49 protein-coding genes and 1 tRNA gene (2 of these 50 running past the window's edge) are annotated in these 57,671 nt (G+C 58.3%); 26 read left to right on the forward strand and 24 right to left on the reverse strand.

The window, feature by feature from the left end:
* Positions 1-335 carry the 5' portion of a type II toxin-antitoxin system prevent-host-death family antitoxin gene (locus JSS95_12340; protein ID MBS1800600.1) on the reverse strand. The gene continues 4 nt to the left of window position 1, outside the view, so 335 of the gene's 339 nt are visible here — the first part of the coding sequence; its start codon is at positions 333-335; the stop codon falls past the left edge of the window.
* Here JSS95_12340 and JSS95_12345 point away from each other — a divergent pair.
* Together JSS95_12345 and JSS95_12350 are read left to right on the forward strand one after the other, a co-directional pair.
* Positions 334-516, forward strand: coding sequence for a hypothetical protein (locus tag JSS95_12345; GenBank protein ID MBS1800601.1), 183 nt, complete (start codon positions 334-336; stop codon positions 514-516). The genes JSS95_12340 and JSS95_12345 overlap by 2 nt on opposite strands.
* 784 nt (positions 517-1,300) lie before the next feature.
* On the forward strand, positions 1,301-2,206 hold the full coding sequence (locus JSS95_12350; GenBank protein ID MBS1800602.1) for a creatininase family protein: 906 nt from the start codon (positions 1,301-1,303) through the stop codon (positions 2,204-2,206).
* A 116-nt stretch (positions 2,207-2,322) separates the two neighbouring features.
* Here the strand turns inward: JSS95_12350 and JSS95_12355 are convergent, their stop codons facing one another.
* The 4 genes from JSS95_12355 to JSS95_12370 form a co-directional block, all read right to left on the reverse strand.
* Positions 2,323-4,716: a DUF4082 domain-containing protein gene (locus JSS95_12355; GenBank protein MBS1800603.1), complete on the reverse strand. Its 2,394-nt coding sequence runs from the start codon at positions 4,714-4,716 to the stop codon at positions 2,323-2,325.
* Positions 4,717-5,118: 402 nt separating this feature from the next.
* On the reverse strand, positions 5,119-5,787 hold the full coding sequence (locus tag JSS95_12360) for a cyclase family protein (GenBank protein ID MBS1800604.1): 669 nt from the start codon (positions 5,785-5,787) through the stop codon (positions 5,119-5,121).
* 116 nt (positions 5,788-5,903) lie between these two features.
* Positions 5,904-6,338: a hypothetical protein gene (locus tag JSS95_12365; GenBank protein ID MBS1800605.1), complete on the reverse strand. Its 435-nt coding sequence runs from the start codon at positions 6,336-6,338 to the stop codon at positions 5,904-5,906.
* On the reverse strand, positions 6,328-6,810 hold the full coding sequence (locus tag JSS95_12370; protein ID MBS1800606.1) for a hypothetical protein: 483 nt from the start codon (positions 6,808-6,810) through the stop codon (positions 6,328-6,330). Before JSS95_12370 ends, JSS95_12365 begins: the two co-directional genes overlap by 11 nt.
* A 266-nt stretch (positions 6,811-7,076) precedes the next feature.
* Here JSS95_12370 and JSS95_12375 point away from each other — a divergent pair, with 266 nt between their 5' ends.
* Positions 7,077-8,102, forward strand: coding sequence for a succinylglutamate desuccinylase/aspartoacylase family protein (locus tag JSS95_12375; GenBank protein ID MBS1800607.1), 1,026 nt, complete (start codon positions 7,077-7,079; stop codon positions 8,100-8,102).
* 68 nt (positions 8,103-8,170) lie between these two features.
* Here the strand turns inward: JSS95_12375 and JSS95_12380 are convergent, their stop codons facing one another.
* Positions 8,171-11,383, reverse strand: coding sequence for a TonB-dependent receptor (locus JSS95_12380; GenBank protein MBS1800608.1), 3,213 nt, complete (start codon positions 11,381-11,383; stop codon positions 8,171-8,173).
* Positions 11,384-11,789: 406 nt separating this feature from the next.
* Between JSS95_12380 and JSS95_12385 the strand changes: the two genes are divergently transcribed.
* Positions 11,790-12,536, forward strand: a complete 747-nt coding sequence (locus JSS95_12385) for an IclR family transcriptional regulator (protein MBS1800609.1) — start codon at positions 11,790-11,792, stop codon at positions 12,534-12,536.
* 125 nt (positions 12,537-12,661) lie between these two features.
* Complete coding sequence (locus JSS95_12390) at positions 12,662-13,360, forward strand: RraA family protein (protein ID MBS1800610.1); 699 nt, start codon at positions 12,662-12,664, stop codon at positions 13,358-13,360.
* A 48-nt stretch (positions 13,361-13,408) separates the two neighbouring features.
* On the opposite strand, the gene JSS95_12395 is transcribed toward JSS95_12390, so the two are convergent.
* The 4 genes from JSS95_12395 to JSS95_12410 form a co-directional block, all read right to left on the reverse strand.
* A complete protein-coding gene (locus tag JSS95_12395) occupies positions 13,409-14,806 on the reverse strand; it encodes a hypothetical protein (protein ID MBS1800611.1) in 1,398 nt (465 codons plus the stop codon).
* An 86-nt stretch (positions 14,807-14,892) separates the two neighbouring features.
* Complete coding sequence (locus JSS95_12400) at positions 14,893-15,663, reverse strand: glucose 1-dehydrogenase (protein ID MBS1800612.1); 771 nt, start codon at positions 15,661-15,663, stop codon at positions 14,893-14,895.
* 3 nt (positions 15,664-15,666) lie between these two features.
* Entirely contained in the window at positions 15,667-16,812 is a 1,146-nt protein-coding gene (locus JSS95_12405) for a mandelate racemase/muconate lactonizing enzyme family protein (protein MBS1800613.1), read from the reverse strand.
* The gene (locus JSS95_12410; protein MBS1800614.1) at positions 16,809-17,657 is read right to left on the reverse strand and encodes an amidohydrolase; all 849 of its coding nucleotides are present in this window, start codon (positions 17,655-17,657) and stop codon (positions 16,809-16,811) included. Before JSS95_12410 ends, JSS95_12405 begins: the two co-directional genes overlap by 4 nt.
* Positions 17,658-18,033: 376 nt before the next feature.
* Here JSS95_12410 and JSS95_12415 point away from each other — a divergent pair, with 376 nt between their 5' ends.
* The gene (locus tag JSS95_12415; GenBank protein MBS1800615.1) at positions 18,034-18,123 is read left to right on the forward strand and encodes a hypothetical protein; all 90 of its coding nucleotides are present in this window, start codon (positions 18,034-18,036) and stop codon (positions 18,121-18,123) included.
* Between the two features lie 411 nt (positions 18,124-18,534).
* Here JSS95_12415 and JSS95_12420 read toward each other — a convergent pair.
* Positions 18,535-18,609, reverse strand: a tRNA-Phe gene (locus JSS95_12420).
* Between the two features lie 190 nt (positions 18,610-18,799).
* Here JSS95_12420 and JSS95_12425 point away from each other — a divergent pair.
* The 5 genes from JSS95_12425 (at position 18,800) to glgP (ending at position 25,127) form a co-directional block, all read left to right on the forward strand.
* A complete protein-coding gene (locus JSS95_12425; protein MBS1800616.1) occupies positions 18,800-20,461 on the forward strand; it encodes an adenosine deaminase in 1,662 nt (553 codons plus the stop codon).
* A 6-nt stretch (positions 20,462-20,467) separates the two neighbouring features.
* Positions 20,468-21,391: an alpha/beta hydrolase gene (locus JSS95_12430; protein ID MBS1800617.1), complete on the forward strand. Its 924-nt coding sequence runs from the start codon at positions 20,468-20,470 to the stop codon at positions 21,389-21,391.
* A 44-nt stretch (positions 21,392-21,435) separates the two neighbouring features.
* The gene (locus JSS95_12435; protein MBS1800618.1) at positions 21,436-21,738 is read left to right on the forward strand and encodes a hypothetical protein; all 303 of its coding nucleotides are present in this window, start codon (positions 21,436-21,438) and stop codon (positions 21,736-21,738) included.
* A 10-nt stretch (positions 21,739-21,748) separates the two neighbouring features.
* The gene (locus JSS95_12440) at positions 21,749-23,104 is read left to right on the forward strand and encodes an aspartate aminotransferase family protein (protein MBS1800619.1); all 1,356 of its coding nucleotides are present in this window, start codon (positions 21,749-21,751) and stop codon (positions 23,102-23,104) included.
* A 229-nt stretch (positions 23,105-23,333) separates the two neighbouring features.
* A complete protein-coding gene (glgP, locus tag JSS95_12445; protein ID MBS1800620.1) occupies positions 23,334-25,127 on the forward strand; it encodes an alpha-glucan family phosphorylase in 1,794 nt (597 codons plus the stop codon).
* 88 nt (positions 25,128-25,215) lie between these two features.
* Here glgP and JSS95_12450 read toward each other — a convergent pair whose 3' ends face one another.
* From JSS95_12450 to JSS95_12460, 3 genes are read right to left on the reverse strand one after another with little or no spacing between them, the layout of a single operon-like run.
* A complete protein-coding gene (locus JSS95_12450; GenBank protein MBS1800621.1) occupies positions 25,216-28,515 on the reverse strand; it encodes an efflux RND transporter permease subunit in 3,300 nt (1,099 codons plus the stop codon).
* A 56-nt stretch (positions 28,516-28,571) separates the two neighbouring features.
* Complete coding sequence (locus JSS95_12455; protein MBS1800622.1) at positions 28,572-31,757, reverse strand: multidrug efflux RND transporter permease subunit; 3,186 nt, start codon at positions 31,755-31,757, stop codon at positions 28,572-28,574.
* A complete protein-coding gene (locus JSS95_12460) occupies positions 31,754-33,205 on the reverse strand; it encodes an efflux RND transporter periplasmic adaptor subunit (protein ID MBS1800623.1) in 1,452 nt (483 codons plus the stop codon). The genes JSS95_12455 and JSS95_12460 overlap by 4 nt, the downstream gene beginning before the upstream one ends.
* A 196-nt stretch (positions 33,206-33,401) precedes the next feature.
* Here JSS95_12460 and JSS95_12465 point away from each other — a divergent pair, with 196 nt between their 5' ends.
* Together JSS95_12465 and pheS are read left to right on the forward strand one after the other, a co-directional pair.
* Positions 33,402-34,946 carry a UbiA family prenyltransferase gene (locus tag JSS95_12465; protein ID MBS1800624.1) on the forward strand — a complete coding sequence of 515 codons (1,545 nt, stop codon included), beginning with the start codon at positions 33,402-33,404 and terminating at the stop codon, positions 34,944-34,946.
* A gap of 30 nt (positions 34,947-34,976) precedes the next feature.
* Positions 34,977-36,104: a phenylalanine--tRNA ligase subunit alpha gene (gene pheS / locus JSS95_12470; GenBank protein MBS1800625.1), complete on the forward strand. Its 1,128-nt coding sequence runs from the start codon at positions 34,977-34,979 to the stop codon at positions 36,102-36,104.
* 13 nt (positions 36,105-36,117) lie between these two features.
* Here the strand turns inward: pheS and JSS95_12475 are convergent, their stop codons facing one another.
* Entirely contained in the window at positions 36,118-36,873 is a 756-nt protein-coding gene (locus JSS95_12475) for a hypothetical protein (GenBank protein ID MBS1800626.1), read from the reverse strand.
* Positions 36,874-36,933: 60 nt separating this feature from the next.
* Positions 36,934-37,290, reverse strand: a complete 357-nt coding sequence (locus JSS95_12480; GenBank protein ID MBS1800627.1) for a phage holin family protein — start codon at positions 37,288-37,290, stop codon at positions 36,934-36,936.
* A 133-nt stretch (positions 37,291-37,423) separates the two neighbouring features.
* Between JSS95_12480 and JSS95_12485 the strand changes: the two genes are divergently transcribed.
* The 9 genes from JSS95_12485 to JSS95_12525 all read left to right on the forward strand — a co-directional run bounded on the left by JSS95_12485 (position 37,424) and on the right by JSS95_12525 (position 45,750).
* Complete coding sequence (locus JSS95_12485; protein ID MBS1800628.1) at positions 37,424-37,984, forward strand: pyridoxamine 5'-phosphate oxidase family protein; 561 nt, start codon at positions 37,424-37,426, stop codon at positions 37,982-37,984.
* A gap of 52 nt (positions 37,985-38,036) precedes the next feature.
* Positions 38,037-40,166, forward strand: coding sequence for a phenylalanine--tRNA ligase subunit beta (gene pheT, locus JSS95_12490; protein ID MBS1800629.1), 2,130 nt, complete (start codon positions 38,037-38,039; stop codon positions 40,164-40,166).
* 111 nt (positions 40,167-40,277) lie between these two features.
* The gene (locus JSS95_12495) at positions 40,278-40,535 is read left to right on the forward strand and encodes a hypothetical protein (protein ID MBS1800630.1); all 258 of its coding nucleotides are present in this window, start codon (positions 40,278-40,280) and stop codon (positions 40,533-40,535) included.
* 20 nt (positions 40,536-40,555) lie between these two features.
* Positions 40,556-40,957: a cell division protein ZapA gene (locus JSS95_12500; GenBank protein ID MBS1800631.1), complete on the forward strand. Its 402-nt coding sequence runs from the start codon at positions 40,556-40,558 to the stop codon at positions 40,955-40,957.
* A gap of 101 nt (positions 40,958-41,058) precedes the next feature.
* Entirely contained in the window at positions 41,059-41,697 is a 639-nt protein-coding gene (locus JSS95_12505) for an FMN-binding negative transcriptional regulator (protein ID MBS1800632.1), read from the forward strand.
* A gap of 318 nt (positions 41,698-42,015) precedes the next feature.
* The gene (locus JSS95_12510; GenBank protein ID MBS1800633.1) at positions 42,016-42,762 is read left to right on the forward strand and encodes a prolipoprotein diacylglyceryl transferase; all 747 of its coding nucleotides are present in this window, start codon (positions 42,016-42,018) and stop codon (positions 42,760-42,762) included.
* Positions 42,752-43,873 carry an RluA family pseudouridine synthase gene (locus JSS95_12515; GenBank protein ID MBS1800634.1) on the forward strand — a complete coding sequence of 374 codons (1,122 nt, stop codon included), beginning with the start codon at positions 42,752-42,754 and terminating at the stop codon, positions 43,871-43,873. Before JSS95_12510 ends, JSS95_12515 begins: the two co-directional genes overlap by 11 nt.
* A 241-nt stretch (positions 43,874-44,114) precedes the next feature.
* Positions 44,115-44,945, forward strand: a complete 831-nt coding sequence (locus tag JSS95_12520; GenBank protein ID MBS1800635.1) for a VWA domain-containing protein — start codon at positions 44,115-44,117, stop codon at positions 44,943-44,945.
* A gap of 247 nt (positions 44,946-45,192) precedes the next feature.
* A complete protein-coding gene (locus tag JSS95_12525; protein MBS1800636.1) occupies positions 45,193-45,750 on the forward strand; it encodes a hypothetical protein in 558 nt (185 codons plus the stop codon).
* On the opposite strand, the gene add is transcribed toward JSS95_12525, so the two are convergent.
* The 4 genes from add to JSS95_12545 all read right to left on the reverse strand — a co-directional run bounded on the left by add (position 45,747) and on the right by JSS95_12545 (position 51,505).
* Positions 45,747-46,781, reverse strand: a complete 1,035-nt coding sequence (gene add, locus JSS95_12530) for an adenosine deaminase (GenBank protein ID MBS1800637.1) — start codon at positions 46,779-46,781, stop codon at positions 45,747-45,749. The two genes, JSS95_12525 and add, sit on opposite strands and share 4 nt — an antisense overlap.
* Before the next feature lie 9 nt (positions 46,782-46,790).
* Positions 46,791-48,374 (reverse strand): amino acid permease, encoded by a 1,584-nt coding sequence (locus JSS95_12535; GenBank protein MBS1800638.1) that lies wholly within the window; start codon positions 48,372-48,374, stop codon positions 46,791-46,793.
* 143 nt (positions 48,375-48,517) lie between these two features.
* On the reverse strand, positions 48,518-48,673 hold the full coding sequence (locus JSS95_12540; protein MBS1800639.1) for a hypothetical protein: 156 nt from the start codon (positions 48,671-48,673) through the stop codon (positions 48,518-48,520).
* A 45-nt stretch (positions 48,674-48,718) separates the two neighbouring features.
* The gene (locus tag JSS95_12545) at positions 48,719-51,505 is read right to left on the reverse strand and encodes a UvrD-helicase domain-containing protein (GenBank protein ID MBS1800640.1); all 2,787 of its coding nucleotides are present in this window, start codon (positions 51,503-51,505) and stop codon (positions 48,719-48,721) included.
* A gap of 220 nt (positions 51,506-51,725) precedes the next feature.
* Here JSS95_12545 and JSS95_12550 point away from each other — a divergent pair, with 220 nt between their 5' ends.
* From JSS95_12550 to JSS95_12565, 4 genes are all read left to right on the forward strand, one after another.
* Positions 51,726-52,058 (forward strand): hypothetical protein, encoded by a 333-nt coding sequence (locus JSS95_12550; GenBank protein MBS1800641.1) that lies wholly within the window; start codon positions 51,726-51,728, stop codon positions 52,056-52,058.
* 84 nt (positions 52,059-52,142) lie between these two features.
* Positions 52,143-52,727 carry a TIGR00730 family Rossman fold protein gene (locus JSS95_12555; protein MBS1800642.1) on the forward strand — a complete coding sequence of 195 codons (585 nt, stop codon included), beginning with the start codon at positions 52,143-52,145 and terminating at the stop codon, positions 52,725-52,727.
* 146 nt (positions 52,728-52,873) lie between these two features.
* The gene (gene hmpA, locus JSS95_12560; protein MBS1800643.1) at positions 52,874-54,112 is read left to right on the forward strand and encodes an NO-inducible flavohemoprotein; all 1,239 of its coding nucleotides are present in this window, start codon (positions 52,874-52,876) and stop codon (positions 54,110-54,112) included.
* 18 nt (positions 54,113-54,130) lie between these two features.
* Positions 54,131-54,565 (forward strand): Rrf2 family transcriptional regulator, encoded by a 435-nt coding sequence (locus JSS95_12565; protein ID MBS1800644.1) that lies wholly within the window; start codon positions 54,131-54,133, stop codon positions 54,563-54,565.
* A gap of 159 nt (positions 54,566-54,724) precedes the next feature.
* Here JSS95_12565 and JSS95_12570 read toward each other — a convergent pair whose 3' ends face one another.
* The 4 genes from JSS95_12570 to JSS95_12585 form a co-directional block, all read right to left on the reverse strand.
* Complete coding sequence (locus JSS95_12570; GenBank protein ID MBS1800645.1) at positions 54,725-55,156, reverse strand: DUF971 domain-containing protein; 432 nt, start codon at positions 55,154-55,156, stop codon at positions 54,725-54,727.
* A 40-nt stretch (positions 55,157-55,196) separates the two neighbouring features.
* Positions 55,197-55,982 carry a sulfite exporter TauE/SafE family protein gene (locus tag JSS95_12575; protein MBS1800646.1) on the reverse strand — a complete coding sequence of 262 codons (786 nt, stop codon included), beginning with the start codon at positions 55,980-55,982 and terminating at the stop codon, positions 55,197-55,199.
* A gap of 150 nt (positions 55,983-56,132) precedes the next feature.
* Positions 56,133-56,903, reverse strand: a complete 771-nt coding sequence (locus JSS95_12580; protein MBS1800647.1) for an ABC transporter ATP-binding protein — start codon at positions 56,901-56,903, stop codon at positions 56,133-56,135.
* 21 nt (positions 56,904-56,924) lie between these two features.
* Positions 56,925-57,671 carry the end of an amidase gene (locus JSS95_12585; GenBank protein MBS1800648.1) on the reverse strand. 1,113 nt of this gene lie beyond the right edge of the window, so 747 of the gene's 1,860 nt are visible here — the last part of the coding sequence; its start codon lies beyond the right edge, outside the window; its stop codon occupies positions 56,925-56,927.

Below are 57,671 nucleotides of genomic sequence, written 5' to 3' on the forward strand. Positions count from 1 at the left end.
CGGCCTTCATCCCTCTCGTCCAGGATTGCCTGCGTTCCGGTGGTGCCGTGTACGGTTGCCTTGGGCATTTTCCAAAGTCGGTCGATGTTCAGGGGCTTCTCGGGCAAACGCATTGCTCCGGCAGCAACCAAGGCCAGATCCGCTTCACTGGCATCGTCAGAGGAGAAAGGAATCAGTTTAGCGACAGGAAGGTTCCGATCTCGAATGACGACGACTTCGCCTGCTTTTGCAAAAGACAGATACGTGCTGAGCCGGTTCTTCAGTTCCGCTATATTGACGCTACGCATGATGCCCTCCACGTGGCTATTATAGCCATAACCGTATCCCGCGGACATGAGCACACATTCGAGACTTCTGGTTCCACGATCTGCGTCACACCTTGCCTTCGGGTACATGATGAACGGCGGCGATCTTTACGAACTGGCAAAGCTTCTCGGTCACGCCAACATCAAGATGACCGAGCGTTATGCCAAGCTGGTACGAGTGCACATCACCAAGACAGCGCACACCGCCTGATCGCGATGTGCGCTATTTGTACGCTGACTTGAATTATCAACTCTTTGGTTACCACTAAGTCTTTTATAATGTGGTGGTCAGAGACGGGATCGAACCGCCGACGCCGGCCTTTTCAGGGCCACCTTCCAATTGTGCTAAGCGGTCTAGAATGAATTAAGTATTTGAATATAAATAGCTTATTCACTAATCGATATGGGATCACGTAGGCCCCCCTGGGATCTTTTCGGTTCCTCGACGTACGCTAGTGGTACGTCGCCAGGTGAATCCCATCCCAGATGGCCTTCTCAGATCACTTCTGCATCTGATCTGCGAGTAAGATCGTGGCGCCGTTCTTTGGGATTTATCCCATGGTCTACGAATTGTGCCTCCATCAGCCGTACCAGATGCGCAGGCCCTCAGAGTACACACACGAGAACTGTCAAGCATTACTCAGGCCGCCTGCTAGTATCGCTTTTACCTGACACGCGAATTGGCGAATATTGCTTCTTGGTGGCCAGGTGTGACGATGCTCGCGCCATGTCCACTGATTTGATCGCAGCGGGTCTTATGGCACAGGTTGCGCTGTCGTCTGACATGCATGGAGTCCTCATCTCGAACTGTAAGGCGATACGCCCGAGAAAGCACGGCGAAGATGGCTTCAACTGAAGAATTCCGTTACGACTTGAAGCCGAAGAGCTGCCTTAGAGGAGTTCTTATTGTCCGATTCGCTGGATAAGCTTCTTGCATCGATGGGATGAAAGAGATCGTAGGTTCTGTACTGCGTTCTACACTAGCGTGAGCCTCCATGGCTCGGAGGCCATGGGCTTCTGGAGACACCATGCGAGGAACGATCGCTCTAATCGTATTTGTGAGTGCAAGCCTGACCTGGGGCCAGCAGGCGACGAAGTTGCCCGCCAAATGGGAAGAACTGACTGGTCCCGACTTCATTGCGGCGATTCATCAGTCTCAAGGCGTGTGTATGTTGCCATTCGGCATTCTGGAGAAGCATGGCCCTCACCTTCCAATTGGAACGGATCTATTTGACGCGCGCTATGTGTCGGAGCAGGCCGCGCAGACTGAATATGCAGTGATCTTTCCGCCATACTATTTCGGCCAGATAGCGGAAGCCAAACAGGAACCCGGAACGGTCTCGTACAGCATGAAGATACAGCTTGGGCTCCTTCAAGAGACGACTGATGAGATGGCGCGGAACGGCTGCAAGAAGATTGTCATCGTGAACGCTCACGGTGGTAACCGAAGCCTGCTTCCATATTTCGCGCAGTCGCAATTACAGTCGCCGCGAGATTACGTGATCTATGTTTATGAATGGGAGCCCGAGATGGGACCGCAGCGTCCGCATGTTCATGCCGGGCCGGATGAACATGCAGGTGAAACTGAGACATCATACGTTATGGTGTCACGACCTGACCTGGTACACCTGGACGAGGCAAAGCAACAGGATGGCTCAGACCGTCACCGCCTCAATCTCCCAAAAGGCGTCTATACCGGCATCTGGTGGTATGCGAAGTATCCAGACCACTACGCTGGCGACGGTAGCCGCGCGAATCGCGAGTTGGGCGAATATGACATGCACAAGTGGATAGATGGCGTTGTGACCGTGCTTCGTGCCGTGAAGGCAGATGCTGTAGCGCCTGCCTTGCAGCACCAGTTTTTCAACGACTCCAAGACGCCGCTTCAAACAAAACAGTAGCTTCATCTTGAGCGAACCAGCGTCATGATGAGCTCCCCCTCCTCAGAAAATTTGGCGGCCCTCTCTCAAGAAAGCAGAAAGGACCGCCATTGATCTAACCAGGTTCGCACCTGGCGTTAATTGATTTGATAAATGTGAATCTCGTGTTTACCGAAGTTATCGGTGATCGCGCCATTTGTGATCGGAACGCTACGTGACTCCCCATAGACCACAGCCTGTGTCGCTGAACCGATTCCGGTGAGCGTGATTGTCTGCCCGTCCTTCTCGTTGTATGAAAAATTGAGCACGAAGATATACTGATGCCCATTGTAGTTTCGCCAGGCGACCTCGAGCGGTGACGATACCGAAGCGCTCATCCCGATGGGGTTGATGACGCCTTGCAGTACGCTCCCAAGCGATGTCGCTGTATTGAACTGCTTGGTGATCTCGGCATCCATCTCCGGTGTCGTGTTGTCGAATGAAAAGGGACCTATGCGTTCGGGAAAGACGAAGACTCCGCGTGCTCCGTGGATGATCGCCTCCCAAAACTCGGCGCGAAACTGCTCGGGAGTTGGAGCCGGGCAGCTCTCGCACCATGAGAGACCCTGGTAGGCGGTTTCGACAAACTGCATAATCGGCTTGTCCGGCGCCAAACTATACAGAGTGTCGACCGACTGGCCAATCCACCCTAAACTGCCAGGTTGACCCCAACCGGAAAGCGGATAGATGTCGCTCATGACCCAGTCCGCTCCCTGGATGTAGGAGGCGTAGCACGTGAGGTCGCACCCTGCCTGCTGTCCTATCAACCACCCTCCATTGAAGTTGAGGGACACCGCTCGGCCTGAATCTATCTGCTTCCACGCTTTGTACTGGCTAACAATCTTGCTAGCGGAAACCACAGGTGTTGATGATTCCGGTTCGTCTGGCTGGTGCCAGGCCAACAGATGCTGTGCCGAGGCATCATTCACAGGGCCGTTGGGATCAGCATCTCGAATGTATTGAAACCCCAAGGAGTCCGCAGTGCTATTCCAGACCGCGAAGTCCGCAGGGCTTATGCCTACTGGTGTCCTTGCCAATGTATTGGCACCACGGTCCTTCCACGTCTGGAGAAGCGAAGCCGGCTGGGCATCAGGACCGACTGGGAAGAAATCCCGTAGACTCACCGGCATGTAGTTATCCGGAGTCGTCACCTCGATGGTGTCAGTCTTCGCCGCTGATCCATAGCCGTTGAACGCCACGACATAATAGGCATAGCTTGTGTTCGGTGAAAGACCGATGTCGGTAAAGACAGTAGAACCGGTGGTTCCAGCAAAAACTCCGTTCCGGTAGACAGAGTAGGCTACGCCGGTTGGATCACCAGGACTGGCTGTCCAGGTCAACTGGGCTCGCTCCGAACTGAGATGATCCCCCTGAAGGTTGCCAGCTGAGGCTGGAGGCACTCCCCCGGCGACGTTGAAGACAACATCAACCCAGTAGTTGTTCGCATTGTAGGTCTGCGTCGGAAACGCCACGCCATCACCATAGCCATAGACGCCGTTCGCTTCGCCACCGGCTCCATTCGCTCTTGCTGTCAATTGTTGTCCATTCGAAACATCGGAGGTAAAGAAATTACCGCTGACGGAATAATGTCCATTGGTGGTGTGGTATGCCGCAACATAAGTCGTCTTTGCGGGGATGCTCACCGGTGGAAAGTCCACCTCCTGCCAGCCAGAACCGGTCTCATTGCTGAAATTCACCTGTGCAAGAACCGCACCGGTATCGCTGTATAACGTCGCGGTGTGCGTGCCAGTGTTCTGCGGAGCCTTGTAAAAGCGAATGCCGCTGATCGTACCCGGTTCACTCGACTGAAACCGCACGCCCAGGTTAACGGCTCCGGTGTAATCGTTCACGTCGAGTGTTGCAGGCGTCGTTGATGGAGCCCAGATTGTCTGTGCATTCGGTGCCACTGCGACAATTTCACGCATGTTCTCGACCCATGAACCTGAATCTGAACAATGAACCTGCCCACTGATGCGGACCCCGAGAACCGTGATTGGATCGCTGCCGGAAAAGGTGTAGGTTTGCAGAGAAGCTCCGCTCGAGTCATAGCTATACGATTGCGACACCGACCAGTTAGATACGACCCACGTGGACCCGTCGGTCGTAGTCTGCAAGGTCAGGTTTGAGCAAAACACGCCATTCATGGAGCTTCCGTCCCGCGAACCATTGATCAGGGTGACACTCTTGAGCTGTTGACTGTTGGACCAGAGAATGCCGCCTGCCTCGTACGCGCCTGGCAAGTCTCCACCGTTCGGATCCAGTGCGATGTCCGTCGTGTTGCCAATCACGTTCAGACCCGGCGCCGAACTCCTGTTGGCGTTCGATGTAGGGGTGCTGTTCTGCGACCATCTGTATGGCGATCCAAACGGCGCAGCGTCCTGGGCATATGCAGCCGAGGCGGTTGGCACGATCACAAAAAGCGAGAACATTATCGAGAACAATGACCATTGCCAAAGCCGTAGTAGAACTCTTCTGGAGCTTGGTTGCTTCATGATTTTCTCCTGGATTTTCAACTGGGTTGGGTCGGTGGGCGATAACAGCCGTCTTCTTCAAGGGCTGTCAAATAGGGGAGAGAACTGCACCGCCGGCGTTTGCGCAATACTCGTGGTTGTCCTGTGCTGCTGGGCGGCGTAGCTATTTTGCGCGTTATTACGAATCAGGAGAACGATTCGAACGCTGCTTTCGCAGATCTTGTCCAATCGGACGGATGGTCAATTGAATTGGGGTGTCGTTATTCGCGACTCGCGACAAGAACGATGAAGACCGCATGAAAAGTGCTTTTGGCCGCGAGATTTCGCGCAATGCCTAATGTGCGGCAACACTTTCGAACGAATATGCCCGAGCAGAATACTGCTCTTCTCCCTGATGTCTCGAAGTGGTATACAGCACCCTTCTCACGTCTCCGCAAACAACGTACACGGAGCGCTGTCTATTCCATCTACGAACCATGGGATAAGAAAAAGCCGCTCCAGCGGTGGAAGATCCGAGGGCAACAATGCATCCTCAATCAACAGAATGGGGCGTTGTCCATATCCGTGACAACCGAGGAATACGCGGTGTGCCTCGCAACCTTCCTCCATGTGCGCCATCGCCGCAATCGACACAAAATCCACGGCGAGAGCCTTGAGTTGGGGAAAGTACTTCATCAGAAAATCCGCGCCATCGCGTGAGAATCCCGGCGACTGCTCGACATAGCGGATAGAGTCACCCCGAAACTGGCTAAACCCTGTACGAATGAGCAGCACCTCAATGTCTTCAGGCAACGAGCGACAGCCCGTCAGATCCTTGGGCACGATTAAATGCCTATCTCCCGCGAACACATCCACAATGGCTACTTTGCGGAAGATCAGCTCATCAAGCTCGTATTCGGCGATCTGTCGCCCCTCAGGATTGAAGTGTCGCGGCCCATCCACATGCGTACCTGCGTGATTACTCGTCGTCAGATAAAAGGAGTTGCAGGAATCTCCCTTGGAAAGGTCATATAGCTGGTCCAGTCGCGGAGCAGGCAGGGCTTTGTAGAAGGGTGTGGATACAGAAAGGTTATGTGAAAGCTTGATTAGCATGGGGCGTTCCTAACAGTGCAAATTGCTGAAATTGCGTATCGCGATCTATCTCTCCATCGCCGCTTTGGCCACGACTCAGTGGAAAGCAAGTCTGAACACTTCTCTCGTCTGACGCGCTATCCAAGACTCAGGAGCATCAGAGCGAGCACACCAACAAAAATCCCGGCCATGCCATACCTGCCCACTCGTTCACGGAAGAAAAAGACCCCGGCCGCGGCCACCAGGAATAGATTCCCGCCGGTTGTTATCGGAAAAACAATGTAACCTGGGACCCCCTTCTCCAACGCCATCAAACTGAAGAGTTGACCTCCAAAACTTCCCGCTCCGATGCCAAAGGCCGCGACCACTTCGCGTCGGCACACTTGTCCACGCGCCAGCAGGAACGCTCCTAAGCAAAACACTAAGCCTCCGCCGTACCACCACAGCAGGTACTGAAAGTGATACGCCTGCGAGAGCCCCTTTTCCGTCATGATCTTCAAGCCAAACGGGCCAATGCCGTTCGCAAAGAACGCGATCACCATCAAGCGCAGCCAGGTTGAGTTACGGCTCACGCCCGGTCTCCTTGCGCGCACCACTGGGCTGCATGAGCGCTTCATCCATCTGTTTGTCTTTCCAGAGCAGGATCAACGCGAAGATGGCAAGCAGTAGCACAGCGATCTTTCTCCGGCTCACTGCCTCGTGGTAAATGGCGATCGATCCTATCGCCGGTATTGCCGCGGAGAGATTGATGATTAGCCAGCTCGTAGAAAGTTTTCCATATCGAATGCCCGCCATGAACACCATTCCGCCCAGAGCGCCCGCTGCTCCAAACGGCACAGCGATGGCGTAGACCGCAAACGGAACATGGAAGTTGCCGTGCCGGTAGAGAAGAACGAAAAGAATACCGAAGAGCGAAGACCACACATACGCCAGCATGTACACGGCTGGCGGTTTGCATCCCCATGTGTCAGCAAGCTTGGCGGTGATGCCGATCAACCCGAACGACGTCAGCGACAGCATCATATACAGATACCCGAGCGGCATCTTCTCTCCTGGTGTAGTGTGAATTTCTTGCTGAAACGGTCTGTGATCTTCATGGCGCTTCAATGCCGCGATCGATTTACTTTGAATCTAGCATCCCTTCATTGCACACTGGCTCGCACCCTGAAAAATCGTCCGATCCACCGGACAAACCCCGGACGCAACGCCGTGCGCCCCCTTAGCGGCTCGCTACGATAGTGTGTTATCCGGAGTATTTCCAGAATTCTGCCAGCCGCATGCAAAACGCATCCTTTGCCCTCAGGAGCCTCATGACACCGTCCATCATCTTTGATCTCTCCCGCATCGACTTCGATAGACCGGGGAAACACCACTACCGCCTCGCCTTCCCGCTCGATTCAAGCTGGGGCTACTCTCTGGTTCCGATCACGATCATCAATGGCCTGCGCCCACCCGCACCTGGAACAGCGCCACCTGGACTGGCAGCATTCGGAGGAACTCACGGCAACGAATGGGAAGGTCAGGTCGCCATCAAACAACTATGCAGAGAACTTGAGCCGGAATCGATCTCCGGTCGCATCCTGCTCATGCCGCAGCTCAGCGAGAGCGCCTGCGCCGCCAATCAGCGTGTCTCTCCGCTCGACTTCGTCAACATGAACCGTGCGTTTCCGGGCAATCCATGCGGAACCATCTCGTATCGCATCGCAGACTTCGTCAAGCAACAGATATTCCCACGAGTTGGCGTCGTCATCGATCTTCATGCTGGCGGACGCGAAGGGGGATTTGCTCTGTGCACCTCGTTGCATCCTGTGGTTGACACGGCTCAGTTCAAGGAAATGACGACCGCCGCAGCTCTATTCGATACCCCTTTTATACTCGTCTACTCCAGCAAAATGGCCTCTGGCCTCTTGACCGACGAAGCCGAGGCTGATGGAAAGATCGCTATCGGCGGAGAGTTCGGTCACGGCGAGGGTGTCAACAGGGTCGGCACTCGGCACGCTGTCGAGGGTATTCGCAACATGCTGCGGCATTATGGAATGCTCGAAGGTGAGATTGCTCGCATCGATCCCGGTCGCTTCGCTCCGCCGCGGCTAGTGGATGCACGCAACCTGGAAGACTATCTCCCCTGCCCCAGACCCGGTATATGGGAGCCACTTGTCGATCTCGGTGAAGAGGTGCGCGCTGGACAGCCGATCGGCCGCCTTCACGACTTCTCCGATCATTCTGCGCCCGCCATCACGCTATGCGCAGGCAGCGACGGCGTGGTAATCATGATGCGCGTGACCGCTACATGTCAACAGGGTGAAACTCTTTTTGTCATCGCCCGCGATCTTTAGCCGACAAGCACTCAACAACAAAAAGAGGGACCGCGAAATGCGGCCCCTCTTTAGTATTCGACAAAAGATCAGAAGATCAGCTTCAGGCCCAGTTGCATCTGTCTTGCGGCGCCAGATGAGAAGATCTGTCCCGTGGTCGATTGTCCGATCGAGACATTCGGAGAGTCGAAATTAACGAAATTAGGTGCGTTAAAGACTTCCCATCGAAATTGGAAATACTTTTCATTCGTAATGTAGAAGTTCTTCAATAGGCCCATGTCCAGTCCTCGCGCTGATGGTCCGTCGAATATCCCCATGCCCGAGTTGCCATAGGTATAAGACCCAGGCGCGCTCAGGGCACTGGCGTTGAACCAATGCGAGTGCCCTTGATCAGGCACGGAAAGATTGCCTACAAGGTTTGGCCTCGTGTCATATCCATTGCCCAACGTTGCACCGGGAACATCAAAGGTAAGAGGCGCTCCGGATGTGTAGTTGAAGATGCCGCTCAACTCCCATCCGCCAATCGCAAGATTGGCAAAGCGGTTTGTACCTGAGAGAAACTTCCTGCCTCGACCGACAGGCAGGTCATATACAGCATTTACCGTGAGAAGGTGCCTGAAATCGTTGGGAGACCGGCCGCGAGTATAGCCGCTCGGCGTATAAGGCTGCACATTGCAATAGATACACTGGCCAAGATCATCAAGCATCAGCTTGCTAAAAGCATAAGCTCCTGCGAAAGTGAACCCCTCTGTGAACCTTCGCTCCCACTTGGCATGAAGACCGTTGTACCAGGAGCTTCCCATGTTCTGGTAGAGCGTAACGCCGCTCAGCCTCGGATAGGGCCTTGCCGCCTGTAGATTGTTGTATTGGCCCGCCGGCACGTCATCATAGGACTGTCCAGAGATGCCGTTTGAAAGGTGATTCCCTACGTATGCCAGCGTGAGAGTCGATTTGAATGGCAGGGCCGCTTGCACCGAGACATTCCATTCATGAGTTTTTTGCGCCTTGACGTTCCATGCCGGAGCCGCTACGCCTGGAGTGCTGAAAGAGTTCGGGGTAGCCGGAAATGCGGTCTGCCAGTTCTGTTTCGAAGCAGCGGCATAGCTCGGAGTCTCGTACCCCCAATAAGGTGGCCCAACGATCGACGACGCTGCAATATTGCCCTGGAAGCTGCTGGTGAAGATACCGTACGATCCGCGAACAACAAAGTCCATCGATCCAGAAGGGAGCCACGTCACCCCAATACGCGGCGACAGATAACCGTTCGCCTGGAAGAGACCGGCGGGAATGCCGACTGTATTCGCCGGTACCCAGAGCCCCGCCGTCGCAGCCGCCAGATATTGCGCCTCCGGCTGCGCCGAAAGATTAACCGATCCATCTTTATCAACGCCTGCAATGACCTTGCCCAGTGTTGGATCGAAGGTGGCCGCGTTACCCGCGACAGACCTCTTGGCAAACCAGCGGTCGTAGCGAAGACCGAGATCGAGGGTGAGTGAGTTCGATATCTTGTACGTGTCCTGGATGAACAGTGCTGAATAAGGAGCACTCTGCACGCCAAATGGTGCCAATGGGTAGTCGCGACCAGCCGATGAGGTGAGACCAAGCAGATAATCGGCGAAGCCATTGCCTGTATATTGCCCGTTGAACGAAAAGCTGCCTCTCGCCGCAAACGAAGCATGCGATCCGTACACTGCGCGGTTGTCATACTCCCATCCAACGTCGATCAGGTGCTTACCTCGGACAAGGTTGAGGCTGGTCTTTCCATTCCAGGCATGCGACCAGAGCCGGCCATTAACACCCCATAGCTGACCAAAGCCTGTGTAACCGCTGATATTGGCGTTGGGCAGGCCGATCGCACTCTCGCGGCCTTGCGTCTGGAAACCCTGGATGCCCGCTTCATCGGTGATATTCTCTTTTCCGACCTGTGGGCTGACGAACGTATTGTTCGATCGCTGGTACCCGGCTGAAATTGTGAACAGCGTACGCGGCGTAATCGTATAGGTGTAGTTGACGCCGTAGCTGTTCTGAATTGTTTTATTCGTTTCGTAGACGGATGGACTGTATCCATAGAGGTTCTGCGGGCTGTCATAGCGTATCCACCGTCCGTAGATCCGCTGTTTGCTGGTAATCGTATCGTCTAGTCGCACCGTCACCGAGTTCGAGTCCGTCTTCGTCGGAGCATTGGCATGGAATCGTCCATCCGATGAGTTCGGCTGTAGCAGATAGGGCATCAGGAACTTCGACGCTTTGTTGAACCTCGAAGGGTCGATCTGGTTGCCGGGAAAGGGCTTTCCAGTATCCGGATCGACGATAGGAGTCGAGAGGCTCGAGAAATCGCCGCCTTGCATTGCCGGCGATGCCACTGTGCTGTTAAAGATCGCGTCCCGGCGGACGCGCAGCCCTTCATAGCTCCCAAAAAAGAATGCCTTGTTCCTTAGGATTGGGCCACCACCCGCCGCTCCAAACTGGTTCTGGATCAACTTGGGCGTGCTCGTTGCGAAGTAATTGCGTGCCGCGAAGGCGCTATTGCGGGCAAATTCCCAGGCAGAGCCGTGGTAGGTGTTCGTACCGGATTTTGTGACCATCACGATCTGCATCGGGTCTCGGCCATACTCCGCGCTGAAGTTCGAGGCCTTCACATTGAACTCGGCGATCGTATCCACGCTCGGCATGCCGACCGCGCCTTCGTCCATGCCTCCATTCGAGTTGAACCCGTCGAGTGTGAACTGCGTCTGGCCGCTCTGTACGCCAACACCTTGCACTGTCGAGCCCCGCTCGGCGCCAAACTGCCCTCCCGCCTGACCCGTATATTGCATGCCCGGAGCCAGGCTCACCAACTGCACGATATTGCGGCCATTCAGTGGTAGTTCGGAGATTTGCTTCTGCTGCACGACTGTTTCCACGGAGGCATTCTCTGTCTGGAGTTGCTCATTGCCTGCGCTCACCGTTACCTGCTCAGTGCGTGCGCCTACTACCAATACCGGAGAAAGCCGGCTGCGCTCGCCGATCTGCAAAACAATTCGGCTAAGAGTCCATGTCTTGAACCCAGACATCGAAACGCTCACCGTGTAAGAGCCAATCGGCAGGGCAAGAATTTCAAAGTGTCCAGAAGAATCGGCTGTGGCTGCTTTCGTATATCCGGTTTCGAGATTGTGCACCGTTGCTACTGCTCCCGGAATTACCGCCCCTTGCTGGTCCTTCACATTGCCGAGCACTCCGGCGTCATTTGCAATCTGTGCCCGCAGCAATCCGCAACCTACAAACAACAGCAGAATGGGAATTAAAATCGTGCGTCGCTTCATAGACCTCTCCTTAAAGCTGCCTTCGAAGCAGGCAGCAAAACAATGTGGTGTACCTTGTGGAGCAATTCTGCAATGAATTCGCACGGTTGATGACACGTCGCAAGCCGATCTGCCCGAATTCGTCCGGCCTGTCGAATGAAAGGCCTTGCGAACGAGAGTTGTTATCTGGCAGGTCCAGTTGCACGCCCTTCTCCTGTGCGTGTCCTACCATTCCTTGGCGCTGGTCTACCACTGGCGCCAAGGAGTCAACCGCTCTCCGCCCTGATCCGTCAATTCCGTTCGATTAGCTGGATAGCGTTTTCTAAATCTGTAGCGATCCATCTCGTATTGACGCTATATTGATATCGTTATGAGAACGTGGACTGAACCGAGAACGCAGTCGGTCCCGGCTTTGGAGCGGGGCCTCTTGATCCTTGAGCATCTCGCCAGATCGCGGCGCGGTGTAACCCTTTCTCACCTTGTGCAGAAGCTACAGTTACCGCGCAGTACCGCACATGCTCTGTTGCTCACCTTCCAGCGTTGCGACTACGTCAAGCGCGACGAGGAGACAGGCCGTTATCTCCTCGGTTTTCGCCTACACTCGGTTGCCAACATGGCCCTCAATGGCGTCGGTCTTCGTGGAAACTCTGCAACAATTCTCTACCAGTTAATGCAGGACACGGGCCTCACCGTTCACCTTGCGGTGCTGGATCACGACGAGGCCATCCTGATTGATCGCGTCGAGCCACCAAGCGCGCCGCGAGTGGCTACCTGGGTTGGCAAGCGCATGGGCCTGCATTGCACAGCGCTCGGCAAGTCCCTCATAGCTTGTCTTCCCGCAGACGAGATCAACTCAATCGTCAATCGGCAAGGCCTCATACGCCACAACGAAAATACAATCACATCAATTAAAAAACTCCACATGGCCTGCGATCGCATCCAGCAACTTGGCTATGCCATTGACGATGAGGAAGAGGAGATTGGCGTGCGATGTATTGGCGCGCCGGTTTATAACAGCAGCGGTCAGGTTCTGGCGGCCATTAGCATCTCCGGATCGACAATGCAGCTGGAAGATGTTTCCGCCAGAGCTACCCAGGTCACTCGCGCAGCCTGTGCGCTGGCCCAGCATCTGGATCTCAGCAACTCCGATCGTCGTTCGCTACACGCCAGCTGAGCTGGTGTGGCGCTGGCCTCCGCTGTTCGTCTATCCGCCGTCAAACTGTCCGAGCTATCGGACAATCTCCGCTTCCCGGCTTGAATCGACGCTCCGCAATTCGTCGCTTCCAGTACTCTTTGCAAATGAATGATTCATCTGTCCGTGCTGAGAGAACGCCCGCGAACGCTGCCGACCTTGATCTGTTCGAGTTCATCGAAAAAACTCTGTACACGGCCGTCATCTCCGATTCTCTTGACGAACTTGGATATCGCGATCAGGCCTTGCGCGAATTCATGCGCCCGCTCTCGGAGGACGACGCTTTTGCCGGGTGGGCAAGAACACTCGCCTGTGTGGATGTCTTCCACATTCCCGCCAACCCCTATGAGATGGAGATTGCGGCCCTCGACTCTGTCCTGGAGGGTGAAGTCGTCGTAGCGTCGACTGCTGGCTCCCTGCAGAATGCGCCATGGGGAGAGCTTCTCTCGACCGCCGCTCGTGCACGTGGCGCGCGCGGCGCTGTCATTGATGGGCTTGTGCGCGATGTACGCAAGATTCGAACTCTCGGCTTTCCCGTCTTCGCACGAGGCATCAAACCTGTGGACTCCAAGGGCCGCGGCATGATCATCGACTATAACGTTCCGATCATTTGTGCCGGTGTCCGCATTCAACCTGGCGATCTGATCTTTGCTGATTACGATGGCGTGGTCGCTATCCCCTCCGCCATTCTCCCAGAAGTCATCGAAGCTGCTACAGATAAAGTGATGAAGGAGAATGGCAGTCGGGCCAGGCTGATGGAAGGTGCTACCCTGCGCGATGTCTTCGACAAGTACGGGGTGCTGTAGCACACCGTACTCTGTCGGGATCGCCGCATCCCGATCCAGACACTGCTACTACTTCGTCACTTTTCTCGTCAGCATCCAGGTCTCGATACCGTACGGCCCCAGATCGACCGTCGTCGCGGACGTCGCTTCAAGCGTCTTATCCTCCAGCGGCCACAGCCGCGCATTCTCATCTTCAGAAGGGGAAACCGCATCCAGCACACGGCGCTTTGCAACCAGCGTTCCCTTGAGTCCCATCGATTGCAGCTTCACCGTCGCAGGTTGGGAAGAGAAGTTCCAGAAGACAAGATTGTAGATTCCGTAGGAGGCATCCCAGGTAAGAATCGCGTGCACCGCGTCACTATCGGACTTCGCTTCGAGCTCGTCCCCTGTCTCCCGCGCCAGCAGCGCAAAAGAAAAATATGCCGGACGCATCACGTTCTGATAATCAAACAGGCCGTCGTATTGTGGCATGCGGTTCCACCAGTTCGCCATAAATGAAGCTCCCTTGAGTGAGAAGAATCTGGCAAACAGATCGCGATCTACGTGGTAATCGCGAATGTGGTAGTAGCAGGAGTAGGTAACGCCCGATTTGCGCATACGCCAGGCCGTCTCCAGAACAAATGCAGGCTGAATGCGCACATCCGCAGGTGGAACCGTCAGAGCCATGTTCCACTCATCCAGGATCAGCTCCGGATGCAGCGACGGATGGTGGGCCAGCAGCGCCTTCACTCCCTCAGTCGAAGCCTGAAAGGCCCTCGGATCGCTGTCATAGCCATGCCACGAAACAAAGCCAAGCGGCACCTTGCGCTTATCGCAGTACTCCAGCAGGGCAGGCAGAATCGGCGACGTCCAACCGGCAAGCGCAGGGCCGCCCACGTGCGCGGTTGGATCGGCACGGAGCACCGCCATCGCCGTGTGCTCATAAAAACGCGGATAGTTCTCAGCGGTGAAGCGAGAGGGAGAACCGCCGCTTTCTCCCAGATCGGGTTCGTTGGCAACTTCCCAATAGAGTCCTCTCAGCCCACGCTGCTCATAGTGCTTCACCATCTGCTCCATGAGCTCTTCCCAGGCAGCATAGCTGGCTGGTTCCACGATGTCCTGGTCCACCTTGGGAAAGATTGCCATCGGCTTCACCGTGATTGTCATGATCGGCCGCGCCCCGGCACGCACAATCTCGTCCACGGCAGAATCGAGTCGACCGAAACGGTAGTTTCCCTTCGAAGGAAGCACATCGAAGTATTGCTGCACAAAGAGCCGGATCAACTTGGGATGCAACGCGCGAATCTCAGCGATACGGCTGTCCCACATCGGGTCCGGCGAAAGTCCTGCCTGGCCCAGCGAGATATGATCCATCTGTGCAGGTCCCAGATCTCTGTCAAAGTTGAGACGAAGCGTAGCCGTGGGCATCTGGGCTCCGGCGCATGCACCTCCTGCCAGTACCAACAGCAAAAGCCGAACAATCTTCATACGCCGGTATACCTCCCGTTCATTCTTACCTCGCGCAGCACGACGCTTCCTCATGCAGCACAACTTCTACTGCGACTCGCCTCTCTCTAAGCGCGCTTACGGGATGCACTTGAGGTCCAGCCCCCGTCCACCGGGAGCGCAATCCCGGTGACATACGAAGACTCATCTGAAGCAAGAAACAGGGCTGCCCAAGCCACCTCTTGCGGCACACCCACCCGACCCAGCGTTGTCTGCTCTCGCTGCCATTGCGCATGAGGACTGTCCGCCGCGGCAGAGATGCGCGTCTGAATCGCCCCTGGGCATAATGCGTTCGCGCGCACATTATCCGGTCCGTAGTCGTACGAAAGGCTCATCGTGTAGCCCAGCAATGCGGCCTTCGTTGCTGTATAGGCAGCCGACGTCATCATGCCCTGCATCGCCTGTATCGAGGCCACATTGATGATCGACCCCTGCCTTTGCTCCACCATGTACGGCAGCACGGCCTGCGTGCACGCGTGCGTTCCCAGCAGAGCCACATCAATGCATCTACGCCACTCCTCTTCCGTTGCATCCAGCGCACCGTGAAAATCGGCCGAAAGATATGCCGCGTTATTGCAGAGGATATCGATACGCCCATTGAAGGCTGCCGCGCGATCCACACAATGCTTTACATCTTCCACCCTAGTCACATCTGTGCGGACAAATTCCAGCTTCCACCCCTCGGCTCGAGCCAGGTCGGCAGAGGTTCGTCCGCCCTCATCCTCGATGTCCGCGACCAGAACGTAGGCGCCTTCGGCGGCGAACAGTTCGCTGATGGCCCGGCCAATCCCGTTTACCCCGCCCGTTACAATCGCAACCTTACCCTTGAGCCTGTCCACGCCTCACTCCACACGGTATTTGTCGACCGTTGCTTCATCGACCGTCACGCCCAGTCCTGGTCCCTGGGGAATACGCAGGTATCCATCTTCCAGCACAATCGGGCTTTCGCACAGCTCACGGCTCAACGGGCCCTTGGTAACGTTGAATTCCTGAAAGACTGCCCGCCTCATGAACGCATTCAGGTGCAGTGAGGCAGCAGTCAGCAGGTCCGAGATCCACGCATGGGGAATACAGAGCCGGTTGTGCAATGCTGCCATGTGGACAATCTTTCGTCCTGTCGTGAAGCCACCGCAACGCGACAGGTCCGGCTGAATCACATCCACTTTGCCCGTTTCGATCAGGGCTCGAAAACCCCACTCGGTCGCCTCCTGTTCACCGCATGCAATCGGCGTATCCACTGCGCCCGTCAGTTGCGCATAGCCCTCGTAATCTTCCGGCGAAAGCGGTTCTTCCACCAGGAATGGGCGGAATGGCTCCAGGCTCTTCACCATGCCGATCGCTTCTTTCGCAGTGCGATGCACATACCATCCGGCATCCACCAGCAGGTCCGCCTTCGCTCCCATGGTCTCGCGCGCTGCAGCCACAAGCTCCACATCGCGCTCAGGGTTCTCCCCAAAGACTCCCCAGCCAAACTTCACCGCGCTAAAACCCTTTTCCAGGTAGCAGCCCGCGGCCTCGCGCATCCCCTGAGGTGTCGGCCGAAAGAGCGTGCTCGCATAGGCCCGGATACGGTCGCGATACCCGCCGCCCAGCAGCTTATAGATCGGCAGTCCAACACGCTTTCCGATGATGTCCCACAGCGCGATGTCTATCCCCGAAATCACCTGCATCGCCGCGCCCCGTCTACCGTAGTAAACCGAGGCCATGTACATCTTGTGCCACAACCGCTCAACCTCAAAAGGGTCTTCGCCCAACAGCACCGTCCGCAAACCCTGGAACCCGGTGACCGCTCCCTCAGACGGCGCCTCGACAATTGCCTTGGCCACATGTGGCTGCGTCTCAAGATCGGCATAGCCCCGAATGCCAGCATCGGTCTCAATCTTCACCAGCCCGAGATACTTGATGCCGCTTGCTTCCTGGTCTGCATCCCCCACGCCGTAAGCATCAGGAGACTCCAGAATGATCACACTCACATCGGTGATCTTCATGCATCCTCCAAGCCCAGTAACCTCAGCGTGGGGCTGTAAATGATGCCTTCGATCTCCTGGGTGCTCAGCCGCGGCAGGTTCGTTCCCTCGGCAAAGTGATTGATATTGCGCAACCCTTCGATCTGCGCCTCCGGCGTTGTGAACGGATAATCGGAACCAAACAGAATCTTGTCTAACACCCCGTATTCCTTCGCCATGATCAGCGCGTTATAGAACTGCCACGGTCGATAGTGAAGCGCTGAAATATCCGAGAAGAGGTTCGGATGTTTGCGAATCGTTACCAGCGTCTCCGCAATCCATGGATGACCAAGATGCGCAATGATCATCTTCAGCCCAGGGAACCGTATCGCGATTTCATCCAACAAAATCGGCAACGCATACTTCAGCGGCCCAGTACGAACAAATGTCGTTCCCTGATGGATCAGAATTGGCAGGCCCTGCTCCTGGCAGAAGGCATATACCTGTAGCATGCCCGGATCCAGCGGATCGATGTTCTGATAGATTGGCCCCAGCTTCACGCCGTGCAGTCCAAGATGCATTATCTCCTCGAGCGTTTCCTGCACAGGATCGGCGCTCGGATCGATGGCTCCGAACCCGATCACCTTGCCCCGTTCGCTCGCCGCGTAGGCTGCAACATAGTCATTGGGAACACGCAGACCTGAGTGAAAAGCGCGTATGCCAAAGACAATGACCTTGTCCACTCCGCGCATCGCCTCCCGGTGCCGCTCCGGCGGAACATGCAGATCCATCGCAAAACCGCGCGATCGAGCGTTAGCTTCGTCCACAAAATCGTCTGACAGATGACCGGGGTAGGCCCAGATATGAGAATGGCAGTCGACCAGCAACCTGTTAGTTCCTCCGATGCATCGAATAGCCAATACTCTAGCAGTTGATAGCTGCCTCCGCACCGGCCTCGAAACTAAGCTTGTGTCAGTCTGTCCGAGTAATCGGATGTTGTTTCGATCGCATCAAGCTCATATCGGGCTACTCTACAAAAGAGTCGGCACAACCATATTGAGAGAGGGTTGGGATGTCAAAGGTTCGCGTCGCGGGATTTACCGTTCGTTGAACGGTTTCGGCGCAGGAATCGAACAGAGCTTGGGCGATCCGCTGGGTAAGCGGGGGACGGAGCTTTTTCAGTGGTACTTTCACACGAGACCTTTTGCGCCATGCTCGGGAGGGAGGGGGAACCACAGGTGATGTGGACCATGCGTTCGCTTCATCAAGAGGGCTCAAGCTCTCGGATTCGCCTTGGAAGAAATCTCAGGACTACTGAGGCTCGATGAAACAAGCCTGCCTGGAGACGCGTAAAGTCGCTGCACACAAGAGTTGATGTTGATCAAGCAGAAGATCTCGGACTTGTCGAGCATGAAGAAAGCGCTCGCCCGTTTGGTGCGCGCTTGCGATGCTTCTGGAGCGGGTGAACCATGTCCCATCATTGATCTACTTGTTCGGGATTAGATATGTGGAACTCCAGACTGACGGCATATAACTCGATGCATGTGGACCCCATTTGTTCCCGCGACTACGCGGCAATTATCGTACCTCTCTAGTCTTTTTGAATCAGAAGATTACATCTCCCCATGAGCGACGCCAGCCTTTTTGCGGCCATCAAATATTAAACTCGTAAATAATTTAAAATAATAAGGTTAACGAAAAATAAGAAAGGCCATCCTGTTTCGGGAGGCCTGTGACATCCGCCTGTAAGTTATTGATTATAAATGGTGGCCAGAGACGGGATCGAACCGCCGACGCCGGCCTTTTCAGGGCCGCGCTCTACCACTGAGCTATCTGGCCTTGGCATACATGCAAAACGCTCATCGGGGATCGCCAAGAACGCCCGGGCGCACGTCTGTCGCATCAGCCTTTTCAGGGGAGCGTGCCACCGGTGGGAACCAGCAACTCAAACGCAAGACAAGTATACCGAATACCTGTCATCTCTCCAAACACCTCTCCGGGTTATTCTGGCTCAGAGCTCTACATATATATGGATAAAGGATGTTCGATGACTGGACTGTCATTGCGCTCGCTCGCCTTCTTCTTCTGCCTGCCGTCCATCGTCTTCGCGGCTCCGGCCGCAAAGTCACGTGCCACTGCCACGTCATCGGAGCAGCGGGCGATACGGGCTTTTGGCGAGGCCCGCAAGAATCCTCTTCAGCTTACGGCCTTTCTGAAGGGGCTGCCCAAAGGCGGCGATCTCCATATGCACCTCGGGGGAGCGATCTATGCCGAGACCTTTATCCGTAACGCCGTAGCGGACACACTCTGCTACAGCCCGGCTACTCGCAGTCTCTTCAAACCATCCGCGACCACCCGAAGCATTCCTCCTCAGCCCGTCTGCGGGGAGGGGAACCGGCGGGCCGAAGACGCACTCAAAGACCAGAAGCTGTACGACACCATGGTCGATGATTTTTCCATGCGGAGCTTTGTTCCTTCTGCCGGGGTCAGCGGTCACGACCAGTTCTTCGCGACCTTCTCGCGCTACTCCGCTCTCAGCCGTTCGCATCGCGGTGAATGGCTTGATGAAGTGGCATCCCGGGCTGCAAATCAGAACGAGCAGTATCTCGAAGTGATGGAGACGCCTGATTTTTCCGCCGCAGCCAAACTCGGCTATTCGATCCCGTGGCCGTCTGATGCAGCGGACGCTACGATGAATCGCACTGGCAATGGCACGGGAGCAAGTCATGCCGACCTGGCGAAGCTCCGCGATCAACTTTTGGCCGGGGGGCTTCGGGATGTTGCTGCCGCAAATCGTCAGGAGCTTGCTGCTGCGCTCGATGCACGCAATCGAATCGAGAAGTGTGAAACTGCGGAGGCAGCGTCCGGTTGCACCGTCAAGATACGGTACATCTATCAGATCCTTCGCGGCTTTCCTCCGCAGCAGGTCTTCGCGCAGACACTCCTCGGTTTTGAGGTCATTCAGGCAGAGCTCGATGCGGGGCACCCCAACGTTGTGGGCATTAACTTCGTCATGCCCGAGGACGGGTATCTTTCGATGACGGAGTATCACCGTCAGATGCTGATGCTGGACTACCTGCACAGCGTCTATCCCAAGGTGCACATCTCGCTTCACGCCGGTGAGCTTGCTCCCGGCCTTGTCACTCCCGATGGACTTCATTTTCACATCCGCGAGGCGGTTGAGCTTGGTCATGCGGAGCGCATCGGGCACGGCGTCGACGTGATGTATGAGAACCAGCCTCACGAGCTGCTCAAGGAGATGGCCTCGCGTCACATCATGACGGAGATCAATCTCACCTCGAACGATGTCATTCTCGGCATTACAAAGGACTGGCACCCGTTGCCGATCTATCGTGCCGCTGGAGTTCCAGTCGCCCTCTCGACCGATGACGAGGGCGTCTCGCGCATCGACATGACGCATGAGTACGCGCGGGCGGTGCTCGACTTCGGGCTCTCGTACCTCGATTTAAAGCGTATGGCCCGCACCTCTATCGAACACAGCTTCCTGCCCGGCGCCAGCCTCTGGTCGCAACCTGATGACTTTTCCGCAGTCAATCCAGTCTGCAAGACAGATATGCCAGGCGCGGAGAATCCATCCGAAAAGTGCGTTGCTTTTTTGAAATCGAGCGAGCGTGCAACGGAACAATGGCAGCTCGAACGCCGTTATCTGGCATTTGAAGCGATCCAGTAATCGGAAATGGCCCGCAGGCATTACCATGGTGCCGTGCGAATCCAACTGCTTCTCTCGTTAGCTCTGCTCGTGCCGTTTGCCCGGGCGCAGAAAGTTACGCTGCCTCTCTGGCCAGGCGGCAACCCTGAGCCATACACGGGAGCTCCCGAGGCCGATATCACGAAGCCGTCCGATCGTCTTGTTGCGGATAAACCGCTCATGCACCTCACGAACATCGGCAAACCTACGCTTGCCTTCTATCCGGCGCCTGCGGCCAAAAATACCGGCGCGACGGTCGTCGTCTTTCCTGGCGGAGCTTACCGCATCCTTGCCTACGATCTTGAAGGCACTGATGTCTGCGCCTGGCTCAACTCCATCGGCGTCAACTGTGCGCTGGTCAAATACCGTGTGCCTTTCGAAAAGAAGTTTCCCGACAATACCGCAGACCTTGAAGATGCGCAGCAGGCCGTAAGGATTACGCGCTCACATGCGTTGGAGTGGAAGCTCGATGCGCATCGGGTGGGTGTCCTCGGTTTCTCTGCGGGCGGGCACCTTGTCATTGTTCTCGGCAATCATCCTGACTTCGTGCGCGCAGGCGCTCCGGCATCCGAAACCGCAATCGGCGCGCGGCCTGACTTTGTAGTCGCCATCTATCCGGCATATCTTGCGGAGGCTCCGGCCCTGACTCAATTGGCCAAAGGCATCGATCCGTCAGCCAACACGCCGCCGACGTTTCTCCTTCAGGCAGAAGACGATCCCGTGCACGTAGAAAACGTTCTGATCTATGAACAGGCCCTTAAGCAGCTCAAGGTCCCTTCCGAGCTGCACGTCTATGCCGAAGGTGGCCATGGATATGGACTCCGCCCAACGGCGCTCCCTGTAACTCACTGGCCATCTCTCGTCGAGACCTGGCTGAACACGATCAAAGTTATTCCAAGTAAGATGAAGTAAGCGGTTAGCTGGACGGCATATCTTCAGGCAAGGGCAAGTAACCTATGAAGAAAGTTCTCGCTGGGTTCGGTCAGTTCCTTCTCTTCCTTGCTGTTTTTGCCATCGGCAGCTTTCTGCATCCATTCAACCTTCATTGGGGCCTTACGGTTACCACCCCATCGGTGACCCGGTACTTCGTTCCCGATGGCCTGCTTCTCGCCATCGGCATCTTTCTGGCGATTGTAGTTATTCAGACAATTCGCAAACGCACATGCGACACTCCGTGGACGGTCGCCGGCTTTCTGCTTGCCATTGCAGTTGGCTATGCGTTGAAGTTTGGCTTCGTCACTCATGAGCTCTTCTTCTAAAGCTGTCACGATGGATCAGCCGAGCGATTTTTTTGCATTGCTTCGAGAGGCCCAGCGTCGGCTTGATGCCGGTTTCGCCAGACTTCCGGAAGCGCCGGTGCCCGGTTTAGGCAATGAGGCAGCGGAGATTCTCGGCGAAGTTGCGACGCGGCTGCACGACAACTATCCCTACGCGCATCCGTTATACGCAGGCCAGATGCTGAAGCCGCCGCATCCCATCGCCCGCGCGGCCTATGCGCTTGCGATGTCCGTCAATCCCAACAATCATGCGCTCGATGGAGGCCGCGCCAGTTCAGCTATGGAGTTGGAAGCAGTGGCGGAGCTCGCAGGGATGTTCGGTCTGGCTCAGCATCTGGGCCACCTTACATCCAGTGGAACTTTTGCCAATCTCGAAGCCCTTTGGGTCTCTGGGCAGATACTCCCCGGCCGCGCTATCGCCGCTTCAGACCAGGCGCACTATACCCACAGCCGCATTAGTGCAGTTCTTCAGCTGCCTTTTGTAGAAGTAGCTTCAGACCACACGGGACGCATGGATATCGCTGCCCTGGAACGCGCGCTCGAAGCAAACGACATTGGCACAGTCGTCGTCACGCTTGGGACTACGGCCATTGGGGCGGTCGATCCATTGCCCGAGATTCTTGCTTTCCAAAAGAAGTACGGCTTTCGCATCCACGTCGACGCGGCTTACGGAGGCTACTTCACCCTCGCAGGCAATCTTGACGCGGATGCCCGCTCCGCTTTTGACTCAATCGTGCAGGCGGACTCTGTCGTCGTCGATCCTCACAAACACGGTCTTCAGCCTTACGGTTGCGGCGCGGTGCTCTTTCGCGATCCTGCCGTAGGGCGGTTCTATAAGCACGGTTCGCCGTACACGTACTTCACCTCGAACGAGCTTCATCTCGGCGAGATATCGTTGGAGTGTTCGCGTCCCGGCGCCTCTGCCGTTGCGCTCTGGGCCACGCAGCGTCTTCTGCCATACACACGCGATGGCCGGTTCGCCCGCGATATCGGCACGGGCCGTGAAGCTGCGCTTGCCTTCCATCGGCGCATTGCTTCCGATGCGCGGTTCATCGCACCCAGTGCGCCTCCGCAGCTGGACATCGTCTTCTACGCGATGCGAAGTAAAGAGCGAACCCCGGAGGCCTCATCGGAGCACGCACGGCGCGTCTTCGATCATGCAGCGGGCCTCGATCTCCACCTTGCTCTGGCTGCTTTGCCGATTCACCTTTTTCCACCTGGGACATTCCCCGGGTTTTCAACCGGCAACGTTACCTGTCTACGCTCCGTCATGATGAAGCCCGAGCATCTGGCATGGCTCGATCAGATATGGCATCGCCTCGACCGGGCGGTCGCTGTTGCATCCTGAAATTCACGACGGCTGTCGAGCAGACTCCTCATTTGAGGTATTTTAGCCACGAATTCCACTGTCAATACCCCCTCTGAACCAATACGAATGACCCAATAATCCGTATTTTCTTCACAAATCCTTTGATACACTCTCGCCAACAGGTCCCCTTTACCGTTTACGGCAGACGATCTCGCCATCGGTAGTCAGGCGGGCGTTTAACCCGGTTTTGAAAAGGAATTGCCACGGCATGAGTCCTTCCCCAGCTTCACCCGCCTCTGCTTCCCCTGATCTTTCACGCCGCAGCATCGTTTACTTCTCCATGGAGATCGCGCTTTCCCCATCCGTGCCCACCTACTCCGGTGGGCTCGGTATTCTTGCGGGCGATACGCTGCGTTCCGCGGCTGATACCTCCGCGCCAATTGTGGCAATCTCCCTCGTTCATCGGCGCGGTTACTTCCGCCAGATTCTCTCCGACGTCGGCCAGCAGACCGAGGCCGACGTTCCCTGGTCTCCTGAGACCCTCCCGAGCGCCGAGCACATCGTCACCATCACCATGCAGGACCGGCCAGTACATCTTCGTGCCTGGCGCTTCGATGTGATCGGAGCCACGGGGCATATCGTTCCTGTCTACCTCCTTGACTCCGACGTTGAGGGCAATGACGCCTGGGACCGGCATCTTACCGACCATCTTTATGGCGGAGATACCTACTACCGGCTCTGTCAGGAGGCCATTCTCGGACTCGGCGGCATCGCGCTTCTCCAGGCCCTCGGTGTTACCCCCGAGGTCTATCACATGAATGAGGGGCACGCTGCCCTGCTGACCATTGCTCTGCTCGAACAGCGCCTTGGCGGCCGCCCGCTAAGCGAAGCGACCGCGGCGGACCGCGAGGTTGTCCGCCAGCACTGTGTCTTCACGACGCATACGCCTGTTCCCGCTGGACACGACCAGTTCGGCACCGACCAGATGAACCAGGTGCTTGGCCGTGACAGAAGCATCGCCATCGAGGCCGCGGGGGGAATTCATAACGGGCTTATGAATATGTCATACCTTGCGCTCGGCCTCTCCCGTTACGTCAACGGTGTGGCCATGCAGCATGGCAAGGTCTCGCAGGTCATGTTCCCGGAGTACAAGGTGCACTCCATCACCAATGGCGTGCACGCCGCCACGTGGCTCTCTCCGAGTTTTCAGGAGCTGTTCGACGACGAGATACCCGACTGGCGCACCGACAACCGCTACTTCCGCTCGGTGTATGGCATTGACCCTGCGCGTATCGCTGCCTGCCACATCAAGAACAAGCAGAAGCTCTTTGCGACGCTGGCGCGGCGTACCGGACACTACTTCAATCCATCTGTGCTGACGCTGGGTTTCGCTCGCCGCGTTGCAACCTATAAGCGTGCCGGTCTGCTGCTGCAGGACCCAGGCCGCCTGGTGGCGTTGGCGGAAAAGATTGGCGGGCTGCAGATTCTTTTTGCGGGCAAGGCGCATCCAGCGGACAACGCAGGCAAGGCGCTCATCAAGGACGTCTACGAGGCTGCTGTAAAGCTCAACTCGGCCTCACTCAAGATCTACTACATCGAAAACTACGATTGGGAGCTTGGAGCGTTACTGACGCAGGGCGTGGATGTGTGGGTCAATACGCCACGTCGTCCTTACGAGGCCTCGGGCACCTCGGGGATGAAGGCCGCTCTCAACGGCGTTCCGTCGCTATCGATTCTCGATGGCTGGTGGATCGAAGGTTGTGCGGAAAACACAACCGGATGGGCGATCGAGGATGCAGAGTCCGAGGCTGCGGAGGCTGCAAGTCTCTACAACAAGCTTGAGAAGAACATTGCGCCGCTCTGGTCGAACCCCAATTCCTGGGCAAGGCTGCAACAGCACTGCATCGGCATCAATGGAACGTTCTTCAACACGCATCGCATGTTGAGCCAGTACCTCTCGAACGCATACTTCCCCTACACCGATACCCAGACGCGCATTGCGATCAACGCCGGTCTAACCAACACCACAGATATCGCGGAGCTCGCCAAAGTCCGCAAGTAATCGAAGCGCTTGAAAGAAAAATCCCTCGAGTTCCTGCCCGGTGTCTCGGGTAGAAGTTCGAGGGATTTTCTTTTTGTCTGGAAAAGAATCAGTCCCCAGCCACAGGCTGTACGGCGGAACTGACAGGCTTTTTGGCCGGAACAACCTTTGCGAACCGCGCTCTCAGGCGGTCGAAGAACAGGTAGACGACCGGGGTTGTAAACAGTGTCAGGCACTGCGACACGATCAATCCGCCAACGATGGTGATGCCCAGCGGACGGCGCAACTCGCTGCCGGTCCCGGTTCCGAGCGCCAGCGGGAGACCTCCCAGCAGAGCGGCCATCGTTGTCATCATGATCGGGCGGAAGCGCAGCAGGCACGCCTGGTAGATCGCTTCAACCGGTGGTTTGCCTTCGAGCCGCTCGGCCGCCAGCGCGAAGTCGATCATCATGATGGCGTTCTTCTTCACAATGCCGATCAGAAGAATGATGCCGATCATGGCGATGACGCTGAGTTCCACCTTGAAGAGCAGGAGCGCGACGATGGCTCCAACGCCCGCCGAGGGAAGGGTCGAGAGAATCGTCAGCGGGTGGATGAAGCTCTCATAGAGCATTCCGAGCACGATGTATACGGCGACCAGTGCAAGCAGAATCAGCATCGGCTCGCTCGACAGCGAGGCCTGGAAGGCCTGCGCCGTTCCGGCAAAACCGCCGTGGATGGTCGAAGGCATTCCGATGTTTACCCGGGCCTGCTCGATCGCCGCTGTAGCCTCGCTCAGCGAGACTCCGGGAGTGAGGTTGAAGCTCAACGTCGCCGCCGGCGATTGCGACTGATGGTTGACCGTCAATGGAATCCGCTGCGACTCGTAGTGCGTGATCGCCGAAAGCGGGACCATCGACCCGGTCGTGCTCTTGACGTAGATATTTCGCAGCGCATCCGGGTTCCTCTGGTACTGCGGAGCAACCTCCATCACGACGTGGTACTGATTCAGCGGGAGGTACGTCGTCGAGACCTGCCTCTGCCCGAACGCATCCGACAGGGTAGCGTCGATCGCCAGCGGCGAGACCCCAAGTCGTGACGCCGTGTCTCTGTCGATTACCAGTTGCGCGCGAAGCCCCTGGTCCTGCTGGTCGGTTGCAACATCCTTCAACTGGGGCAGCTTCTGCATGGCAGCCATCAGCTTCGGAGACCACTCGTCGAGGTCCTTCAGGCTGTCCGCCATCAGCGTGTATTGATATTGCGTCGACGAGCCGCGGCCACCGATCCGAAGGTCCTGGTAGGCCTGGAAATATACATTCGCCCCGGGAATACCCGATGTCTTTGGACGCAGGCGATTGATAATGACTTCGGCGGTGTCGCCCCGCTTGATGCGCTCCGCATCGGGCTTGAGCGAGACGAACATGTGTCCGGCATTGCTGCTGCCCCCGCCCGGACCGCCGCCGCCGACAAACGACATCACATTTTCAACACCGGGGTCTTGGCCCACAATCGCGGCGATCTGCTGGATCTTGGGCTTCATGGCATCGAACGAGGCATCCTGCTGTCCGATAACGCTTCCGCCAATGCGCCCTGTGTCCTGCTGCGGGAAGAAGCCCTTGGGGACGAGGACGTACAGGTAGACGTTGAGGACGAAGGTGAGGATCGTAATCGTCAACACCAGGCCCTGGTGCTGCAGGACCCACTTCAGGCCGCGCTCGTACTCTTCAGTGAGCCACCGCAGGGCCTGCTCTCCCCAGCGGTAGAAGCGGCCATGCTTGCGTTTGTCGTGCGATTCCAGGAACTTCGCGCTCAACATTGGTGTCGTCGACAGCGACACCACCAGTGACATCAGGATGGCCGCCGACAGCGTGACGGCGAACTCGCGGAAGAGACGGCCCACAATGCCGCCCATCAGCAGAATGGGAATAAAGACGGCGATCAGCGACGTGCTCATCGAGACGACCGTGAAGCCGATCTCGCGTGAGCCATCCATCGCAGCCTGAAACGGGCTCTTGCCGCTCTCGAGGTGCCGCGAGATATTCTCAATCACAACAATGGCGTCATCGACGACGAAGCCGGTTGAGATCGTCAGTGCCATCAGGCTCAGATTGTCGAGCGTATATCCCAGCAGGTACATCACGCCAAAGGTGCCCAGCAGGCTCAGCGGCACCGAGACGCTGGGGATCAGCGTGGAACGCACCTCGCGCAGGAAGACAAAGACAACGAGGATGACCAGAAGGATCGAGATGATCAGGGTACGAGTCACGTCTTTGACCGACGCGCGGATGGTCGTTGTGCGGTCCAGCGCAACGTGAAGCTGGATCGCCGGCGGGATGGCGGCCTGAAGATTGGGCAGCAGCTTCAGGACGCTGTCCACGGTCTCGATCACATTGGCCGTGGACGTCTTGAAGACGATGACGAGAATCGCCGGCTTGCCGTTGAAGAAGCCGCCTGTGTAGCTGTTCTCTACGCCATCGACGACCTCCGCCACATCCTGTAGCCGCACAATGCCATGCGTTGCCGCTGTCGGGTTAGCGCTGGAAGACGCGGTCTTCGTGCTCTGCGCGTTTGTCTTACCGATGTTTGCGCTTGAGTTGTCGCCGACGGCGCTCTGCTGCGAGGCCGGAAGACCGCTGGTGGCCGTGGAAGAGGTCACCGGACCCCGGTCGGTCGCAATAATCAGCGGGGCATAGGCCGCAGCGCCAAACAACTGGTCTGTCGTGCTGACACTCCATCGCCGGGTGTCGTCCTGGAGATAGCCCGTCGGCTGGTTCACGTTCACCGTACTCAAAGCAGCACGAAGCGCCTCAAGTCCAAGGCCAGTGTTGAAGAGTTGCGTGGGATTCGCTTCGACGCGCACGGCGGGCTTTGCGCTGCCGCCGCAGAACGTCTGCCCGACGCCTTCCACCTGCGCGATCTTCTGCGCCAGAATACTGTCGCAGGCGTCGTAGATCTGCGGCACTGAAAGCGTGTCGGAGGTCAGCGCCAGGATGACGATCGGAGAGTCGGCCGGGTTGATCTTTCTGTACGAAGGATTCTGCGGAAGGTTCGACGGAAGCTGGCTGCGGGCCGCATTGATGGCCGCCTGCACATCGCGCGCGGCCCCGTTGACGTCGCGGTCCAGGTCGAACTGAAGCGAGATCGAGCCATTGCCCAGGCCGGAGCTCGACGTCATCTCATTAACGCCGGCGATCCTGGCGAACTGGCGCTCCAGCGGTGTCACGATGGCGGAGGCCACCGTCTCAGGGTCTGCGCCGGGAAGCCCCGCACCCACGGAGATCACCGGAAACTCAATCTCGGGCAGGCTGGCTACGGGAAGCATCTTGTAGGCGACGGCGCCTGCAAGAATAACGGCAACTGAAAGCAGCGTAGTGGCTACAGGCCGCTTGATAAATGGCGCGGAGAAGTGCACGCCGGCTGCCCGCGGCATCTTCTGGGCGTCTTTACGCGCCTCCACCAGGTCGCGATCTTCAGGTAGATTCGCCATCAGTCTGCACTCACTGCGTGTTCGTGTTCACGGAACTCGGCATCGGCTTCCTTCGTGTGCAGGTACTTGCGCCCGATGCGGTCGAAGAACAGGTAGACCACCGGTGTCGTATACAGCGTCAGCACTTGCGAAACAATCAGGCCGCCCACGATGGCGATACCCAGCGGCCGCCGGAGCTCGCTGCCGGTGCCGGTGCCCATGGCCAGCGGCAGGCCGCCCAGCAAGGCCGCCATCGTCGTCATCATGATGGGGCGGAAACGCAGCAGGCAGGCCTGGTAGATGGCCTCCTCCGGCTCCATGCCGTGATCGCGCTCCGCTTCCAGAGCGAAGTCGATCATCATGATGGCATTCTTCTTCACAATGCCGATCAGCAGGATGATGCCGATCAGCGCAATAACGCTCAGGTTCACATGGAACAGCAGCAGCGCCAAAATCGCGCCGACGCCCGCCGAGGGCAAGGTGGAGAGAATCGTGATGGGATGAATGTAGCTCTCGTACAGTACGCCCAGCACGATGTAGACGACGATCAGAGCGGCGAGAATCAATATCGGCTCGTTCGTCAGCGAAGCTTCAAAGGCGCGGGCCGTTCCCTGGAACTCCGCGTTTACGCTTGGCGGAAGGTTCAGCTCCTCCTTTGCTTTATTGATGGCTGCAACGGCGTCGCCGATCGATTTGCCCGGCGCCAGGTTGAACGAGATGGTTACGGCAGGGAACTGGCCCTGGTGGTTGATCACCAGCGAGGTCTGCCGCTCTTCAACGTGGGTGAAGGTCGAGAGGGGGACTTGCGAGCCATTCGAGCTCTTGACATAGATATTGTTGAGTGACGAAGGATTCAGTTGGAACTTCGGGGCGACCTCAAGCACAACGTGATACTGGTTCAGTTGCGTGAAGATGGTCGAGACCTGCCGCTGGCCAAAGGCATCGTCCAGCGTGTCGTCGATGTTCTGCGGCGTAATTCCCAGCCTCGAAGCCGTATCGCGATCGATCACCAGATGGGCTTCCAGTCCTTCAAGCTGCTGGTCGCTTGCCACATCGGTCAGCTCAGGCAGTTGCCTCAGTTTTTCGACCATGCGGTTCGTCGCCTGGGCAAGCTCCTCGGAGTTCGCATCTTCAAGCGAATACTGATACTGCGTGCGGCTTACGCGGTCCTCCACGGTAAGGTCCTGCAGCGGCTGCAGGAAGCACTGGATCCCCTCGACCTGCGCTACCTTCGGCCCAAGCCGTTGAATGACCTCGGTCGCCGAGGTCGTGCGCTCCTCGCGGTCGCGAAGATTGATCTGGATACGTCCGCTGTTCAGCGTGGAGTTGGTGCCATCGATTCCAATGAACGAGGAGACGCTCTCCACATCCGGGTCCTGCAGGATGACGCGCGCCAACTGCTGTTGACGCATGCTCATCGCGTTGAAGCTGATCGTTTGGGGCGCCTCGGTGATTGCCAGCAGAACGCCGGTATCCTGCACCGGGAAGAAGCCCTTCGGCACGATGATGTAGAGATAAATCGTCAGGATGAACGTTGCCAGCGTCACCAGCAGCGTCAGCGTCTGGTGGCGAAGCACCCAGCGCACGCCAACGGCATACTTGGCGATAACGTATTCGAAGAACTCCTCGCTCTTGCGGTAGAAGGCATTCTGCTCATGCTCCGGCTTGTGCTTCAGCAGCTTGGCGCACATCATCGGCGTCAGCGTCAGAGAGACGACGGCCGAGACCAGAATGGTGACCGATAGCGTAACGGCAAACTCGCGGAAGAGGCGGCCCACGATGTCGCCCATGAACAGCAGAGGAATCAGAACGGCGATCAGCGAGATGGTCAGCGAGAGAATGGTGAAGCCGATTTGTTCTGAACCCTTGAGGGCCGCTGTCAGAGGGTCGTCGCCTTCCTCCAGATAGCGGGAGATGTTCTCGATCATGACGATAGCGTCGTCGACGACGAAGCCGGTCGAGATAGTCAGCGCCATCAGGCTCAGGTTGTTGAGGCTGTATCCCAGCAGGTACATCACGCCAAAGGTGCCCACGATCGAGAGCGGCACGGCAACCGACGGGATGATCGTCGCTGCCAGCGACCTGAGGAAGAGGAAGATCACCATGACGACCAGTGCGACCGTCAGCATCAGTTCGAACTGCACGTCCTTTACGGAAGCCCGGATTGTATTCGTGCGGTCGGTGAGGACTTCGAGCGTGACGTTCGCCGGCAGGGTGCCGCGAAGCTGTGGAAGCAGCTTCTGCACTTCATTCACGACGCCAATGATGTTTGCGCCGGGTTGACGCTGGATGTTGATGATAACGGCAGGCTTCAGATCGAGATCGCGGGCCGGAATCTCCCTGCCGTTGGCATCTTTGGTGGCCGGGCGGGCGGAGGTCCCCATCCACGCCGCCTGGTAGAGGTTCTCCGCGCTGTCGATAGCGTTGGCTACGTCGGACAACCGAACCGGAGAGCCGTTTCTGTAGGCGACGATGACCTTGTTGTAATCGGCGCTTGAGAGCAGTTGATCGTTTGCGCCGATGGTGTAGGACTGGTGTGCGCCGTTCAGATTTCCCTTCGCCTGGTCGACGTTGGCCGTTCCCAGCGAGGAGCGGAGGTCTTCAAGGCTCATGCCATAGTTCGCCAGCGCGGTCGGGTTGGCCTGAATGCGCACTGCGGGCTTCTGTCCGCCGTTGATCGAGACCAGACCTACGCCCGAGAGCTGCGAGATCTTCTGCGCCAGGATCGTGTCCGCGATGTCCTCGACCTTCGACATCGGCAGCGTATCGCTGGTCAAAGCAAGCGTCAGGATCGGGGCATCGGCCGGGTTCACCTTGCTGTAGACCGGCGGATTCGGCAGGTCTTTCGGCAGATAGCTGTACCCCGCATTGATGGCGGCCTGTACATCCTGCTGCGCGATGTCGATGGACTCGGAGAGGTCGAACTGGAGCGTAATCACGCTGCCGCCGCCGGAGCTGCTCGACGTCATCTGCGTGAGACCGGGAATCTGCCCGAACTGGCGCTCCAGCGGCGCTGTGACCGACGAAGCCATCACCTCAGGGCTGGCGCCCGGGTAGAACGTCATCACCTGGATCGTCGGATAGTCGACCTGCGGGAGCGCCGATACCGGCAGTTGCATATACGCAACCCACCCGGCAAGCAAAATGGCCACCATCAGGAGCGAGGTGGCCACCGGCCGCAGGATAAATGGCCTTGAAGGACTCATGGCTGTTTGCCTCCTGTACGAGGCTGTGCCTGCTGCTGACCGCGCTCAGGGGTGGAGGAGTTGGCTCCTACCCCGGAATCGGCGCGGTTGGGATTTACAGGCCTGGGGCCGTTCGGGTTTGCAGACTGCCGCGGAACCACCCGGCTGCCGTTGCGTAGCTTCTCCTGCCCATCGACGACGATGACCTCTCCTGCCTTGACGCCATCGGTGAGGATAACCTGCGCACCTTCCGTCAGGTCGACCTTCACCACGCGGGTTTCGACGTAGTTGTGAGGCTGGTTCTGCTGCGCACCCTGCTGTCCCGCGCCATTGCCGCCAGAGCCCGGGCGACGTCCGCGCGAGGTTGGCGGTGCGGCGTCCTGCAACTCAGCCGGGGGATCGCCAGGCTTGACGACGTACAAGAAGTTGCCCTGCGACCCGGTAAGCAGCGCCGCAGCAGGAATCACGATTGCGTTGGGTCTCTCTTCCAGGATCAGGCGGACGTTGACAAACTGGTTGGGGAAGAGCGCGCCGTCCTTGTTGTCGAATACGGCCTTCACCTTGACGGTCCCGGTTGTTGTGTCGATCTGGTTGTCGACCGTGAGCAGCTTGCCCGTCGCAAGATGCGTTGCGCCGGAACGGTCGTAGGCTTCTACGGTGAGCGTCTTGCCCCTGCGCACCAGATCGAGAACCTCGGGCAGATGGTCTTCAGGCAGCGTAAAGATCACTGCGATCGGTTGCAGTTGCGTGACCACGAGGAGACCGTTGGTGTCCGATGCGTGGACGATGTTGCCGGGATCGACCTGCCGCAGGCCAATCACTCCGTTAATCGGCGAGACGATTTTGGTGTAGTTCAGGTTGACCTTTGCAGCCTGAATGGCAGCCTGGTCGGCCTGTATCGCTCCACCCGACTGTCCGGCCGCGGCCGTCTGGGTCTGCGCGCTCTCGTGAGAGACGACGCCTGCCTGGAAGAGAGCTTCATAGCGGTTGGACTGTGCCAGATCGTTGGCGTGCTGCGCCTGGTCCCGCGCCAACTGGCCCTGTGCCTGTGCCAGAGCCGCCTGGTATGGCGCAGGATCGATCTCGGCAAGAAGTTGTCCCTGCCTGACGGCCTGCCCTTCGCGCACATTCACCCGAAGCAGTTGGCCGTCGACCCGCGATCGTACAGTGACTGTGTTGTAAGCGGTCACCGTGCCCAGTTGGGTCAGATAAATCGGCATGGTTCTCTGTTGAACGGCGACCGTCTGCACGGGAACTGGGCGGTCCATCATCGCTGCCATCTTCTGGCCCTGCGACGTCTGCTCCTCTGTGTTCTTGCGAATCTTCCAGACGGCGGCGCCCACAACGAGCACGATGACCAGCAGGACGATCCACTTTCGGAAACCCGATCCTTTAGGCTTCTCGGGTTCAGGCGAAGCAATCCTCGGATCCTGAGAAGGAGGCGCGATCCGGGGCTCTTGTTCACTAATTGGAGCTGACGACATGGGTGTGTTCACCGCGTTCTGAAAAAATTGAATGAAACCAGGCTGTAGATGAAATCTCTGAAACAGGGGATGTTATCTCGCAGGAGAAATCCCAGAATAAATGATAATGACGTTTGGGACACCGCAAAGGTTTCGTTGCCACAGACGTCAAAACAACGGAAAATCACAGAAACAGTGGTAAATGAGCAATTCTTCGGGAAGGGATTACGTTTTGGCCATATCCGGTTCTGCCCTCGATACCTCGATACCGGCGCTTTGTGTCGATCTTGACGGCACCTTGGTTAAATCGGATACCCTGGTCGACTCTGCGCTGGTCCTTGCTCGCCAGCACCCGTCGCTGCTTTTGAAGCTGCCCAGATGGCTGATGCAGGGCAAAGCCTCCCTCAAGCGACACATAACAGATGCTGTTTCCTTAGATGTAGCCCATCTGCCCTATAACCGGGAACTGCTGCAATTTCTTGAGCAGCAACACGCTGAAGGCCGCCCCCTGTACCTGGCTACCGCCGCCGATGCCACCCTGGCCCGCCGGGTGGCCGACCATCTGGGGATATTTACGGATGTCCTGGCCTCCGATGGTTCCAATAATCTATCTGGAAACAATAAGTTGGCGTCGTTCAAGCAGCGGTTTGGCGACGACTTCAGCTATATCGGCAATGCCAGGGTCGATCTTCCATTGCTCTCGTGCTGCCGCGAGCCCATGGTCGCCAACCCAACTTCAGGGCTGCGGTCCGCGCTCCGGCGAGCGCACATTACCCCAGCCCGGACTTTCACAGAGCAGGTCTCCCGCCCGAAGGCGTGGCTGAAGGCGATCCGGATCCATCAGTGGGCCAAGAACGTGCTGATCTTCCTGCCGATGTTGCTGTCTCATAGGCTGGTTCCGGCGCTCCTGGTGGCTGCCGGACTGGCATTTCTGGCGTTCGGGCTTTGTGCGTCCGCAACCTATATCGTCAACGATCTGCTGGACATAGAGGCCGACCGGCTGCACCCGCGCAAACGGAGACGCCCGTTCGCCTCCGGAGACCTCTCCGCACTCTCGGGCATAGGGGTGATCGTCACTTTTCTGGTTGCGTCTGCTGCAATTGCCATCGCAATCCCCCATGTAACCGGACGCATATCGCCGTCGATAGCCGCCGCAGCGCCATATCACTTCCTCGGCTCCCACACGCAGTATGCCTTTCTGGGCTGGCTGACGATCTATGCCATCACCACCCTGGCCTATTCGCTGCGGCTCAAGCGTGCCGTGCTTGTTGATGTCATTGTTCTCTCAGGGCTCTATACCATCCGTATTCTTGCCGGTTCGGCGGCTACGGGCGTCGATGTCTCCACCTGGCTGGGAAGCTTCAGCATCTTCTTCTTCCTGTCGCTGGCCTTCGTCAAGCGCTTTGCCGAGCTTGAAAATCTGCGTGAGCGCGGACAGGCGATGGCAAAGGGCCGCGGCTACCATATCTCGGATATCGAGCAGCTTCGCAGCTTCGGCTCCGCTTCCGGCTATGTGTCGGTCGCGGTCCTTACGCTCTATATCTCGAATCTCGATGCGGAACAGCTCTACAGTCACACCAAGCGTCTCTGGCTGCTCGTGCCTGTGCTTCTGCTCTGGATAAGCCGTCTCTGGCTTCAGGCATCGCGCGGTGAACTTGATGAAGACCCGGTGGTCTACGCCATTACCGACCGGCGCAGCCTGCTGCTCGGTGCTCTTGTGGCGCTGATCGTGCTCTCCGCACTCTAAACCGGTGATTCGTTTATTCTGAAGCTGATGATGAGTGACCTAATCCCACAACTTAGTGGTTATGACGAACCTTCTCTCGATGCAGAGTTCAACAAGCTCTCAAATGAGATGAGGACGGGTGCCACGTTCATTAGTGGCTCTACCGAAGAGGAAGAGAGGTTCCGTCTTCATTGGCTCGGCCGCAAACAAGGCCGCCTTAAGCTGATCAGTGATGCGTGGCTCAAATCTGCACCGTCCGAGGCTCGCAAACCTCTCGGCATCCGCTTTAACCAACTCAAGCAGGAGATTGACGAGGTTATCGCCAAGGAGGCTGCTCGCCGTGCTACTGGCAAAACATCTCAGGCGCAGGGAATCGACATCACGCTTCCCGGCACAAGCCGCCAGCCCGGCATCGCCCACCCGCTGCTGAACACGATGCACGAGGTCGTCCGGGTCTTCCATCATCTTGGCTACTCGACGAACCTTGGCCCGCAGGTAGAGAGCGACTTCTACAACTTCGAGGCGCTGAACTTTCCACCCAACCATCCCGCGCGCGATACCCAGGACACGCTCCAGATCGCCGGCCAGCAGTCGCGCCCCTCGCGAGACCGCCTGCTGATGCGGACACACACCTCGCCGGTACAGATTCGCACCATGATTGCGCAGGTGCCGCCCATCCGCATCGTCATTCCCGGCAAGGTGCACCGCAACGACGCCGCCGACGCCACGCACTCGCCGATCTTTCACCAGATCGAGGGCCTCTGCGTCGATACGAACATTACCTTCTCCGACCTGAAGGGCACGCTCGACCACGCCATGAAGGCGCTCTTCGGCTCGGCGGTGAAGACGCGCTTCTTCCCCAGCTTCTTCCCGTTCACGGAGCCGTCGGCCGACGTGCAGATCTCCTGCATCTTCTGCGGCGGCGCGGGCTGCCGCAAGTGCAAGCACTCAGGCTGGATCGAGCTGCTGGGATGCGGCATGGTGGACCCTGCAGTCTTCGCCTCCGTCACAGCCGAGCGCCGCAAGATCAACCCGGACGACGATGCTTATAACCCGGAGAAGATCACGGGCTTCGCCTTTGGCATGGGAGTCGAGCGCATTGCCATGATGCTGCACGGCGTCTCCGACATCGGTCAGTTCTATTCAGGCGATATGCGGTTCCTGGAGCAGTTCGCTTAGCTGAAGGTGTGGCCTACTTCAGGCCTATCTGGAGGCTCTCAAGGTTTTGTGGATGTACCTTGATGATTCCTCTCCGCGGACTGTCGATGTCGGCGATCAGAAAGAACGCGGTTGCAATCACCAATGGAAGTACGACGAACAGTCGTGGAGCGACCCGTCGCGCGCCATACCCAAGCATCCCGTTGCAGAAGATAGCAATCAAGAACATCAGCCCCCATGCCGAGCCGGGAATCCGGTTCCACCATGCCGCCTGCGTGTAGCCCTGCGAGTTCAGTACGTCGTTCATTCCCCCAACCGCCAGCGCGATCAACGGACTCGGTTGCGCTGCTGCCGGCTGTGAGGCGGCGGCCCAAAGCTCGCGTTGTAGCCTCGCCGTGTCGACATCGATCTGCCTCAACTCATCCAGGTCTCTGGTGGTATAGAACCGAATCCGCAGGCCGGTATATTGCTTCAGCAAGTTGCGAACTGTCGCGGCTTCGGCCGCGGGCAAAAGGTCCGCGCGGACGTACTCGGTGCCGATCGCGTTTGCCTCGGCCTCTTCGTAATTTTTCCTCTGGTCATACCTGCCGATGGCCATTGAGAAGGTGAACCCGATAATTAATCCGAGCAGAGTGAGAGAAGCGCCCAGAACCACCCCGTAATCCGTCCGGAGGTCTTCGGTGACGTTATGCCACCGCGCGCCCAGCTTTGCCCCAACCCATGCGGCAAGCCACAACGTTATGAATGCAAGTGCAAAGATCAGCCGGGGATACAACGCTATGCTCTCCAACGAAACTCTCCCTTATGCCCGCGCTTTGGCGCGAGCGTTCGCCGATCGTAAAGGTTGTATCTACGCCTCGGCCGGATTCTTTTTCAGTCCCAGAAGGCCAAACAGCAGATGCAGCACGGCCAGCGCCACTGCTCCAAGGAAAGCGGCCTTCCAGTTTGCCACCGAAAAACCGGGTACGAACATGCTGGACAGCTTCAGAATGACTGCATTGATAAGTAGAAAGAACAGCCCGAACGAGAGTATCCCCAGCGGTAGTGTCACGAACTTCAGCAGCAGCCCCAACGTCGAATTCAGCAGGCCGATCACAACCACCGCAATCAGCGCCGAGATGAAGCTGCTGATCTCAAACCCCTGAACAAAGTGGGCAACGACGAGCAGAACAATTGCGTTCAGAATCCAGTGCAGCAACCAGCGCATAGCCATCCCTTTCAAGTGCTACGGATTGGAGTTACGGGCCGTCGCTCAAGAGCATACCCGAGTATCCCGCCTGCCGTACTGGCAAAGTTTGCGGCGATAGAATTAAACTGGCACGTTCGAGGCTTTCGGGACAATGGGCAAACAATTCGACCGTATCGAGCAGGTGCATCGAGAGTTCATTGAGCGCCAGCACATCTTTTTCAATGCTTCCGCGGCGGCAACCGGCCGGGTGAACGTCTCTCCCCGCGATGTCGCCGCGCTGCGCATTCTCGACGCCAATACGGTCATCTATGTCGACCGCACAGGCAGCGGGAACGAAACCGCGGCCCATCTGCTGGCAGATGGCCGGCTAACGCTGATGTTCTGTGCCTTCACCGGGTCGCCGATGGTCATGAGGCTTTATGGGCAGGGCCGGATCGTCTCTCGCCCCGGCGAGGAATACAGTGCTTTGCTCGCGACGTACTTCGATAACGTAGAGCCACCAGGGGCGCGGCAGATCGTGTGGCTCGATGTCGACCTTGTGCAGACCTCCTGTGGAATGAACGTGCCGTTCTTCGACTTCACCGGCGACCGCGATCAGCTCACGCGCTGGGCCGAAGCTAAAGGGGAAGAAGCGCTCGATCAATACCGCCGCCAGAAAAACTCCCACAGCATCGACGGGTTTCCCACAGGCATGTTCGACGCCGTTCCTTAGCGGTATACGCAGGTCGATAGCCGCCTGAGCATTTAGACTGGAAGCGTCGATCATGAGAGTTCTTACAAGCTGGCTGCGCCACTACTTACCCACGCTTTCCGTTACCGACCGGCAGCTCGCCGACGACCTTACCCTTCGCGGCATCGCCGTTGAAGGTGTGCATCCGTTAGCGGACGGACACCTCTTTGAGATGGACATCACGACCAACCGCGTGGATGCGATGAACCACTACGGCATCGCGCGCGAGGCGGCTACGATCTATAACCTGCCGCTGGCGCCGCTACACCCGCAGGTTGGAGTGGGCACGCTCGTCGATGAGCCGTTTTCCGTTCGCATCTCACCTGAAGCCAAGGGCCTCTGTGGCCGATTCACGGCCCAGGTCCTGCGCGGGATCACAATCGCTCCGAGCACTGGCAAGGTCGCCGAATACTTCGGCCTTCTTGGCCAGAAGCAGATATCCAACGCAGTCGACGCATCGAACTTTGTCCTCCTCGGCATGGGCCATCCAACCCATGCCTTCGACCTGGACAAGATTGAGGGCGGCATCATCGTTCGCCTGGCGCGCAAGGGCGAGAAGCTCCGCTTGCTCGACGGTACGGAGCGCACACTCGAGGCCGACGACCTTGTCGTAGCCGACGAGAAGAAGGCCCTGGCGCTGGCTGGAGTGATGGGCGGGTGGGACTCGATGATTACGCCCGAGACGAAGAACATCCTCGTCGAAGCGGCATGGTTCGACCCTGCCAGCGTGCGCCGCAGCTCGCGGCGCCACATGCTGCATACCGATGCCAGCCACCGCTTCGAGCGCGGAGCGGACTTCAACGCACCCAGATTGGCGAGCGCACTGGTCTCGGTGTTGATTCTTGAAGCAGGTGGCAAACCTGAGGGCGAGTTGATCGATGTCATCGACCCGGATGTTGCGGCCCGCACCGCGGATCGCCCCCCGATTGAGCTTTCGGTTGCCCAGGTGCGCCGCCATCTTGGTACGACGATCGATCCCGAGGGCATCAGCAGCGAGATCGTCCAGCAATACCTTACCTCGCTTGGCTGCCAGCCCCTGCTTCACGGCCTTGATGTGTATCTCGTCAAGCTGCCGTCGTGGCGGCTCGATCTCGAACGCGAGATTGATCTGATCGAAGAGATAGCCCGCGTCTACGGCTATAACCGCTTCGCCAATACGATTCCTACGGCCCTGCCGGTCACGGAATCGCCTGCCGCTGCGACGGAACGGGCGGTGCGCACACGCCTGCTTGAACTTGGCTTCAGCGAGACGGTATCGAGTAGCTTCGCGAGCCGCGAAGACGCCAATCTCTTTTATGGAGCCGACGGCGCACACGCGGGAAGGCATGCGGTCGCAATGGAGAATCCGCTCTCAGAGGAAGCATCGCTGCTGCGTCCGTCGCTGGCGCCGGGAATGCTGACGATGCTCGCCAACAACCTCAATCGCGACGTGCGCGAAGCCCGTCTGTTTGAGCAGGGGCAGGTCTTTACGGGGACCATCCCGGCCGGTGCTTCGCATGTTACCGAGGTTCATGAGACCGCCCAGCTCTCTCTGGGGTTGACGGCAGATGCCATGCAGCCCACTGCGTTGCACTCTGCTGCGGACGCGCCGGTTTTTGATTTGAAGGGCGTCATCGAGTCGCTGGCTTCGCTGGTTGCACTGCCGGGAGGGAGCGCGGGGCTTTCTTTCACGACTGCGAACACGCCTGCGTGGCTTGAGCCTGGCCGCTCCGCCGTCGCTCTGGTGAACAATCGCGCCTTTGCCGTCTTTGGCGAACTCGCAGCCTCGGAACGTGAGACGCGCAAGCTACGCCAGCCGGTCTATCTGGCGCAGCTCGATCTGGAGCGGCTCTACGAGCTTCCTCTCAAGCGGGCCACCTCGCGCGATCTCTCCCGTTTTCAGGCAGTCGAGCGCGACTTCTCCTTTGTCTTCCCCGACAGTTGTGCGTGGAAGACGATTGCCGAGGCCATTCGTGCCCTTGCGATCCCCGAGATGACGCGGCTTTCACCCGAGGAGATCTTCCGCGATCCAAAGGGCAAGGCCGTCGCGCAGGGACACTACTCCCTGCTGCTGCGAACGGTCTTCCAGTCATACGACCGCACGCTGCGCGAAGAGGAGATTGCGGGCTGGTCATCGCGCATCGTCGAAGTCCTTACAGGACTTGGCGGCACGCAGAGGGCCTGAGTTGCCCGCAGAGTGGAAAAATAGCGAATCCATCATGGTTCTCGCTATGAAATATCCACGACGTTGGCATCTATACTGACAAAAGAATTTTCCAGCAGGAGCACCGGATTTATGAGCACAGCAACGATCAGCGTCGACGAGTTCCAGGCACTTGAACAGAAGGTGCTGCGCGCCGTCGAGATCGTGAAGAAGGAACGCGAGGCGCGCGCCAAGGCCGAGGCAGAGATCGCCAGCCTGAAAGAGCAGCTTGAGTTCCAGGCCCTTGTTGCCAGCGAGGCGCAGGCAGCAGTCAACACGCTCAGCAAGGACCGCGACGTTGTGAAGCAGCGTGTAGAAAAGATGCTCCAGCAGATGGATGAGTTGTTGTAGATCGACCGACAGGAGAGACGATGGATCAGACAGCCCAGAAGGCCCAGGCAGTCCAGGCGAACCCCACCCCCGCGCAGCAGCCTCAGGCTACAGCCGATGCTCAGCAGGAGAGGCAGTCCGTCGCCGTCGATATCTTCGATCAGGTCTATCACCTTCGCGGGACCGATACCGCATACATTGAGCAGCTCGCCCACGTCGTCGACACGAAGATGCGCGCCGTCTCCGCGCTCGGCAATACGGTCGACTCGCTTCGAGTCGCGGTGCTTGCCGCCCTGAACATCGCCGATGAGCTGGAGACGCTACGTGCAAGATACGAGAGCCTCTCTGGAAGCCTCTCGCTCTCGCAAGTGACGATGCGCTCCCGCGCCGGGTCACTCGCCGGACTACTCGACGAAGTACTGGAAGACCGCAAGGTCGGCTAAGAGATATCCTGTCATTCTGAGCGATAGCGAAGAATCCCGGTATTGCCTTTTTGCCGGTGCAGATGCTTGGATCCACCCCCTTGCTTCGCGCTGGAGCTAACATGTATGTCCCTAAGTTCAACGAAGAGACGCGCATTCCTGTGCTCGACGGCCTGATGCGGTTGCATCCGCTTGCCTCGCTCGTCACGATGGGAAGCTCCCGCCTCTTTGCGACGCACCTTCCGATGGTGCTGCATCGCGACGACGAGACCCACGCCATCCTGCGCGGGCACATCTCACGCGCCAACCGGCAATGGCGAGACTACGATCCCGGTATTTCGGCGCTTGCTATCTTCGCAGGTCCGCAACACTACATCACTCCAAACTGGTATCCGGAGAAGGCCGTCAGCGGGAAGGTTGTTCCTACGTGGAACTACGCGGTCGTCCACGCCTACGGCAAGCTGAAGATCGTCGAAGATGCCGCATGGCTCCTCACGCATCTCAACTCACTGACCGACACGCACGAGGCTGCGTCGGCTATTCCGTGGAAGGTCACGGATGCTCCTGCCGACTACGTTGAGAGCATCGCCAAAGGCATCGTGGGCATCGAGCTTTCCATTGAAAGACTTGAAGGGAAGTGGAAGGTCAGTCAGAACCAGAATGAGCAGACCCGCGCCTCTGTTGCCGAGGGGCTTGCGAAGCTCGATACCGAATCCAGCCTCGCCATGCGTTTGCTCGTCAATGGCGAACGAAGAGGCTGATTCTCCTTCCTCCAATAAGGCCGCATATTCTACGCCGTGCGTCAACTTGCAAACCTGTTGCCGCACAGGTAGCATCACAACTCAAGAGACCGGCCTGCAAAGCAGGTACGCGATCCACGCTGGTTGAACCAACATTCATTGAACAGGGGCCTGGCTCGTATATATGGTTCGGTGTGCAACGTCCGCCAGTCCGGAATGCCTAAAGAACCACGGCAGGGTCCCGCCGTCTTAGGACGGGTTCACCAGCGCATCTGCGTACGGCCCAGCGGGTCGGTCTTTTGTATTTCGTCATCAGTCTTCTTGTAACGTCTCTCATCTGTGCATCCCAACTTCATCCACCTCGGATTCCTGACCATCCCAACCTTCGGCCTGTTTGCCGCGATGGGGCTGATGCTTGCGCTTACGCTCAGCCTTCGCACCGCTGCCGTTGTTGGGCTTAGTCCGGACCGACTGTGGAACGCAGGATTGTTCAGCATCGTCGCCGCCTTCGTCTTCTCCAGGCTGCTGTTGGTCGCGACGAACTTCACGAGCTTCCTCTCCTATCCGGTGTTATTCCTGATGGTGCCGTCGCTGACTCCCCTGGGCTTGTTGCTGACTGTGCTGGTCGTCATTCTCTACCTGCGTATGCGTGGATTGCCGTTGCTGCCAACACTGGACGCCTGGGCGCCCTGCGCGACGCTCGCCTGGGCATTCCTGGCGATAGGCCACTTCACCGAAGGAAGTGATCCCGGTATGCCAAGCGCGCTTCCGTGGGCAATCTCGATCGTTCGCGGCGCGCCGCGCCACCACCCGATTGGGATTTACATCGCACTTGCCGCTGCGATCATCACCGTCGTTCTGCTGCGACACCTCCGCTCCCGGCGCCGCGCCGGAGACACGGCTGCACTTGCGCTCGCTCTTTGCGGGGCCGCACAGTTCTTCATCTCATTTCTCCGCGAGCCGGAGTTTATGGACAACGCGCTCGCGACCATGCTTGACCCCATCCAATGGGTGGCGCTGGGCATGATCGTCACCGCTGCGCTTCTCTGGCAGCAACCGCGCAGGCAGGTGACTCATGCCGTCTAAAAACATGCTCCCGAAGGGGCAACGCAGACACACGGTAAAGCCGGAGTACCGCGCCACACGCGGCGTCGAGCCTCCCGCCGCGCCCGCTATCCCGCAGGTCGACATCGACGACGAGGCAAAAGAGAGCATCCACGCATTTACCGCCGCGCCCGAGGCGCAGGGACTTCGCCTCGATCAATATCTCGCGCAGGCGATTCCCGACATCAGCCGCGCGCGCGTGCAGCTTTTGATCGAACACGGCCAGGTCACCGTCAACAGTCAGCCTCCAAAGGCGAAGCTGAAGCTACAGGGTGGCGAGCGCATCGAGATCGCTGGAGCGCCCCATCCTCCGCCGCTTCATGCCTTCCCTGAAGACATTCCTCTCACCATCCTGCATGAGGACAAACACCTCGCCATCATCGACAAGCCCGCCGGCATGATGGTCCACGCCGGCTCCGGATCTGTCGATCCCGACGGCACCGACACCCGCAACCATGGCACCCTCGTCAACGCTCTCCTCTATCACTTCAACAAGCTCTCGCACGTAGGCGGCGAACTGCGGCCGGGCATCGTGCATCGGCTCGACAAGCAGACGAGCGGCATCATCGTGGTCGCCAAGGACGACAGCACCCATCGCAAGCTCAGCGAGATGTTTGCCTCGCGTGAGTTGGAGAAGACATACATTGCTCTGGTGCACGGCCGTCTCCCGAAAGAAAACATCACCGTCAATCTCCCCATCGGCCGCGACCTCATCCGGCGTACCCGCATGACCACGCGCCGGTCTGCCGACAGCGAAGGCGTCCGCCCCGCCGTCTCGCACATCAAGGTGCTTGAACGCATTCATTCACCGGGGTACGGCGACTTCACTCTCGTCGAGGTCCGAATTGAGACGGGCCGGACCCACCAGATCCGTGTGCACCTCCAGGCGCTTGGCCACCCTGTCGTGGGCGACACACTTTACGGAGCGCCGCATCATTTTGGACAGCCGCAGGCAACGCTCTCGCTTGATCGCAACTTTCTCCACGCCACGCGGCTGGTCTTCGATCACCCACAGACCAGAAAGCGGCTCCAGATCGAGTCGCCGCTTCCCCCGTTGCTTCAGGATTTACTGGCTTCGATTCGTGCCGATTAGCGGTCAGATTTTAGGTAAAATAAAGCCAGTGACTGGTCGTGTGCGAATGAATCGTGTCTCCTGGCCCCTGGCCGCAGGTCTGCTGATTGCTTCACTTTCGGGTGCGCGGCTTTGCGCGCAGAATGCGCCGTCCACGGCTCCGGCAACGCAGCCAGCTACACCGGCTTCCCCTCAGGTTCAGGCACCGGCTCAGAACCAGCAACCGAACTCCGATGAGGCCCCTGACCTCAGCGCGCCAACGATCAAGGTGCAGGTGCAGGAGGTCAACCTCATCTTTACGGTCACGGACAAGAAGGGCCGGTTTATCACCGGGCTGCAGCGTCAGAACTTCGGTCTGCTCGACGACGGCCGTCCGCCGGTTCAGGTTCTGAAGTTCACGCAGCAGACGAACCTGCCTCTGCGCGTTGGCATCCTCCTCGATACGTCCAGCTCGATCCGTCAGCGGTTCCAGTTCGAGCAGGACTCTGCCATCGAGTTCCTCCTGCAGATCCTGCATCGCAACGACCGCGCCTTTATCGAGGGATTCGATATCGAGACCGATATCGCGCAGGGTTACACCAACAACATCGACCTGCTCAACCAGGGCATCCGCAAGCTGCGCCCCGGCGGCGGAACCGCTCTCTACGATGCGCTGTACAAGACCTGTCGCGATCAGATGCTGACGCTGAAGGAAGATGGTGCCGTTCGCCGCGCGCTGATTGTCGTCTCCGACGGTGATGACAACTACAGCCGCGTCCAGCAGTCCGACGCCATCAAGATGTGCCAGCGCGCCGAGACGATCGTCTACACCATCAGCACGAACGTCAGCCCGAGCAAGGACAAGGGCGACGAGGTCCTTCGCGTCATCTCCGAGGCGACTGGCGGCGCGCCCTTCTTTCCAGTAAAGATCGAAGACGTTGCGGTTGGTTTTCGCAACATTCAGGAAGAGTTGCGCAGCCAGTATTCGCTTGTCTATCGACCGGCTGAGTTCAAGCAGGATGGCTCCTTCCGCACCATCTATCTTCAGGCGCTCGACCCTCGCTACCGCGTCCGTGCCAGCAAGGGCTACTTTGCTCCCCGCGCAACGCCTTAGTTAAAGCTGATCGCGATACTTTTCTATCGCCGGCCTAAGCCTGGCCTCGCTCCCCCATCGGAGAAGGTTGAGAGAGCTACCCGCCTGAGATGTCTGCAACCGAAAGAAAACAAGCATTCTTTGTCTTTGACTCGAACGGAAAATCGGCTGGGTGGAAAATTGCCCTCTGGAGGCATAACTATCCAGGTCGATCCGTGTCTATAAGGCTGAGGCAATTCTCGAGATGGCTCGCTTACTCTTCCATCGTATCGTCCTGCTTGCTGGAGCTTTTGCACTCGGCGCGTCGCCGCTTCTCGCTCAGCAGCCAAATGGCGTCTCCCAGACCCTCAACCAGTTGGCCGATCAACCCGCGACGCATCTCTCCGTGACCTTCGATCGCTCGATGCTCGACTACGCTACCACCTTCATCGACAATGGCAACGCACAGGTCAGGCGCGCGTCTGCATCGCTGCGCAGCATTACCGTCGATACGTACCACTATCAGCTCCCGGCTTTTTACACGCCAGAAGCGATGAGCTTCATTGTCTCCACGTATCATGCCGCGGGTTGGAAGCATCTCGTCGATGCGAACGCCAATCCCGCAACAAGTGCTCAGCCGGGACGAGCCATCACCGATCTGTGGTTGCACTTCAACGGGGCCGAGATCGACGATGTCACCGTGCTGGTTCGCGCGCCGAGGGATATGAACCTGATTCAAATATCGTGCGCGCTGCGTCCGCTCGACCTGCTCCACCTCAGCGGGCACTTCGGCATCCCGAAGGTTGATCCCGGCGCTGTTATGGTTCCCGCGCCCGACGGGCGTTAGACGTACTGTTCGACACGCTGTAACAGTGCCAGCTTGCGCGCCGGATCGAGGAAGCTCGCCTCAACAGCATTCGCCGCCAATTCACGCATCTGCTCCAGCGTAAAGCCATAGCTCTCGTGCGCGAGCACATACTCGCCCAGCAGGTCGCTGCCGAACATCGGCGGATCGTCCGAGTTCAGCGTCACCATCAGGCCTCCATCGAAGTACGACCGAAGCGGATGCGCATCGAATTCCTTGCAGCACCCCGTCCTGATGTTGCTGGTTACGTTGATCTCCAACGGAATCTGCTTCTGCGCCAGCACCTCCAGCAATTCGGGGTCATCCTGTGCCGACAGCGCGTGCCCGATTCGCTCGGCGCCGATGTTGATCGCCGACCAGATGCTCTCAGGTCCGACGGACTCGCCCGCATGTGCCGTCAACCGCAGCCCCGCCGCTCTTGCTTCCTTATAGAGATCGCGGAACTGGTCGGCAGGCCCGCGGGCTTCATCTCCGCCAATACCGATGCCGACAAAGCTTGGATGCAGGATCTTCATCTCAGCCGCCTTGCGAAAGACCTTCGCGCCTTCTTCTACTCCGAAGTGACGCACCGCATCGACGATCCAAAGCACGCTTACGCCAAAGTCGCGTTCGCCACGCATACGTCCGCGCTCTATCGCTTCAACATAAGGTTCAACGTCTGTCTTTTTCCAGTAGTAGATGATTCCAAACGAGACATACACTTCGGCGTGCACCACTCCCTGCGCCGCAAGGTCGCGAATCATGTTGTACGTGATCAGCTCGTAGTCCTCGGGCCAGCGCAGGCGCTCCGTCACGGCTTTGAACGATTGCAGAAATCCAAGGAAGTTTTCGTACTGGTAGAGCGCCTTCGCGGTCTCAAGGGTAAGCGGCTCTTTATCGTGCCTGCGGCTCAGCTCTACCAGGGTTTCAGGCTTGATCGTGCCTTCGAGATGCAAATGCAGCTCGGCCTTGGGAAGACCGCGTAGCCACTCCGCGGCATCGATCTCTTCGTGCTTCGTCTGCTTTCGCGCCATCTGTCTATCTTAATCTTCAGGAGCGTAAAACTCACTCCGCTTACGACTGTACAGCGTATAGACGACCAGTCCGACCAGCAGCCACACAAAGAACCGTACCCACGTCTTCAACGGAAGCCCTGCCATCAGCAGAATGCAGAACAGGATGCTGAGGAGGGGAATGATCGGCCCAAAGGGGACCCTGAACCCGCGGTGCCGCTCCGGCTGTTTGGCGCGCAACACCATCACCCCTGCGGATACCAGCACGAAGGCGAACAACGTGCCGATGTTCGACATCTCCGCGAAGGTGCCTACATCGAACAGCCCTGCGGGGATCGCGACGAGAAACCCCGCGACCCACGTCGCGAATGCTGGCGTCCTGAACCGTGGATGCACTCTGCTGAAAGCCTTTGGCAGCAGGCCGTCGCGCGACATCGCGAACCAGACACGCGCCTGCCCCAACTGAAACACCAGGATCGACGAGATCATGCCGATGATCGCTCCCAGCAGGACTGCGAGTCGCACCCAGTGCAGACTGTGGCCGCCCGGCATCAGCGATACACGCTTCAGCGCGTTCACCACAGGAGCGGCATCGCCCGCTACCGTCTTCCACGGCACCATGCCCGTCAGCACCACTGCAACGCCGATGTACAGGATGGAGCATACGATCAGGGTCGCCAGTATCCCGATAGGGACGTCCTTCTGCGGGCATTTGCATTCTTCGCTGGCAGTCGATACCGAATCGAAGCCGATATATGTAAAGAAGATGATCGACCCACCGGCCAGAATCCCGCTCCAGCCGTTTGGCGAGAAGGGAACGTAGTTGGACGGATGAATAAAGCTGATGCCAGCGAAGACGAAGATCAGGATCGCCATGATCTTTACCAGCACCATGATGTTGTTTGTCCGTGCCGACTCGCGAATGCCTCGCACCAGCACCACCGTCAGCAGCAGCACAATCAGGAACGCAGGGATGTTGAACCCCGCATGCCATCCCGGCTGATAGATATCCTGACCCTGCAGGTCCTGCAAGCCCAGTGGCAGGTATGCGGGCGAGAGCCACTTCGGCGATATGTGAATTCCCAGCCAATCCAGCAGATCGACGACGTGTGCAGCGAACCCCACACTCACACTCATGTTGCTGAAGGCGTACTCGAGAATGAGGTCCCAGCCGATGACCCACGCCACCAGCTCGCCCAGCGTTGCGTAGGTGTACGTATACGCCGATCCCGCAATGGGGATCATGCTCGCCAGTTCCGCATAACAGAGACCAGTCAGTGCACAGACGATCGCTACCAGCACCAGCGAGATCGCCAGCGCCGGGCCAGCGCCGGGTCTGCCTGCAACCGCGCCACTCGTGTGATGCAGCAAGCCCAGGATCAGGTCGATCACCGGCGAATCGGCAATCTTCTCTTCCATCGCCGGGTTTCCGCCGATGGCTGTGCCGATCACCGTAAAGATGCCCGACCCAATCACCGCGCCAATTCCAAGCGCAGTCAAGCTTACCGGTCCCAGTGTCTTCTTCAGCGCGTGTTCCGGCCGCTCCGATTCTGAGATCAGTTTGTCGATCGACTTGGTTTGAAAGATTTGCCTGGCCAGCGCCCTGCTCCTCAACAGAATTGTCCGGGGGTGCCGCTCTGGGAAAGCTGTCCCGAACCCGCCCGATACAACAATACAGCCTTGAGAAAGAATCTCTTCGGGGGAGGAGCTCGTCAACCGGGCCGATCTCTCAGCCCGGTTGGCGCCTCAGCTACTTCTTAACGCTTCGACTGGCCGCGTGCCAGCTTCTTGACCTTCGCCTTGTTCGAGCCGCGAGGAGTGGTCCGCTTGGCCTTAGGGGCCGCCTTCTTGCGTGCCGCGCGCTTTACCTTCTTGCGTTCTACCTTGTCTGTAATGCTCTTGGTATTTGCCATGAAAAATCCTTGCCAATCACTCTCTAAAAAATATGCTGCGGAAATCTAGAGGCGTTCCAGCTGGGCAAACTTCTCCACCAGCTTCTTCACGCCATGCTGTTGAAATTGTACTGTAATCTTGGCGTTATCCCCATCGCCTTCACGACGAAACACTGTTCCTTCGCCATACTTTGGGTGCCGGACGCGCGTTCCCTGGCGCAGACCCGTCTTCCCGGTTGGCTCCGGGATATCCAGCTTAGGGCGGCCAGGCTTCGCAGGGGGCTTCTGCCCTCGGGCGGCAAAGAAGCTCGCGATATTGTCCAGCGAGCCTGATCCTCCCGCCGAAGTTCGCCCACTACCCCGATTCTGACTGCCCTTCGCGTAGCTCTCGCCGCTCTGGTCTTCGTCCTCGTAGCTATAGTGGCGCTCACCGGCCTCCGTGTCTCTGCCGCCAAACCGGTTCGCTTTCGGATACGGCGTCGCATACATATTGCTGTAGTCGCCGGACTGGCCGCTGAACTGGGGACGCGCCGGTGGGCTGCCCAGGTCTTCCACCAGACGTGAGGGCACTTCCTCCAGAAACCGCGAGGCCATGCTCGAGTCCGGCATGTCGCTGCCATACCGCCGCCGGTAGCGCGCCCGCGTCATCACCAGCGTATCCATTGCGCGGGTCATGCCCACGTAGCAGAGCCGCCGCTCTTCTTCGAGACCGTTCGGGTCCATCAAGGTGCGGGCGCTGGGAAACAGACCCTCCTCCATGCCTGCAAGAAACACCAGCGGAAACTCCAGCCCCTTGGCCGCATGAAGCGTCATCAGGGTGACGCGCGCATCGGCTGAGTACTGGTCCGCATCGCTCGCCAGCGCCGCATGGTCGAGGAACTCGTCCAGCGTCTCGCCCCGCTCCTCTGCATCCTGCGCGGCGTTCGCAAGTTCCTTCAGGTTCTCGATCCGCGAAAAGCTCTCCGGAGTGCCTTCATCCTCCAGAGCGCGAATGTACCCGCTGCGGTCGTTCAAAAATTTGATCAGCTCCGGCAGAGTAGCCTTGTCGCCTGGCTTGCGAAACGCCGCACGTCCTGGCGCACCCTTAGAATTGTCATCCTGAGCGGAGCGTAGCGAAGTCGAAGGATCTGCGTTTCGCTTCCTGGGAGCCGACTCCTTCAATACCACCGGAGCAAACGGGTTGAAGCTCGCCGCCTCAATCCCATGTGCTTCATCGGAATCTTGCGTATTCTCCGGAGCAATCGTCGAGTTCTCCTCGCTCGGGCCAAAGTCGAAGGCGAAGTTGAAGGTCGTATCGAATCCCTCGACACCCTCGTCGGCTTCAGCAATCTCAGGCGCCTCGTTGTCTATCGCAAACTCCGTGACATCGAACGACGCATCGCCGCCGTTTTCTTCCTGGACATCTTCCGTCAGCTTCTCCGCGAATCCCGGCCCCAGCATCGCGCGCGCGTCTTCGATCAGCCTGCGAAACCCTTCGAGCGCGTTCAGCGTTCTCTGCTGCAGCAGCCTCTCCGCGATCGCACGCGCCATCGCATCCCACGTGCTCAGCCCTGTTCCCAGGGCCATCCGTTCCAGCGTCTCCATCGTCGTCTTGCCGATGCCGCGCGCCGGCGAATTGATGACGCGCTGCAAGGCAATCGAGTCGTGCGGATTCTGCACCAGCTTCATGTAGCTCAGCAGGTCTTTGACTTCGGCGCGGTCGTAAAAGCTGAAGCCCCCAACCATGTGGTACTGGATCTGATACCGCCGCAGCGCCTCTTCCACCAGGCGCGACTGCGAGTTCGTGCGGTAGAGCACGGCGCACCGCGGCGCGTCCTCCTGCTGGCCCGCCTCGCGCAGATACTGCCTGATGCGGTCGGCGATAAACAGCGCCTCGTTCTCTCCATCGGGCGCCTCGTAGTATCCGATCAGCGAGCCGCCCTCGCGCGAGGTCCAAAGGTTCTTGCCCTTGCGCTGCGTGTTCTGCGCGACCACCGCGCTGGCTCCCTCAAGAATTACCTGTGTGGACCGATAGTTTTGCTCCAGGCGGATGGTCTTCGATCCCGGAAAATCTTTCTCGAAGTCGAGAATGTTTTTGATGTCCGCGCCGCGCCAGCTGTAGATCGACTGGTCCTCATCGCCCACCACGCAGATATTTTTCTCGTGCCCCGCCAGCAGCTTCATCAACTCATACTGTGGACGGTTCGTGTCCTGGTACTCGTCGATCATCACGTAGCGATACCTGCGGTTGTATCGCTCGCGAACCTCGGCCGACGACTTCAGCAGCCGCACCGTCTCCAGCAGCAGGTCGTCGAAGTCCATCGCATTCGCCTTCGCCAGCTCCTTGCGATAGATCTCGAAGATGTGCGCAATCTTCTCCTCCATCGGATTCGCCGAGGCGAGAAAATACTCCTGCGGGTCGATCATGTGGTTCTTCGCCCAACTGATCCTCCCCAGCGCAACGCGCGGCTTCAGGCTCTTGTCGTCGATCCCCAGGCGCTTCAACGCGCTTTTCACAACTGCCTGCTGGTCCTGCTCGTCGTAGATCGCGAAGGTCTTCGTCAGCCCCACGCCATTCAGGCGCAGCGCTTCAATATCGCGCCGCAATACGCGCACGCAAAAGCTGTGGAAGGTCGCAAGCGTAGGCTTTGCCAACGAAGAGTGGCCAAGGATCTTGTCGACACGCTCAGCCATCTCCTTCGCGGCCTTGTTCGTGAACGTCACTGCAAGAATCGCGTCCGCAGACACGCCGCGCTCTTCAATCAGGTAAGCGATCCTGTGCGTCACCACGCGCGTCTTTCCGCTGCCCGCGCCGGCGAGCAGCAGTACAGGACCATCCACCGTGCGAATCCCGTCCTGCTGCTGGGGATTCATATCCTCTAAAAGATGACTCAACCTGATACACGCTCCATCTTTAATTTTATCGCTCATGAAACGTTCCCATCGCTTCGTCACCATTTCCACACATCTGGTCACTTAGCAAAATCGTACGGAACTAATTTGAGTCCAATGCGTATCGGCATATGAAGAGCTTGCTGAACCATGGCAGCAAAGCTCGACGTTCCATAAACGAAGCCACAACCAGGAGCTAAAAATGAAATTCCGCAATCTGTTTGCCGCCTCCGTCGTCGCTACCTCACTGCTCGTTTCGCCTGTCGTTCACGCCGCTGCCCTCAATTCACCCGTTCATGCCATGTTCGGCAAGACGAAGACCATCAAGCTCACGCTGCTGAACGACTCCGGCGCGCCAATGGAAGTCAAGGCCGGCGACGATGTCATCAAGCTCGAAGCAGGGAAGCCCGTCACGGTCAACCTGCCCGATGGAACGCGCGTCGTCTCCAATACCACGACCGAGAAGTCGCAGGCGGGTACGCTGATCGCTCAGGTCTCCAGCTCGCTCAATGGCGCCACTATCCACATCAAGTAAAGAACGAACACCAGCCCTCCATCCGGCCTCTGAGGCGGTGCTTCCTCTGCGAAGCTTCGCTTCAGAGGCCGCAATAACGTCATCATTCTTTATGGCCCGACTGATATTCTCAGAACGGTGATCTCCAACATCGCAGTCTTCTGTGCCTCGGCCGACGGAACAAAGCCCATCTATCGCGAGGCCGCGCACGAGCTCGGACGCGCTCTTGCCACGCGCAATATCGGTCTCATCTATGGCGGCGCCAACGTTGGCCTCATGCAGGCCGTTGCCGAATCGGCCCTCGCTGCGGGAGGCCGTGTCGTCGGCGTCATCCCCGAAGTGCTCGTCGATCTTGAGGTCGCCCACCACGGCATCACCGAGCTTCACGTCACCAGCACCATGCACACACGCAAAGCTCTCATGGGAGAGAAGGCTGACGCCTTCTTTATCCTCCCCGGCGGCTATGGCACCCTCGAGGAGATGTTTGAAGTCCTGGCCTGGCAGACGCTCAAGCTGCACCGGAAGCCCATCGTGCTCCTCAACATTGACGGCTTCTACGACAAGCTGATCGAATTCCTCGACCACTGCGTCGCCAAGGGGCTCCTCAGGCAACGCAATCGTGAGGTTCTGCTCGTCGCAGCTTCGGTTGAGGATGCGTTCAAGAAGATCGTCAGAGCCCTCCCGGCATAAATTAAAGACGCACACCCGCGACATTTCTCCAACACTCTCGATAGCGGCCTCACTTTGGATCGAAGTTCGAATACCGTCCAATAGTTGCGCTAAACGCCCATCTTAGGGAAATATGTATTTGAAATACATATTCAACCGGAGGACTTATGCAGCAACATCACAAAGACATCGTCAAGGCCACCATTCCCGCACTCCAGCAGTACGGTGAGGCAATCACGACTGCGTTCTACAAGACGCTCTTTGAGGAAAATCCTGGGCTGCTCAATGTCTTCAATCCCGCCAGCCAGCGGAACGGCGGCCAGGCCCGCAGCCTTGCGGCTTCCATCCTTGCCTATGCCGCGCACATCGACCACCTCGATCAGCTCGGCGGCATGGTCAACCGTATCGCGCACAAGCACGCCTCGCTCGAAGTGCAGGCCGAGCACTACCCCATCGTCGGCGACCATCTCTTGCGGGCCATCCGCACCGTGCTTGGCGACGCGGCAACCCCCGAGGTCATCGAAGCCTGGGGAGCGGCCTACCAGCAGCTCGCCGACATCATGATCGGTGTCGAGAAGAAGCTTTACACGCAGGGCAGCACGCAGCTCGGAGGTTGGACCGGATACCAGCCGCTGAAGGTCGTCCGCAAGGTGCGCGAGAGCGAGACCATTACCTCCTTCTATCTTGCCTCACCCAACGATGCTCCTTTGCCTGCCTTCGTTCCCGGCCAATACCTCGCCGTCAGAGCGCAGGTTGCCGACGCCCCTTTCTGGCAGATCCGCCAGTACAGCCTCTCCCAGGTTGCAGACGGTCGCACCTACCGCATCAGCGTAAAGCGCGAGCTCGCCCCCGGTCACATCGCCGCGGCTGAGAATGGCTTGATCTCCAACCACCTGCACGACAACGTCGAGGTTGGCGACACTGTGCTCGCCCACGTGCCCCACGGCGACTTCACGCTTCGCGAGAGCGACCACCCGGTGGTTCTGTTGAGCGGCGGAGTTGGCATCACGCCGGCCATCTGCATGCTCCAGCACCTCGCGCAACATGCGCCGCACCGGCCCGTTCTCTTCGTCCACGCCACGCTTGAGGGAAGCCACCATGCCTTCCGCGAGGAGAAGCGCGCTCTCGTCGAAGCGCATCCGCATCTGCATTCGCTCACCTTCTACGAAAGGCCGTCCGGATCCGATCGACTCGGCATCGACTACGACTTTGCGGGGCGCATCTCTGCCGAGACGCTGACGCCGCACCTGCCGCAGCAGGCAGCCGAGTTCTACTACTGCGGCCCGCTCGGCTTCATGGGCGCAGTGGATGGTCTGCTCGACTCGCTTAACATTCCGCTGTCGCGTCGTTATAGTGAAGCTTTCGCGCCCGATCCCTCGTTCGCGGCCGAGATCGCGCACGCGTAAGGAGCACTACCTCCAACAATGAACATCACCCGCTTCTCGGACCTGGCCCTGCGCCTTCTTATGTATCTTGGCAGCCGTGCCGAACCTATGCAGGCCACGGTCACGGTTCGAGAAGTGGCGACGCTCTTCAATGTCCCTTACACGCACCTTGTTAAGGTGGTGCATCAACTAGGTCAGCGGGGATTGCTCATCACCACCAAGGGTGCGAGAGGCGGCCTGCGTCTCGCACGTTCTGCCGAAACCATCCGTCTGGGCGAGATTCTCCGCATCACCGAATTCTCGGACGCCGTCATCGACTGCAGCGCGCAACAGTGCCCGCTCACCGGAGCCTGTCTGCTCAAGGGAGCGCTCGACAGCGCCTATGCGGCATTCCTTGACACCCTCGACAACTACACGCTCGCCGAAGTCGCACGCACACCGCGGCTACAGAAGCTCGTCACGCTGAAGCTCTAGCCGTACCTTCATGCAGGAGACTCAACCCGAACGCTCTTCGCGAAAAGACGCTCTCATCGGAACAAGGTGTTCCTGAGCGGAGCGCAGCGGAGAGCCTGCCCTGAGCGAAGTCGAATGGGAAGGACCTGTATTTCGCCCGTTACGCTACGAATACACGCACTACGCCTTCGTCCCGCAGGCCTCGCACTGGCACACGCGCCGCAGGTACTCCCACGAGTAGATGCCTGCCTCGTGCCCGTCCGTCCACTTGAACTTCAGAGCATACTTTCCAACGGGAGTCACCTCTGCGGGACGCACCGGAGGCTCGTACATCGGCAGCAGCGTCTGCGATTTGGGCTTCGCTTCACCGGGCTTGCGCCCGCTGTGCTCGCGCTCTTCGTGGCACGTCGCGCAGGGGCAGGCATCTCTCAGCCAGGCGAACGTCCACGTACTCCGGTGCCCGTCCTTCCAATCGATCTCCATGCCCGTGCCCTCGGTCTTGTGTACGCGCACCTTCGCCGGAGTGACGGCTTGTGCCGGCAGCTTCTTGTCTGCCGTCGCGTCCTGACGCGCCTCTTCCGCGCTTACAATTCGTATTCCTTCATGACTCATGTTTCAGCTTCTTTCTTCGTTCTCCGACTGGAAACGATGCTCAGGCCAGTCCATTTCTCCAGAAAAAGTACGCTGCCATTGCGCAGCCTGTAATCACCACAATGGCGCGGAGCACATTGGGGTTCATCCGTCGCGAGTACTGCGCGCCCACGTATCCGCCAGCGCCTGCAAATACCATCGAGATCAGGCAATACCTCCACATAATGGCACCGCTCGCAACGAACGTCAGTACCGCGCAAAAATTTGATGTGCAGGCCGCCAGCACCTTCAGGGAGTTCAGCGCGTGCATCTCCTCCACGCCAAACAGCGCCAGCGCTGTCATGATCAGGAACCCCGCGCCCGCGCCAAAATATCCGATATAAAAGCACACCGGCAGCAGCGCAAAGAACAGCGGCACGACTGCCGGGCGGTGCGGAACGTGTGGCTCCGCCGAGCGTCGCCGCAGCCAGCGCGACACCGGCCCGCTCAATCCGAAGAGCAGGGAAGCCACCAGCAGCAGCCACGGCACCAGATGAAGAAAGGTCAGTTGCCGCGTCTTCAGCAGAACAACAGCCCCGCTCACGCCGCCAGCAACGGAAGCGCTAAGGACCACCGGAAGCAGGTCGCGTCGCAGGTCGTCTCGCAGAGTTGCTACCGAGGTCAACTGCCCCGGCCACAGCGCGACGGTGTTGGTGGCGTTCGCCTGTATCGGAAGCACGCCGACGCCGAGCATCGCGGGAAACGACAGGAACGATCCGCCTCCTGCCATCGCATTCATCACGCCGGCGATCAACGAAGCGGTTACCAGCCAGGCGTACCGCCAATGCGAGATGAATTCGAAGGCCATTCATCTTCCATTGTATCGACCGCAGGAATCAGGGATGCTGCTTGGCCGTTCAGGGCAGCGTGAAGCAGCCATGTTAAGGGCACGGCTTCTGCCGTGCCGAAGGAGTTCATTTAAGGATGCGGCTTTGGCCGCTGGGGGTAAAGCTTTAATCTACGCTGTCCGGATCTCCGGTGTTGCCGCAATCAGCTCCTGCGTGTACGTCTGTTGCGGTTTGCCGCACACGCTCTGGCACTCGCCAATCTCCACCAGTCGACCTCTCTGCATGACCGCCACACGGTCGCACAGATACCGTACCAGCGGCATCGAGTGCGAGATAAACAGATACGTCAGTCCATAGCGCAGTTGAAGCTCGCGCAGCAGATTCACCACCTGCGCTCCCACGCTTACGTCCAGCGCGCTGATGGGCTCGTCCAGCACGATAAACTCCGGCCGCAGCGCCAGCGCGCGGGCGATGTTGACCCTCTGGCGCTGCCCTCCGCTGAACTCATGGGGATAGCGCTCCAGCGCGCTCTCATCCAGCCCAACCTCGCTCAGCATCTCGCTCAGCCGTTCCGCAGGGCATCGCTCTCCATGAATTGCGAATGGCTCGGTCAGAATATCTCTCACCCGCATCCGAGGGTTCAGCGCCGCAAACGGGTCCTGAAAGACCACCTGCATCCTGCGCCGCAATACCCGCAGTTCACTCGCCGACACCGTCAGAAGATTTCGTCCGTCATAGCGCACCTCGCCGGACGTCGGTTCAATCAACCGCAACAGCATGCGCCCCACTGTGCTCTTGCCCGAGCCGGACTCCCCCACCAGGCCCAGCGTCTCTCCGCGCGCAATCGCAAACGAGACATTGTCCACGACCCGCGCTCCCGCGTCATACTCCTTAATAAGGCCCTTCGCTTCGACCAGGGGCGAGCCGGATTCATTCGTCATAGCCGGATACTAGCATCTGTTTTACCCCAGCTTCGGATGCAGCCGGTGAAACCCTGTCGCCTCCTGATACGCCCGCGCGAACGCCGCCAGCCTCGCATCGGAGTAAAGGCCGCCCAGGAAGGTAAGCGAGACCGGAGTTCCAGGCCCTCTCGTATTTCTCCGGTCGCCATCGTCCAGATGATCCCCCAGAGGAGCGTCGTCTCCGCGCACCCCATTTGGCACAATCACTGCCGGATGTCCCGTCAGGTTGGTCGCTGAAAGCTGAGCTCCATCACTTGGGGTTACGATGACGTCCACCTCGCTGAAGAGCTTCGCCATCGCATCCATCGCCAGTGACCGGGCACGTTGCGCCTGTATATAGTCCACGGCTGAATAGAACCGTGCCCTGCGAAATGAGTTTGGCCAATCGAAGCTCTCCTGCCCATTCAGCAGGCTGTCGCGCCCGCTCAACGTCAATTCGTCGAACGCGGCGGCGGCTTCCGCGCCAAGAACGGGAGTGATATCGCCGAAGTGATACCCCTTTGGCATCTTCACTTCAACCAGCTTTACTCCCATCTTCTTCAGGGCTTCCAGCGCAGCCTGCCCATACTTCGCGTCGTATAGCTCTCTGGCGAAGTCCCTCTTATGTTCTTCCGTGGCATTTGCTTCAAGTACCGGCAGGTCAAACTCGCTCTTGAGGTAGCCCACGCGCAGCTTCTTCCAGTCGAACTCCGCATCCCAGTTGAAGGCTGCATCCTTGACGCTGCGGTCATGGCCGTCCGGGCCATA

The sequence above is a fragment of the Acidobacteriota bacterium genome (assembly GCA_018268895.1).
Lineage (GTDB): Bacteria > Acidobacteriota > Terriglobia > Terriglobales > Acidobacteriaceae > Edaphobacter.

Bases quoted from the DNA above. Each gene is read 5' to 3' on its own strand.
- JSS95_12495 (MBS1800630.1), top strand. From the start codon at position 40,278: ATGAGCACAGCAACGATCAGCGTCGACGAGTTCCAGGCACTTGAACAG.
- JSS95_12565 (MBS1800644.1), top strand. From the start codon at position 54,131: ATGAACATCACCCGCTTCTCGGACCTGGCCCTGCGCCTTCTTATGTAT.
- hmpA (MBS1800643.1), top strand. From the start codon at position 52,874: ATGCAGCAACATCACAAAGACATCGTCAAGGCCACCATTCCCGCACTC.
- JSS95_12390 (MBS1800610.1), top strand. From the start codon at position 12,662: ATGAATGATTCATCTGTCCGTGCTGAGAGAACGCCCGCGAACGCTGCC.
- JSS95_12430 (MBS1800617.1), top strand. From the start codon at position 20,468: ATGGCCCGCAGGCATTACCATGGTGCCGTGCGAATCCAACTGCTTCTC.
- JSS95_12515 (MBS1800634.1), top strand. From the start codon at position 42,752: ATGCCGTCTAAAAACATGCTCCCGAAGGGGCAACGCAGACACACGGTA.
- JSS95_12505 (MBS1800632.1), top strand. From the start codon at position 41,059: ATGTATGTCCCTAAGTTCAACGAAGAGACGCGCATTCCTGTGCTCGAC.
- JSS95_12485 (MBS1800628.1), top strand. From the start codon at position 37,424: ATGGGCAAACAATTCGACCGTATCGAGCAGGTGCATCGAGAGTTCATT.
- JSS95_12575 (MBS1800646.1), bottom strand. From the start codon at position 55,982: ATGGCCTTCGAATTCATCTCGCATTGGCGGTACGCCTGGCTGGTAACC.
- JSS95_12540 (MBS1800639.1), bottom strand. From the start codon at position 48,673: ATGGCAAATACCAAGAGCATTACAGACAAGGTAGAACGCAAGAAGGTA.
- pheS (MBS1800625.1), top strand. From the start codon at position 34,977: ATGAGTGACCTAATCCCACAACTTAGTGGTTATGACGAACCTTCTCTC.
- pheT (MBS1800629.1), top strand. From the start codon at position 38,037: ATGAGAGTTCTTACAAGCTGGCTGCGCCACTACTTACCCACGCTTTCC.
- JSS95_12440 (MBS1800619.1), top strand. From the start codon at position 21,749: ATGGATCAGCCGAGCGATTTTTTTGCATTGCTTCGAGAGGCCCAGCGT.
- JSS95_12435 (MBS1800618.1), top strand. From the start codon at position 21,436: ATGAAGAAAGTTCTCGCTGGGTTCGGTCAGTTCCTTCTCTTCCTTGCT.
- JSS95_12580 (MBS1800647.1), bottom strand. From the start codon at position 56,903: ATGACGAATGAATCCGGCTCGCCCCTGGTCGAAGCGAAGGGCCTTATT.
- JSS95_12370 (MBS1800606.1), bottom strand. From the start codon at position 6,810: ATGCCGCTCGGGTATCTGTATATGATGCTGTCGCTGACGTCGTTCGGG.
- JSS95_12350 (MBS1800602.1), top strand. From the start codon at position 1,301: ATGGCTCGGAGGCCATGGGCTTCTGGAGACACCATGCGAGGAACGATC.
- JSS95_12380 (MBS1800608.1), bottom strand. From the start codon at position 11,383: ATGAAGCGACGCACGATTTTAATTCCCATTCTGCTGTTGTTTGTAGGT.
- JSS95_12405 (MBS1800613.1), bottom strand. From the start codon at position 16,812: ATGAAGATCACCGATGTGAGTGTGATCATTCTGGAGTCTCCTGATGCT.
- add (MBS1800637.1), bottom strand. From the start codon at position 46,781: ATGGCGCGAAAGCAGACGAAGCACGAAGAGATCGATGCCGCGGAGTGG.
- JSS95_12570 (MBS1800645.1), bottom strand. From the start codon at position 55,156: ATGAGTCATGAAGGAATACGAATTGTAAGCGCGGAAGAGGCGCGTCAG.
- JSS95_12455 (MBS1800622.1), bottom strand. From the start codon at position 31,757: ATGAGTCCTTCAAGGCCATTTATCCTGCGGCCGGTGGCCACCTCGCTC.
- JSS95_12500 (MBS1800631.1), top strand. From the start codon at position 40,556: ATGGATCAGACAGCCCAGAAGGCCCAGGCAGTCCAGGCGAACCCCACC.
- JSS95_12375 (MBS1800607.1), top strand. From the start codon at position 7,077: ATGACACCGTCCATCATCTTTGATCTCTCCCGCATCGACTTCGATAGA.
- JSS95_12450 (MBS1800621.1), bottom strand. From the start codon at position 28,515: ATGCCGCGGGCAGCCGGCGTGCACTTCTCCGCGCCATTTATCAAGCGG.
- JSS95_12550 (MBS1800641.1), top strand. From the start codon at position 51,726: ATGAAATTCCGCAATCTGTTTGCCGCCTCCGTCGTCGCTACCTCACTG.
- JSS95_12545 (MBS1800640.1), bottom strand. From the start codon at position 51,505: ATGAATCCCCAGCAGCAGGACGGGATTCGCACGGTGGATGGTCCTGTA.
- glgP (MBS1800620.1), top strand. From the start codon at position 23,334: ATGAGTCCTTCCCCAGCTTCACCCGCCTCTGCTTCCCCTGATCTTTCA.
- JSS95_12355 (MBS1800603.1), bottom strand. From the start codon at position 4,716: ATGAAGCAACCAAGCTCCAGAAGAGTTCTACTACGGCTTTGGCAATGG.
- JSS95_12345 (MBS1800601.1), top strand. From the start codon at position 334: ATGAGCACACATTCGAGACTTCTGGTTCCACGATCTGCGTCACACCTT.
- JSS95_12360 (MBS1800604.1), bottom strand. From the start codon at position 5,787: ATGCTAATCAAGCTTTCACATAACCTTTCTGTATCCACACCCTTCTAC.
- JSS95_12465 (MBS1800624.1), top strand. From the start codon at position 33,402: ATGAGCAATTCTTCGGGAAGGGATTACGTTTTGGCCATATCCGGTTCT.
- JSS95_12395 (MBS1800611.1), bottom strand. From the start codon at position 14,806: ATGAAGATTGTTCGGCTTTTGCTGTTGGTACTGGCAGGAGGTGCATGC.
- JSS95_12480 (MBS1800627.1), bottom strand. From the start codon at position 37,290: ATGCGCTGGTTGCTGCACTGGATTCTGAACGCAATTGTTCTGCTCGTC.
- JSS95_12425 (MBS1800616.1), top strand. From the start codon at position 18,800: ATGGATAAAGGATGTTCGATGACTGGACTGTCATTGCGCTCGCTCGCC.